This is a genomic window from Novosphingobium sp., from assembly GCF_025351285.1.
Lineage (GTDB): Bacteria > Pseudomonadota > Alphaproteobacteria > Sphingomonadales > Sphingomonadaceae > Novosphingobium.
This window is the reverse complement of the sequence record NZ_JANXWG010000092.1, coordinates 1-48,849: the sequence shown is the minus strand read 5'-3', so window position 1 is coordinate 48,849 and position 48,849 is coordinate 1. Positions and strand designations below refer to the sequence as shown.

Here is a 48,849-nt window from a genome sequence, read left to right as displayed (position 1 = left end):
CCATTCGGACGCCCGTGCAAAGATCACCCAGCGCAACGTGCTGCTGGGCGCGCTGGGCCAGGCGGTGCTTGGCGGCTTGCTCGGCAACGGTACGCTGGGGCAAGTCGGTCAGCAACTGGGGCAGACCGGCATCCAGCGGCTGGTCGTGGGCAACGTGATGTCGCATTCACGCAAGGACGAATTCGAAGCCGACGATCTGGGCACCGTCTACATGGCGCGCGCTGGCTATCCCACCGGGGCCGCCGCCACCGTGCTCGCCTCGTTGGCGGCGCAGACCGATCTGGAACAGCGCGAAAGCGGCAATACCCGCACCACGCCCGGCTGGGCGCTGAGCCACCCCGAACCTGGCGCGCGCGTCGCCCGCCTGCTCCAACGCGCGCGTGCGGCCGGTGCCGCCGCGCCTGCAGCACAGCGCAATTCCGCCGCCTTCCTCCCGGCCCTCGACGGGATGCTGGTCGAGGACGATCCGCATCAGGGCGTGATCGAGGGGCAAACCTTCCTGTTCCCCGATGACCGCATCAAGTTCACCGCGCCCGCTGGCTACGGCATGTCGAACGGTGCCGAGGCGGTGACGATTTCGGCGATTAGCGGCGGCAGCGGACAGGCGACTTTCACCGGCGGGACCTACGACGGCAACCTCAAGGCAGTGCTGGCCCGCGCCATCGCCGCGATTTCCGATGGCAAGGGCACGGTGCCGTCGGACCCCACCTCCAACACAATCAACGGGATGCAGGCGCTGAGCACGAGCGCATCGGCGCAGGACAGTTCGGGCAATGCGTTCGACGTGACGTTCTACGCGATCGCCCGGTCACCGGCCAAGGCCTACAGCTTCACGCTGATCCAGCCCGCCGGGCGCGGCGCCGGAGATCTCGTGCCGCTGGTGGAAAGCTTCACCGCGATGACCGCCGCCCAAGCCGCCGCCGTGCGCCCGCGCGTGATCCGCGTGGTGACGATCAAGTCCGGCGATACCGTGACCGCGCTGGCAGCGAAAATGGCCTATCCCAAGCAGGCGCGCGAACACTTCCTCGTGCTCAACGGCCTGCCCGCGGGCACCGAAAGGCTGGCGTCGGGCAGCCGGGTGAAGCTGGTGGTTTACGGGCCGCAGGGGCGGTAGTCCGGGGCCAGCGAGCGCGCCAACGCAAAAGGGCGCCACTTCGCAGTGGCGCCCTTTGCTTGATCCCGGCCATTGATCCCGGCAGGACCGCGTTCGCGCAGGAACGCAGCCGGATGGCTTACTTGATGCCGGCAGCCGCCGCGACTTCGGCCGCAAAGTCGGTTTCGACCTTTTCAATGCCTTCGCCGAGCTGGAAGCGCACGTAGTCAACCAGCTTGATTGGCTTGCCAGCGTCCTTGCCGGCCTTTTCGACGACCTGGGCAACCGGGGTCTTGTTGTCCATCACGAACACCTGGCTGAGCAGTGCGTTGTCTTTGGCGAACTTGGCGATCGCGCCGTCGACCATCTTGGCCTGGACTTCGGCGGGCTTGCCGCTTTCGGCAGCCTTTTCGGCGGCGATCTTGCGTTCGCGCTCGATCATGTCCTGGTCGAGCCCCGAAGCGTCGAGCGCCAGCGGGAACGCCGCGGCAATGTGCATCGCGATCTGCTTGCCCAACGGTTCGAGCACATCGGCGCCCGCTTCGGATTCGAGCGCGACGAGCACGCCGATCTTGCCGAGGTTGGGTGCAGCGGCGTTGTGCATATAGGGCACGACCAGCCCGCTGGTAACCGAAACGCGCTTGATCCGGCGGACCTGCTGGTTTTCACCGATAGTGGCGACATTGCCGACGAGCTTTTCGCCGACCGTGCCGCCATCGGGATAAGCCGCAGCCTTGAGCGCATCGACGTCGGTGCCCGACAGGCCGAGCGCGACCGTGGTGGTCTTGCGCACGAAATCCTGGAACTGGTCGTTCTTGGCGACGAAATCGGTTTCGGAATTGACCTCGACCGCCACGCCTTCTGTGCCGTTGACGGCAACGCCAACCAGGCCTTCGGCCGCTGTGCGGCTCGACTTCTTGGCGGCAGCGGCCAGGCCGCGCGCGCGTAATGCGTCAACCGCGACTTCCATGTCGCCGCCGGCTTCGTCGAGCGCCTTCTTGCAATCCATCATGCCGGCGCCAGTGCGCTCGCGCAGGGTTTTTACGTCAGCGGCGGTGTAAGCCATCGCATTGATCCTCTTTGAATCCCCGGCATCGGCGCGGGGAACCTTGAATTGAAATCCAGGGTACGCAGCCGGTGGCGCGTGCCTGTTGCAAGCTGATGACGGCGGCGGGGACTTATGCCCCCGCCGCTCTGTCAATCAGGCCTCGGTCGGCGCTTCGGCCGAGGTCGGAGCAGGAACTGCCTCGGCTACTTCGGCCATGGTAGGCGCCGGAGCGGTTTCGACAACAACTTCTTCAACCGCCACTTCAGGAAGCGGCTCGTCCATCGCGCCGATGTCGGCACCCGATGCCACAACCGCTTCGCGTCCACCGCGCGTCGCTGCGGTTGCAACGGCTTCGCAGTACAGGCGCACGGCGCGGCTGGCGTCGTCGTTCGCGGGAATCGGGAACGAAATGCCCGAGGGATCGACGTTCGAATCGAGGATCGCCACGACCGGAATACCCAGCACGTTGGCTTCCTTGATCGCCAGTTCTTCCTTGTTGGCGTCGATCACGAACATCACGTCGGGAATGCCGCCCATGTCGCGGATGCCGCCGAGCGAATTTTCCAGCTTGTCACGCTCGCGCGTAAGCTGGAGAACTTCCTTCTTGGTAAGGCCGGTGGTGTCGCCCGAAAGCTGTTCCTCAAGCGTTTTCATGCGCTTGATCGACTGGCTGATCGTCTTCCAGTTGGTGAGCATGCCGCCCAGCCAGCGGTGGTTGACGAAGTGCTGGCCGCACGAACGAGCGGCATCGGCGATCGGCTGCTGCGCCTGGCGCTTGGTGCCGACGAACAGGACCTTGCCGCCCGACTGGACCGAACCCGAGATGAATTCGAGCGCGCGCGCGAACAGCGGCACGGTCTGCGACAGATCCAGGATGTGGATGCCGTTGCGCGCGCCGAAGATGTAAGGCTTCATGCGCGGGTTCCAGCGGTGAGTCTGGTGGCCGAAGTGTGCGCCGGCCTCGATCAATTGCTGCATTGAGACGGTGGGAGCCGCCATAAGTCACGTCCTTTCCGGTTATGCCCCCAAATACGGGAGCCCCTCTGGGAAGCTGGAACCGTGCGGATGGTCCGAAGACATTGGCCCGCTGCGGCACCGGTGTTGGCGCTTCCCATGTGGATTTGCTGCATAGCCTCAAGACGAATCGCGACGATCCACCTTGCATGTTTTCCAGCGGAGCGTCGTCTAGCGCAGGTTCGGGGAAAAATCCAGCCCAATTCCCAACAGGAAATTGGCGTCGCCGATCTCATTGATCGCGTTCGATATTGTCGCCTGCTCTCAAAAAACGCACGGATTGGCGCGGTTTGCGCTTGACCGCCAAGAACAAAAAGAGAACAGAGGGTGAGTGAGGCGAATCGGTACCTCTATGTACAGGAACCGGGACGCAACTCAAAGGTTATCCACAGATGATCCACAGGATATCCGGTGCATCCGCGCCGCTTGTCGGACCAAGACCACGGGACCGTTGCCATGCTTGCCATTGCCGTTTCGCTGACATTCGCCATTTCCGCCATGCTCGCCATGGGTGTGATCGCGCTTACGCTGCGCCAGCAGGCGCCTTCGATCATGGCCGTGATTGCACAAGTGCGTGCGGCCCGGGGCGAAAAGGAAATTGCGTTCAGTTCGCCGCGTGAGGCCAAGGCACTCGTCGCGGCGTTCGAACCCGTAGTGCGTCCGCGCCGCGTTACCGGGAGCACTATCACCCCGCTGACCAGCAAGCGCCGGCCAGCTACCCCGTTTTTTGGGGGGCCGCTGTGCGCAGCCGCTTGACGCGGGCATAGCGGATGATGCCCAGCGGGATGAGCGCAAGATAAAGCACCGCAATAGCTGCCAGCGTCCACCATGGATCAGTCAGCAGCGCGGCGATTGACAGACCCACCACGGCGATCAACCCCAACCTTACCGATCGGCGCGGCCGCAGCGATTTCCAGCTCAGCGTGGCCAGGTTCGAGATCAGCAGAAACGCGATACCCGCCACCCACAACGCAACGAACACCGGATTGCGGAACAATTCGCTTCCGCTGGCAATCCACAAGTACAGCGGCAGGAACGCAAGCCCGGCACCCACCGGAGCAGGCACACCGGTCAGGAAACCGGCCGACTTGTGCGGCTGTTCATCCAGATCGATCCGCGCATTGAACCGTGCGAGGCGCAGCGCACAGCAAACCGCGAGCGCCAAAGCTGCAAACCAGCCGTAACGCGGCTCGGCCTTGAGTGACCACAAGTAGAGGATCAGCGCGGGCGCCACGCCGAACGAAATCGCATCCGCCAAGCTGTCCAATTCTGCACCAAAACGCGAATCCGCCTTCATCATTCGCGCCACACGGCCATCGATACCATCGAGCAAACCAGCGAGGATGACGGCCATGACCGCTTTCTCGAACTCACCGTTGATCGCAAAGCGGATGCCCGTGAGACCCGAACACAATGCCGCGGATGTGATCGCGTTTGGCGCCAATGCACGCAACGCCAGCCCCTTTGCGACGCTGGGCAATGCCGAGCCATCGTCCGCGTAGCCATCGTCGCCTTTAACCACGTCCGTCTCCAGGCTCACCTGAAGCTGACCGATTGCAACAGCGTCATTGGCTGAAGCCCTCGATCAGCGGGACCTGCCCGATTTCGGCCAGCACGGTCTCGCCAGCGACGATCCTTTGTCCCATCAGCACGCGCGGCTCGGTGCCTTGGGGCAAATACACATCGACCCGGCTTCCGAAGCGGATCAGCCCGACCCGCTGGCCGGCTGCAACGATATCGCCAGCCTTTACAAACGGGACGATCCGCCTTGCGATCAGCCCGGCAATCTGCGTGAACCCGATCCGCACTCCGCTGCCATGATCGAGCAAAAAGTGCTGGCGTTCGTTCTCCTCACTCGCCTTGTCTAGGTCGGCGTTGAGGAACTTGCCGGGGATATAGACCACGCGCGAAATCGTGCCCGCCATCGGCGCGCGGTTCACGTGGACGTCGAACACGCTCATGAAGATCGACACGCGGGTAACGGGTGCGGGATCGAGTCCCGGCACGCCGCTGCCATCCGCAACGCACAGTTCAGCCGGTGGCGGCACTTTCTGGATAAGTGTAATCAGGCCATCGGCAGGCGCGATGACCAGGCGATCGTCACGCGGGGTAACCCGCTGCGGATCGCGGAAGAAGGCAAGAACGCAAAAGGTCAACAGCGCGAGGGGCCAGGCCAGCACCTGCCAACCGAGCAAAGCGGCGATCGCTGTCACCACCGCGGCTGCGGCACCGAACTTGCGACCCTCGGGGTGAACGGGCGGCCAGCTCCAGCCGGCAGTTCCGCGCCCCCTGTTATCGAGAATATCTCCGGGCATGCGGCTCATCTAGGGGTTGGCTCGATGCACGGCAAGCACGCGTTCGGGAAATGTTGCCGCCAAGCTGCCATCGGTCAGCCCACTTTGCGCAAGAACACCGCACCGGCCGAGTAGCCTGCCCCGAACGAGCACAGCAGACCGGTGTCGCCTTCGGCCAAATCCGCGTTGTGCAAATGGAACGCGATCACCGAACCCGCGCTTGACGTATTGCCGTAAGTATCCAGCACGGTCGGGGATTCGTCCTCGCTGGCTTCGTGGCCGAGGACCCGCTGCGCGATCAACCGGTTCATGCCGGCGTTGGCCTGGTGCAGCCACAGCCGGCGCAATCCTGCCGGCTCGATCCCCAGCCGTGCAGCTTCATCGACGATCATCGCCGCCACCATCGGCACCACTTCCTTGAAAACCTTGCGGCCTTCCTGGACGAACAGCTTGTCGGCAGTATCGCGGTTTTCAGGCGCCGCTCGGTTCAGGAAACCGAAGTTGTTGCGGATATTGTTGGAAAATTTTGTGACGAGGCGTGTGCCGAGAATATCCCAATGCGGGCGCGGTGCGATGCTGGCGTCCTCGACCAGCACGGCTGTTGCGACATCGCCGAAAATGAAGTGACTGTCGCGATCGCGCCAGTTGAGGTGGCCCGAACAGACTTCGGGGCTGACCACCAGCACCGATCGTGCGTGCCCGGCGCGGACGTAATCGGCGGCAGTCTGGATGCCGAACGTGGCCGACGAACATGCCACGTTCATGTCGAAGCCGAAGCCCTCGATCCCCAGCGCGTCCTGGATCTCGACCGCCATCGCCGGATAGGGGCGCTGCATGTTCGAAGCCGCGCACAACACCGCATCGACGTCACCGGGTTCGCGCCCGGCCCGGGCGAGGGCTTCGCGCGCCGCCGCCACGGCCATTTCCGCCAGCACTGATATCTGATCGTTGGGCCGTTCGGGCAAACGCGGCGCCATGATCACGGGATCGAGGATCGGCGCCTTGCTGAGCACGAAGCGCGATTTGATCCCGCTCGCCTTCTCGATGAATTCGGCGGAACTGGGCAGGATCGCGGCGATGTCGCCGGCCGCAATCGCCGCTTCGTTGGCGCCGTTGTGTGCATCGGCGTAAGCGTTGAAGCTGGCGACAAGCTCGTCGTTGCTGATGCTGTCGGGCGGGGTGAACAGCCCGGTTGCGGAAATCACGGGGTGCGGCCCGGCCAAAGGTCCGGGATGTGGCAAAGCGGTGGTCGACATGCGGCTGGACCCTACTGCTCGCCCCCCGCTCCCGCAAGTCCACGCGCCTTTGTGTCGACAAGGCACCGGATTTGCCGTGCAATAGTGCGTGGCGGCTCTCGTTCGTCTGCCGAAGTCATGGGGCCGGGTCCCCCCTCACGGCCCCTTGGAAAAGGCTATCGTGCCGGTGACATTCAGTCGGCTGGTCGCGTTGAAGCCATAAGTCAAAGCCGCTGCGCTGGCACCGGGCCCGGCGAGGAAGCCCGCGAGGCTGATCGTTGCGGGCGATGCCGAGGTGTTCGTTCCGCCGGTGACCGTGCCGTTGCCCGAATAGCCGTTAGCCGTGGTCAGCGCGATCGACGGTGCGGCCACCCCACCGGTCGAAGTGAAGCTGTAGTCGATGCCCGACGCGGCGATCACCCCCGCGACACCCAGCTTGCGCGTGGCAAAGTCCACCCCGAGCGAGGCCGACTTGGCCGTGCCCAGCGATGTCGCGCCCGAGTTGGTATCGAAGATCTGCGGTGCGGTCGCCCCGATCATGGCGTATGTCGCGCTGCCGCTGGTGGGCACTGCGGTGGCGGGCGAGCCCCAGATCAGCGCCTGGCCCGAAGTTGCCGGGATCGTGCGCGGCCCGGGGCCTGCGGTCGTTCCCCCGGCCCAGCGCGTCCAGCCGATCACTCCTGCGATGCCGCCGTTCTCGTTGTCGGTGTTGGTGCCACGCAGAATGGTGCTGGTTGGGCTGGTGGTGAAACCGGCAAGCTTGCCGTCGTCGGTCGAGAACACGGTCGACGTCGCGTTGAAGCCCTGGCTGGTGAAGGGACTGTTTGGCCCGGTGAGGAGCTGGCCGGTGAGCGTCTTTTCGACCGCCGGGGTAAAAGTCGATTGCCCGAAAGCCAGCGTGCCGAACACTGTGCCGGTGCTGCTGGCGGTGGTGAAATCATAGGCCAATCCGGCGTTGCTGGCACCCACTCCGGCGAAGAAGCCGTTGATATTTGGTGTGCAATTCGCCTGCGCGGTGCAGGAACCGCCCGTCACACTCAACAGATCGCCAAAATTCGAGAACTGGGCGCTGGTGATGGATAGAACCGGTTTGGCCGCGCCGCCGCCGTTTGTCGAAAGCGTGTAATCGCTGCCGCCAATTGCGATAACGGCACTGAGGCCCACCTTCTGCGTGAGAAAATCAACCCCGAGCGAAGCCGACCGCACCACACCGACGGCGACGCCGTTGTTGCCGGTTTCGGGCGCTGTCGAACCGATCAGCGAATATGTTGCGGTTCCGGACAAGGGCAGTGCGGTGGCGGGTGTGCCCCAGATATAGGCCTGGCCTCCATTGGCGGGCACGGTGTTGCCGTTCTGAACACCGCCTGCCCAGCGGGTCCACGCGATCACGCCCGGCACGCTACCGCTTTCGTTGTTGGTGGTGGTGCCGCGCGAGGACTTGATCCCCTGGTTGGTGAAACTTTCGAGCAGACCTCCATCGAACGCGACGACGGTAGATCCGGTGACCGTTCCGGCAAGATTGGCGGAGAAACTCGACACATACTGGTTGGTCGTGGTGATCGCGACGGCCGGCACCACGGGCACGGCACCGACCGGCGTGGCCGAAGTTGCCACCAGCGCACCGCTAAGCAAGGTATTGAACGCGGCGGGGGTGTAGGTGCCGATCTGGTAGCTGCCGGCCACCACATTAGCCGTGGCACCGCCGATCGCGAAGTTGGGGGCGAATGTGCACGGCGAAGCGCAGCGGGTGTCGGTGGTGGTGACCGGGAACAAGGTCAGCAAGCTGGGCAACGATGGCGCGGCCAGCCCGCCGGTGCTTTGGAATTCATAGCGTTGCGCAGTGCCAGCGTCGGTCAGCGACAAGATGCCGGCAATGCCGTACTTGGGCGCGGTGCCGAAAGCGATGCTGATGCCGCCGGTCAGCGAGGCGCCGGTCACCACCGATTTGTCGGCGAAGATGGGCGTGGTGAATGCCGCAATCCCGAACTGCGCGGTGCCGCTGGTGGGCAGCGTGGGAGGCGCGATCCGGGCGAACGCGAAGGCGCGGCCGTCGTTGGCGCCGTACGTTTGCGTGGCGGTCGTCACGCCCTGGCTGTTGAAGGTTTCCTCGGTGCCGTTGGCATAGCGGCCGATCACATAATCCGCGGTCGTCTTGCCATCGGTGACCGTGGCGGTGCCGCGGCGGATGCTCGTCGTCTTGGTCGGATAGCCGTTGGCATCGACTTCAACGGTATAGACGCCGGCATCACCAAAGCCGCCGCCGTAGTAATTGACAGTTGTGGGCGTTGGGGTTGGGGTGGGTGTCGGAGTGGGCGTTGGAGTAGGCGTCGGACTCGGAGTTGGGGTTGGGGTTGGGGTTGGGGTTGGGGTTGGCGCGGCCACGAAGCCTGCCTTGGTGAATAGCGCGGCACCTTCGAGCAATTGCGTGCCGGCCCCGGCATCGGTCACGAAATAGGTCACTGCGGCCAGCGCGCCGGCATCGCCACCATTGGTGATCCCGAAGTTGAAGAAGCACTGCGTGGTCACGCAATCGTGTCCGGTGGCGGCTACGGCCACGCCCCCGCCGAGCAGCGCATTGCCCGCGATGACCGGTGCAGACGGGGCTGCGGTGCCTCCGGCCGTCGTGAACGCGAAAGTGTTCGCGCCGGCGGTATCGGTCGTCGCGATCTGGCCCTGAAGGCCGACCTTGTAGCCCGCATTGGCGGTGTCGATCGCCAGCGTCCCAGTGAAGGCACTGGCGGTCGTCAGGCGCCCGTCCGAATACGTCGGGCTGGTCGCTCCGCCCAGGACATAGCTGATCAGGCCCGTCGGCAGCGTGCCGGTCGGCTTGGCGAATGAAACATAGTGGAACCCGCTGCCCGCGCCATAAAGCGCGGTCCCGAAACCGCCGTACTTCTGGTCGGACGAGAATACGGTGCCGCTCGCCCAGCGCCCGACTTCCCAGCCCGGCCCCGATTGCTGATCGAGCGTTACCGCGGTGCCGCGCGCAAACAAGGTGGCGCCCGCTACCGGGCTCGGATTGATCGTCATGAGCGCGCCTGTCGCGTCATATGTTTGCGCGATGGTGCTCAGCGTAATCCCGCCGAGCACCACGCCGTTGTCCGCAGCCATTGCGATCGATGCGAGGCCGTTGGCGCCATCGGTCAACCCGCTGGCAGCCGATGATCCCTTGGGTGTACCCGCCGGTACGGAGGTGGCCACGCCGGTCGATCCGGTCTGGTAGAATGCCGCCGCGCCTTCGACGTTGCCTCCGGCGATGCTGTAGACCAGCGCCGCACCGCCCAGGTCGCTCGAAAAGGCTCCAGTCAGCGTACCGTTACAGGTGGCGCTGCCCGTTCCGCTGACGCCGCAGGCCTTGAAAGATCCGCTAACGGCGAACCCGGTGGCGAAATTGCCGAAACCGTCGATGCTGGTGGCTCGGTTGTTGAGCGCAGGGTTGGCGACGCCGCCCGGCGTCTTGAGCGTATAAGTGCTATTGCCGCCGGCCTCGGGCATCACCAGCGTGGCTTCGAAACCGATCTTGGGGGCCGCTCCGAACAGCACCGCGAGCGACGCGCTGGTCAAAGTGCCCGGGGCGATCGAACCGTCGGTGAAGGTGGGCTTCGTGGCCGATGCGAGCGCATAATCGGCGCGCCCGCTGACCGGGATGATGCTGACCAGCGAGCCGACTGCATAGTGCAGCCCCTGGTTGGCGGTGAATTTGTAACTGTCCTTCTTGTTGGGTGTGTAGAGGATGCCGGGGGCATTGTCGGATTGAGCGATGCCGTCGGTCCAGCGGCCGATCGCAACGCTGCCATTGGCATAGACTTCCACGGTCTTGAGCGTGCCCGGCGTGATTATGCCTCCAAACGTGCCACCCACGAACAGCGCGGTGAGCGCGCCGCTGGCGTCGAGACTGGGTTCGAAGGCGGTGTTGATCGCGATCACCTGGCCGGTGTCGATGCTGTAGGCCCCGGTATATCTGGTGGTGTAGGTGCCAGCGATATTGGCAAGTGATCCGGCGCCGCTGTTGGCAGGGGCACTCGGGGTTGGGGTTGGGGTTGGGGTTGGAGTGGGTGTAGGCGTAGGTGTAGGCGTAGGCGTAGGCGTAGGCGTAGGCGTAGGCGTAGGCGTAGGCGTAGGCGTAGGCGTAGGCGTAGGCGTAGGCGTAGGCGTAGGCGTAGGCGTAGGCGTAGGCGTCGGAGTGGGTGTCGGCGTAGGTGTGACTGGCGCAACCGGCGAAGTCAAAGCCGCCAATGCCAGCCGGAACGGGCGGGTGAACAGCGAACCACCTGGGTTTGCCGGTTGCGCTGCAAGCGCGACAACTGCGGCTTGTCCGCCGCCCGGCACAGCCGGGATCGCAACATTCTGATTGACGTATTGCGCCGGCCTGGCGACCTGGCCGCCGCCGCCGACGCCGCCGCCACCGCTCCCACCGGGCACGTTCATCGCGCGCGACGCGGCGACCTGCCTTGGCGCAGCTCCGGACGCAACGGCAAAGGCCTGGCCCGGCTTGAAGGTCGAAGTCCCGCGCGGTGTGCTCAGATCGGCCTGTCCACCGAGCACGTGTCCGTCGACTTGCCCGTCGACTATGGCGAACGTGGCGGCGCCGGCCGTGCCGCGTACAGCGGCATTCACGCTGCCCGGCAGGTGGAGCATGACAGTGCCCCCGCCCGGTCCGGCGAGCGCCGTCACCGAGCCGCTCTGGACCGTGATCGAGCCATCGGCCTCGACTTCGAACGATCCGCCCACCAGCGAGACCGTTGCGCCATCGTTCAACTGCACTTGCACCGTGCCTGCACCCGCGTTGATCTGCTGGCCCGGGACGACCGGACCCGAGCTGACCGCCTGCCCACCCGCCGTTGCGCCGCGGGCAAACAGGATGCTCAACGCCTGGGCATCCGATGTGGCGAGCGACAGCATCGCTCCACCAGCCATGAGGGTGAAGCGAAGTGAGGGCAGCGTCGACTTGGACAGGACAGACTGGCGGCGGGCGAGTTGCGGACGGCGCATGGGCGGTTCCTAAACCTTAGAATTCAAGACGAAGCGAAAGGCTGGTGGTCACCCGGTCGTAACGGTTCAGCGCGATGTTGCTGGCGTTGTGGGTGTAGCCAAGCTGAGGCGAGAGGATGAACTGCCGCGACAGGCGATAGCGCAGCCCCGCAGAGGCATCGAACTGGGTGTCGCGCCGCTTGACCAGGAACAGCGGATCGGGCGCCTGGTATTGGCGATGCTCGATCGAGAAGCTGGCGAACAGCGTGGTCGATTTCGCAACCGGCCGTTCGGCTGCAAGGCGGCCGTTGACGAAGCCGTTGCTCAGGTATTTCGAGGCTGCCGCGTTCGCCTGTTCGGTGCCGCCCGACACGTTGGCCGAATAGCCACCGTCGGTGTAGGTCAGCGCGCCCGAGTAGCGTTTGGCGTTGCGCAGCGGATCGGTCTGGTAGCGGATGTCGAACACCTGGCCCGACACCGAGATCGCCCGCTGTGCACCCAGCACATGCGTGAACTGCGCGATCCCGCCATTGGCGGCGCGATAGGACGACCCATCGATCCAGAAGCGCTGGCTTTGCGCCGACAGCGAGAACACATCGTGCGAAAGCGTGGTGTAAGCATAACCGATCGTCGCGACGGCGAGCGCCTGGTCGAAGGCGCGCTGGTGGAAGTTGACGTGGCCCGAGCCCAGCACGCTCGCGAACAGCCGCGATTGCCGGTCCAGGCCATATTCGACGCTGAGCCCGCCTTCGGTCAGACCGAACCCGTCGCCCTGGCGCTGTGCGTTGCTCGACAAAGTCGCCGGGCCGAGCGCCGCGAGCAGCGGGATGACAAGCTGCGAGGCACTCGTCGCCGCGTTGACGTTGCTGTCGTAACCGGCGCCGGCCTCGACATAGCCGGACAGGGAAAGTCCGGGCTTGTTGACCTTGTCCAACCCACGCACCAGCCCGTTGAAACGCTGCCGGACCGGATCGGGGATCGTCGGGTCGCCTGCGACCAGGCTGAATTCGCGTCGCGCGGTATTGACGTCTCCCGCCATCGCATAAGCCCGCGCGATTTCAGCGCGGGCCTGGGCATGATCAGGCTGGATCGCCAAAGCGCGTTGCAACGCCAGGATGGCTTCGGGCAGATGACCCGAATCGATCGCCGCCAGCCCGAGAACGTAGTCGAATTCGGGATCGTCGGCGCGTTCGGCGGCCTGCGGGCCAAGCAGCGCATACGCTTCGCGCGCATGGCCCGCCTTCAGCAGCGTGGTCGCCTTCAGCAGCGGATCATCGGCAGCGAAGGCTATGGCCGGCAGGCTGAGCGTGCCGATCGCGGCAAAGGCGCAAGAATATACGGCACTGCGGATCATTCCGAACCCCCTGATTTCCCGCCATCGATATGCGAGGCCGGGTCGGCTGCGGCCCCCCATTTGAGAGGTATTGAGAAACAATCTTTTTCCGGATAGCCAGTGGCCATGAGCAGCCGCGCAAGCGCATTCCTTGATCGTTTCCGCGCAACCGAACTGGTCGGATCGCCGCTCCACCTGTTCGCGGAAGACCCCGACGGGTTCGGCGCAGCAACGGCGGAAATGCCCGAAGCGTTCGCCCATGCCATCGACGTTGCATCGGCGCGATCGACCGGCAGCGCCGCCGATCTCGTCAGCGGGTCCTTTGCTTCGGCGGCTTGTGACAAATCGGGGACGATCCAGGTTGCCGACACACGTTTCCTGGCCTGGCTGCAGGGGCCCGACCCGCTGAGCGCCGTGGTTCGGGGCATCCGGCCGGACAAGCCGCAAGTTTCGATGATCGCCGACGACGCCACCGGGCGACCGATCGCACTCGCCGCCGGATCGCGCGCGATCACGCGCAACTGGCCGCTCGATGCGGCCGTCCGCACGGCACTGGACACCAACCGGGCCGACTATGCGGTCATCGCCTTCAAGCCGGGAGAAACCGGGTGGCAGCGCGCCGGGCAGGCCTTCGGGCTGGCGCCGTCGGAAACCCGCCTCACCGCGGCCCTCGCCCGCATCGGTGACCTCAAGCAAGCCAGCGTTGCCGTCGGCATGACTTACGAAACAGCGCGGACAACGATCGGCGGCATTCTCAAGAAAACCGGCTCACGCCGCCAGACCGATTTGGTTCGCGCCATGGTCCGGCTGGCGGCGGGGGACTTGTGCGCGCCCGACAGCGTGGCCACGCTGTTCGCCGAGTTGTTCGGACTGACCATCAGCCAGGCGCAATTGGCGCGCGCTCTGGCGTTCGGCGCAACGCGCGACCAGGCGGCGGACCTGATCGGCGTTTCGGTCAACCGCGCGAAATCCGACCTGAAGGCGGCATTTACGGCCTGCGGTGTGGCCAATGCGGTCGATCTCTCGCGGATAGTTGCCGAAGTCGATGTCCTTGCTGGCCTTGCCACAGCTTGTCATGTCGAAATCACCATCGGCGATGCTCATGCCGAACCGCTCCAGCTCATCCAGCGCGGTTGGGCAGACGGAAAGATCAGCGTGTCCGACTTTGGACCGAGGGGTGCAATCCCGGTTTTGATCACCAATTCGTCGCTGATGGGGCGTTCGATTTCACCCAGGCTCGTCGCTACGCTTCAGCGCGAAGGGTTCCGCCCGATCTCGTTCGATCGCGCCGGATTCGGCTTGACCGACGCCATCGACGCCAATCCCTGGACGACGGCCTCACGCGATGTCGAGTGCCTGCTCGACGCACTTGGCATAGACCGGGCCTTGATCCTGTCTCGCGGGGGCAGTCACGCCGTGATGGCCACGGCGGCGGCATTGCCTGCGCGGATCGCCGGCGGGGTAATGCTCGCGCCAGATTCGCCGGCGCGCTTCGATGGCAGGCGGCGCGGAATGATCGGCCACGGCCGTGCGCTGTTGTTCGACAATGCCTTCGTGGTCGAAAGTTTTGCAAAGTTGCTGGGCCGGCGCTCAAGCTCGCAGCAAATCGAAAAGCTGCTGCGTGGGTCGATATCGGGCAGCGCGATCGACCTCGCGGTGCTTGACGATCCCGCCGAGCGCAACGCCTTGATCCGCGCTTCGCGCCAGGCCGCCATGACGCAAACCGGCTTCGTCCGTGAGATTCTGGCGATGCCCAAGGCCGATCCGCAAGCCTTGCCCGACGCCTCGAACTGGACGCTGATGCACGGCGGGGCGAGCCCGATGTACCGCTATCACGAAGTCTGCGACTTCTGGCGCGCGACGCTTCCCGGGGTACGCGAGGTGTGCATCCCCGAAGGCGGCCACTACCTGCATGTTACCCATGCAAACGAGGTTGCATCGGCCTTGCAAGGCTGTGCAATCTAGCCAAAGCCAAGTCGCATCGCCCATGCCAGCCACAAATCGGGCCACACGGCGACGGGTTTGCCGGCTGCCAGTCGCAAGCCGAAACCATGGCCGCCTTCGGCAAACAAGTGCATCTCGACCGGGATCTTGCGTGCGCGCAACGCGGCGTGGAGGCGCAGCGTGTTTTCGACCGGGACCGCAGGATCATCCTCGGCGTGGAGCAGGAAATGCGGCGGTGCATCGAGCGGGATCTGTCGATCGGGCGAGTGCGTGGCTTCCAATGTGGCGGTCGGCGATGGACCAAGCAGCAGCGCTCGCGATCCCGGGTGCGCGATTGCGGCATCCATGCTGATCACCGGATAAAGCGGCGCGGCGTAGATCGGGCGGGCCGATAGCGCGTCGGCCGCGTCGACCGCCGCGTAGACCGGCGTGGCAAAGCGCGCGGCCAGATCGGCGCAGACATGGCCGCCTGCCGAAAAGCCCAGTGCCGCCACTCTTGCGGAGTCGATGCCGTAATCGCTGGCCCGGTGGCGGATCAGCCGCATCGCGCGCTGTGCGTCCTGCAGCGGGGTATCGGGCCCGCCCGCCCAGCCCTCACCGGGCAAGCGGTAGAACAGCACGAAAGCTGTAAATCCGCGCGCCGCCAGCCAGCGTCCGAATTCGTAGCCTTCCTTGTCGACCACCACCCAGCGGTATCCGCCGCCGGGACTGATCAGCACCGCCGCACCGTTGGGCCGCGCCGGCCGGAACACCACCATGCGCGGGCGCGAGATGCCGTGGATCGCGCGATCGGGAAGCGCCGGATCGTGCGAGCGCTGGTCGATCACCTCGACCAGCCCCGGAACCGGGCCGCCGGGCGCGCCGTGCGGCCACAAGTCGATCGTTTCGACAGGGTCAGCGCTTGCTCCCGCCGACGATGCACCCGCAGCGGGAGCTACAGCCGCTGCCAGCCCCGCGCCGACAACCATGCGGCGCGAGACTGTCACAGCGTCAGAACTTGAGCCGCGCACCGAACGTGATCACGCGACCGGTGTGGTAGTATTCCAGGTTGCGCTGCGCGTTCACGTCGGTGAAGTGGGTGATGTACGCATCGAGCAGGTTGTTGGCGTCGACGGTGAGGTCGAGGTTGGTCATCACCGTAAACCGCGCCGAGGCATCGAGCGTCTTGATGGCGGAAAAGCCGTCGAAGATGTTGCTGTTGCCCGAGCCGACCGAGTCGAAATACGGCCCGCGATACGAATACGAAGCGCGCACGCCGAAGCGGGTATCCTCATAATACAGCGTGGCGTTGAACTGCCGCTTCGAGGCGTTGACGAACGGCCCCACGACCGTGAGCAACGGCGCAGTGGCCAGGCCCGACTTGGTCCCCGGGGCGACCGCGGTGACCGCGCCCTGCAGGTTGGTGTAGCTCACGTTCGACTTGGTGAACGTCGCGTTGAAGATGCCGCCGAAGTGACGCAGCACGCCAGGCAGGAACGTGAAGGGCAGTTGCAGGCCGAATTCCAGACCCTTGATATTCTGCGTCGTGGCCGAGTTCACGATGCGGGTGATCGTCCAGTTGCCCGCATCGCCGTTGGTGACAGCGTCCTTGAAGCCCGGCAGCGTGGGGTTGAGCAGCGCGGTGGAAAGCCCGCTCGATGCGAAAGTCTGGCCCGAGAGCGCATTGGAAATCGTGCTCGCGCTGACGTTCTTGCTGAATGCGGCAACCGACAGCACCGATCCGGGCGCGAAGTACCATTCCACGCCGGCATCGTAATTGGTGGCAATGGCCGGCTGCAGCCCGGGGTTGCCGTAGCTGATCCGCAGGTTGGTCTGGTCGATCGAGGCGCTGGGCGACAAGTTGCCGAGCGATGGCCGCGTCATCACGTCGGCAATCGCGAAGCGCACAATCACGTTGCGCGTCGGGAAGAAGTTGACGTTTAGCGAGGGCAGCCAGTTATCGTACGAATTGGTCAGCGTGGTCGGCACCGCCACCGCTGGCGTAGTGGCCGAGAGGTTGTTGCCCGTCGATGCCACGTCGGTCTTGATGTAGCGGATGCCCGCCGCCAGCGAATAATCGAGGCCAAGCAGATTGCCCTTGGCGTCGACCTGGAAATAGAAGCCCTTTTCCTTTTCGCGCACGCTGCGGTTGTTGCCGATGTCGGTGGTCGGCCCGAACGGGCGGTTGTAAAGTCCCGAAAACGCCGTTCCGCTATCGAGGTTGGCGATCACGTAGCTGTTGCTCGTGCCCGCAGGCTGGCCGTTGTTGCCCAGCGTGACGAGATCGGTGGCGATCGCCGGGAAGGCCGAGAGCGGATAGCCTGCTGCGGCCGATGTGCAGATCGCCGCGGTGCCCGGGCCGAATGACGGCGTCGAACCCTTGGCTGCGCAAGCCGCGGTGTCGCGGATACCACTGACCGAGACGAAGTCGAACTGGCGGTAGAACCCGCCGGCGCGTGCCTTGAAGCCCTCGGCCACGTCCCATTCGAAATCGAGCTTGGCGGTGCGGAACTTGTTGGTCACCGAGTTGGGCCGGTCGCGGATTGTGGTAAGCTGGTAATTGGCGGGGTTGGTCGGATCGCTGGCGCCGGTACCGAAGGCCAGCACCGGCGATTTCATGGCGGTGTAGTCGTAGACGTAGCCTTGCGAATTGGGCGTGCCGGTCGCGCTCAGGTTGTCGAGCATCAGCGTGGTTGCGATCGGCACGTCGGCCACGGCCTTCGAATAGCCACCCGACAACGTCGCCTTCAGCTTGTCGGTCAGTTGCTGGTCGAACTTGCCGTTGATCTGCGCAAACGTGTCGCGCTGGACCTGGTAGTAGTTTTCATGGCGATCAAAGGCATTGTTGAAAGTGCCCGTGATCATGTTGTTGTTGGAATCGTAAGTCGGATTGATGACCGCGATCTGGTTTTCATTGGTGCGGAACAGCACCTCCGCCCACTTTTCGGTGCGCACTTCCCTATAGCGCGAATAGAGCCCGTCGATCTCGATATGCGTCCGATCGGTCGGCTGCCATTCGATCGCGCCGGTCAGGCCCAAGCGGTTGCGATCATGAGAAATGATGCCGTAACGCGGAATGCGCGGGTGGAACGAGAGCGAAGCCTGGTCGCAAGACACGCTTGACACATAGTTGCCCGCCGCGTTGAAGCATGGGGTGGTCACCCCGCCCAGCGTCACGGATTTGAACGCCGCCTGGGCCCAGCGCGTGGTGTTGTTGCCCAGTTCGAGCGTGCTGCCCTTCGAATAGGCGACCGACGCATTGATCCCCAGCGTACCGTCAGGGCTTTTCCAATTGAGCAGGCCCGAAAGTTTGGGCGAAAGTTTGCGGCTCAGGTCGTTGTAGTAGCCTTGCGCCGAAACCGCGCCATGCAGCCCTTCCTTGCCACCGAGCGGATGCCCGGTGTTGAGATCCACGACCGCGCCCAGCGATCCTTCGTCAAGCTGCGCTTCGGCGGTCTTGTGGACGATCAGCGACTTGAACAGCTCGCTGGCGAACAAGTTGAAATCGAACGCACGTTCGCGGTTGGCACCGCCGCCGCTGCCGGCGTTGAAGGTCGCGGCCTGCGACTGCAAGCCGTTGAGCCGCACCGTGGCGAACTGGCCACCAAGGCCGCGCACGGTGATCTGGCGGCCTTCGCCACCATCGCGCGAAATGGCGATGCCGGGGATGCGCTGGAGCGATTCGGCCAAGTTCTGGTCGGGGAATTTCGAGATGTCTTCGGCCACGATCGCATCGACCGAGGCAACCGAATCGCGCTTGAGCGTCAGCGCCGCTTCGAGCGATTTGCGGAAACCGCTGACGACGATCTGGTTGGTGGTATCTTCGGGTGCTTCGGCGGCGGCTGTGTCGGCAGCGCCTGGAGCGGGCGTGGCGGCGGCCTCGGCATGGGCTACGGTGGACCCGAAGCCTGCAAGCGCCATCGCGCAACCTGCAAGCAACGAGGTCCTGGCAAGCGACACGCGTTTGATCGGCTGATTCATGACATTCCCCATCCAGCCTTGCGGCTTTCAAATATCGGCCGCGTTGCCGCAGCCGGTTGGCCAGTGTCAGGCGCGTTGCCGCGTCTGATTGCTACCGGTGTCAAAGGGAGGTTCATGCAAACCCGGCCCCGGCACCTCATCCCCTGGCGCCCTTGTGGACGCCGCTTCTTCCGAACCGCTGGTCCGTGCTTGCCGATCACCCGGGTAAAACTAGGTAACCGGTGTCATGTTTCATGCCGCCAAACCGCGTGTCTGTCAACGGGACTATCGAACCAGGCAAATTTCGCAGCGAAAGTGTCGCAATCTTGCGACGGATGGCAGCTCAGCTACCCGGCTGGATATAGGGGGCCCGCGCAAACAGCTCGCGTTCCCAAGCCCTCGGATTGCTGACTACGCGGCTTGGCGCGTCGAACACCATTGTCCGGCGTTGGTTCAGGTCATACGCCGGCCAACCCGGATTTCCGGTGCGGGCAAAGCGCACGTATGCCGCCATCACGGTGTCGCTCATCGCCTGCCGCGCCGGGGTCGGGTTCTCGAATGTGCCGAACGACAAGCCGATATCGTCGGTGTGCTTGGCCTGTTCGAAATCGAGTTGGTAGACAAAGGTGTTGCCCCGCCCGGCTTTGGCCCGCGCTTCTGCTTCCTCGACCTGCCCCCGCCACGATCGCGCCGCGGTAACGATGCGGTGGAACAGTTCGAGCGGCTCGGCCGCAGGGTAGCGTGCGCGAAACTGCGCGAGCACCCAGGCGGGGTCGATGTCGATCTTCATTTCAGGGCCAAGCCGCGAGGCCAGGTTGCTCCAGCCGAGCCCTTTCAGTGGCGCACGATCGGACGAAAGGAACGCGCGCGTTTCCATCACGCAATTGCCCAGCAGGATCGGCAGGCCCAGCGATTGCGGCGCGGCATCGGGCCAGAATGGATGCCGGTTGAGCGAACGCATATCGAGCACCGGCCCCATATAGAGCCCGCCGCCCATGATCGGATCGCTTGCGGAAAGCGCTGCGACAAGCTGCTCCACCGGCGCCGTTGCCGGATCGACGCCGTTGCCCAGTTTTGCCAGGAATGCCTCGGCACGGCGCGCGGCGTGGAGCGGACCAGAGGCGGTGACTTGCTGCCCGCTCATCGTGATCGCCTTGTGAAACAACCCCTTGGCCGCCGGCATCGCCATCAACGTCGCAATTTTGGCGCCGCCGCCCGATTGCCCGAACACCGTGACATTGCCCGGATCGCCCCCGAACGCGGCGATGTTGCGCCGAACCCACTGCAACGCGCAGATCAGGTCTAGCTGGCCATTGTTGCCGCTGTCGGGAAAGCGATCGGGCAGATAAAGGTAACCCAACGCGTTGAGGCGGTGGTTGACCGTCACTACCACCACGTCGCCGCGTATCGCCAGCTTTGCTCCGTCGTTGAGCGGATCGGTGACCGAGCCGCCCGAATAGGCGCCGCCGTGGATATAGACCATCACCGGGCGTTTGCCGGCTGCGTGCTGGCCCGGCACGTCCTGGCCCGGCGCCCACACATTGAGGAACAGGCAGTCTTCGCTCTGCGGCTGATAGCGCGGGCCCTGCTGCGGGCAGGCCGGGCCGAAATCGTCCACGAATTTGTCAGCGCCCCATTGCTCGGCCGAACGAACCGGCACGGGCGGCTGGAACCGCGCCGCCCGGGCATAGCGAATACCCTTGAATGCCCGAGCCTGCGCAAATTCACTCGCGATCGATCGGTATTGCCCGTCGGGCGCAGTCATCGTCTCGTGAACCGTGACGGCCTTCGCCACATCGCCCACCGCCACCAGCGCCGCGCCGCCCGCGATCACGCCCCGACGGCTCCAGCCGTCAGCGCCGGACATCGCCGCCGCCCGCTTCGAAGCCATCGAGCATGGCACGCGTGGCCAGGCACATGTCGCCAGGCAGCGAGTGCTTGAGCGCGGTCAGCGCCAATCCGGCTTCGGCCATCGCTTCCACGCTCCCGCCTCCAAGCCAACCGTGCAGCACGCCTGCGGCAAACGCGTCGCCGGTGCCAATGCGCTCGACAATCCCGGTCACGTCGATTTCGGCAGTCTGGTGCGCAACGTCGCGCGCATCGACTCGCGCGGCGATGCGATGATGGTCCGATGTCACCACGTGCCGCGCGGTTGATGCGATAAGCTGAAGCTTCGGGAAAGCCGCAAAAGCCGCCTTGGCCGCCTCTCGCCGCCGGTCATCGCCATCGCCCGAAAACGTGGCGCCCAGCAGCAGCGAAATGTCGCGATGGTTGCCGATCAGGATCGTTGCGTCGTGGACGAGATCGCGCAGCACTTCGCCCGGCCTGCTGTCCCATGCCTGCCACAATTGCGAGCGGTAATTGCCATCGAAGCAGATCGGCACCCCGGCTGTCATGGCCGCATCTTGCGCCGCACGCGCCAGCGCCACGCCCTTCGGTCCCAACGCCGGGGTGATCCCGCCGCAGTGGAGCAGCCGCGCGCCGGCAAGCGCTCCCGCAAAGTCGATCGCGGCGGGCGAGGCTTCGGCAAAGGCGCTGCCCGCGCGGTCGTACGCGATCGCAGAGGGCCGCGCCCCTGCACCCTCTTCCATGAAATAAAGCCCCATTCGGCCAGCCGCACGCCTCAGGAAAACCGTATCGACGCCAGCCCCGCGCAAGGCCGAAACCGCCCGGTCCCCCAGCGCATTGTCGCTGACCAACCCGGCGAACCGCACCGCGTGGCCGAGCGATGCCAGCGCCGCCGCCACGTTGGCTTCGGCGCCGCCGACCGCCAGATCGAGACTGTCGGCCTGGACCATCAATCGCCGATCGGGCGGGGTCAGCCGGAACAGCAATTCGCCGAAGCAGATGACCGGACCGCCCATGCCGCGCGCTATCGCGCCAGCCAGCCGCCGTCGACCGCGAGGATCTGCCCGGTCACATAGTCTGCTGCGGACGACGCCAGGAAGACTGCGGCGCCAGCAATGTCCTCGGGCCGGCCCCAGCGCCCGGTGGGGATGCGTTCGAGGATCTGGCGGCTGCGGGTTTCATCGGCCTGAAGCGCGACGGTGTTGTTGGTGGCGATATAGCCAGGCGCGATGGCGTTGACCTGTACGCCTTGCGGCGCGAGTTCGTTGGCCATTGCCCTGGTCACCCCCGCCACGCCCGACTTCGCCGCGGCATAGCTCGGCACACGGATGCCACCCTGGAAGCTGAGCAGCGAGGCGATGTTGACGATCTTGCCGCTTCCTTGCGCGACCATCGGGCGCGAGGCCGCCTGGCTGAGGAAAAACAGCGACTTGAGGTTGGTATCGACCACCGCGTCCCAATCGGCTTCGCTGAACTCGGCAAGGTCGGCACGGCGGATGATGCCCGCGTTGTTGACCAGGATATCGATCCGCCCGAGCGCCGAAATCGTCTCGGCGATCACGCGTTCGACCGGTTCGATCGACGACAAATCGGCCGAGATGCCCACCGCGCGGCGACCAGCCTTGGCAATGTGGGCAAGCGTCTCATCGGCAGGCGAGCGCCCTGCAACGGCAACATCCGCGCCTGCCCCGGCCAGCGCCACCGCGATCGCTTGGCCGATGCCGGTGTTGGCCCCGGTGACCAGCGCCACCTTGCCCGCAAGATCGAAGGAAATCGCCATAAGTGCTTACTTCAACTGGCAGATATCGAGCACCGACATGTCGGTATAATCGAGGTTTTCGCCACCCATCGCCCAGATGAACGCGTATTTCTTGGTGCCCGAACCCATGTGGATCGACCACGGCGGGCTGATCACAGCCTCCTCGTTGGCAATCACCAGGTGGCGCATCGCGTGGGGTTCACCCATGTAGTGGAACACCCGGTCGGTGGGTTCGGCCAGATCGAAGTAGAGATAGATCTCGCTGCGGCGGTCATGCAGGTGCGGCGGCATCGTGTTCCAGACCGAGCCTTCTTCGAGCACGGTCAGGCCCAGCAGCAGTTGCGCGCTTTCGCACACGCCAGGGATGACGAGTTGGTAAATCGTGCGCTGGTTCGAATTGGCAAGATCGCCGCGCGCCAGCGGATTGGCATGATCGAGCGTGATGTGCTTGATCGGGCAGACTTTGTGCGCGGGCAGCGAGGCGAGGTAGAAGCGGGCGCCGTCACCTTCGAAAGTCACGTCTTGCGACCCCATCGGCACGTAGAGGCAGTTCTTGTTGCCCATTTCGAAACGCTGGCCATCGACCGTGATTGCGCCCGGCCCGCCGATGTTGACTGCCGCCAGTTCGCGGCGTTCCAGCAGCGTGTGACCCGCCGCGCTCGGCGGTGCGGTCTGCACGGGCAGCGACAGCGGTCCGCCCGACGGCACCGCGCCGCCGATGATGAAGCGTTCGTTGTGCGAATAGACTAGGTTGACCTTGCCCGTCTCGAACAGCCCGGTGCAAAGGTAGCGATCGCGCAGATCGTCGTTGGAAACGCTGTCCATCATGTCCGGATGGGTCGCGTGGAGGGTCTTGGCAAACACGATCGTCTCTCCCGTCGAGATGGCTTTTGAATTGGCTTTGTCGATTTTGGTAACCGGTGTCAGTTTCCTGCGCAAGCCTTCATTCGCGAGCCGGAGCGACCGAAGCACGACGAATCAACTCGGAGCGGAACAAGGCTGGCTCGCGCTCGGCGGTTTCGGGGTGGATCAACTTGCGTGCAGCGGCGCGGCCCATCGATACGATCGGCCAGCGCACCGTGGTCAGCGGCGGCCAGATATGCGCTGCGATCGCGGTATCGTCGAACCCCAGGATCGAAAGGTCGTGCGGTACCTCCATCCCGCGTTCGCGCGCTGCGTGGAGCACGCCGGCCGCCATCTCGTCGTTGCTGGCGAAAATCGCGGTGGGGCGAGCTTCGAGCAAGCGCTGGGCTGCGGCGTGGCCCGAGGCGAACGTGTAATTGCCCTGCCCGACCGTGCCGGGCGCGATGTCGATGCCGGCGGTTTCCATCGCATCGCGGAACCCCAATTCGCGTTCGCGCGCCGAACGGAAGCCCTCGGGCCCCGCCACGAAGCCGATCCGCCGGTGCCCCAGCCCGATCAGGTAAGCCACCGCTTCGGCCACTGCCGCGCGATCATTCGATTCGACCAGATGTGCCTCGGTGTCGAGCCGCGCCGATCCCATCCGCACATAATTGCACCCCGCTTCGCGGCAGACCGCCGCCAGCGCATCGCTTTCGGAAATCGGCGGCAGCACCATCACGCCATAAAGCCGCTGCTGGTCCAGAAACCCGCGCACATCCTCCAGCAGAGTCGGCGAATGGCGATCGACCGGGCGCACCACCAACGCGAATTCGGTGTCGCGGATCGTCTCGAGAATGCCCTCCTGCACGCCCAGCACCATCTGCGCATTGGGGTTGTCGTGGATCAGCCCGATCAGAAAATTGCGCCGTAGCGCCAGCGCACGCGCCTGCGGATTGGGCACGTAGCCCAGATCGGCGATCACCGCTTCGACCTTCTCGCGCGTCGCTTCGTTCAACAGCGGAGAGCGGTTGATGACGCGGCTGACCGTCTTCTTCGAAACGCCCGAAATCCGCGCGACATCGTTGATGGTCGGCTTGCCCTCGGCGGCTTTTTCAATCGCAGCCATCATGCCTTCACTTGCTCCCGACCGCATTGCGTACGCGTTTGCGTCCCTTGCCTTACCCCGCGGCCGGGTGCAAACGGCGGGCAGGATTGACACCGGTTTCCAACAAAGCAGGTTTTGCGATGGTCGTCGACAGGGCGTTTCTGAAAGTCCACGCGGCGGACACCGTGGCGGTGGCGTTGCGCGCGGTGGCGGCCGGGGAAGCAGTCGAGCTTGGCGAAGGTGCGATCCGCACGAGCAAGCCGATTGCACAAGGCCACAAGGTTGCGTTGGTTGCTCACGCGATGGACCAGATCGTGACCAAATACGGTCAGCCGATCGGCCGGGCAACGCGGCCGATCGCACCGGGCGAACACGTCCACGTACACAATCTTGCCACCGCTCTGTCGGGCGAATTGGCCTACAGGCCCGGCTCGGCAGCCATCACACAAGGTGCCCCCTCATGCGGCACCTGGTCAGGCTACAGGCGCGCTGACGGCCGAGCCGCAACGCGCAACGAAGTGTGGATCCTGCCTACCGTCGGCTGCGTCGGCGGGGTGGCCGAACAGGTCGCGCGCACCGCGAACGAACGGCATGCGAAGCGGATCGACGGGGTCCATGCCTTCACCCACCCCCACGGCTGTTCACAATTGGGCGATGACCTGGGCGGCACGCGCGCGCTGCTCGCCGGGCTTGCGGCCAATCCCAACGCCGGCGGCGTGCTGCTGCTGGGACTAGGCTGCGAATCGAATCAGCTCGACTCGCTGCTGGCGGCCGTGCCCGAAGCGGCGCGCGGCAAAGTACGGGTGCTGTCCTCGCAAGCCGCGCGCGACGAGATGGTCGAAGCCGGCCGGTTGGTCGATGAACTGGTCGACGAACTCGTCGGCACCATACGCGAACCGCTGCCGCTGTCGGCGCTGCGGATCGGGCTGAAATGCGGCGGCTCGGACGGGTTGAGCGGGCTCACCGCCAACCCCTTGCTCGGGCGCCTGACCGAGACACTGGTCGCCGCTGGCGGATCGGCCATCCTCACCGAAATTCCCGAGATTTTTGGCGCAGAACAGGCCTTGCTCGACCGCGCCAGCAGCAGCGAAGTGTTCGAAGCCGCGGCCGCGCTGATCAATCGCTTCAAACGTTATTACCTCGATCAGGGCCTGCCGGTTTCGGAAAACCCCTCGCCCGGCAACCTTGCGGGCGGCATCACCACGCTTGAGGAAAAATCGCTCGGCGCGGTGCAGAAGGCCGGTGGGGCGGCGCTGACCGACGTGATCGGCTATGGCGAACAGGCCTCGAAGTCGGGCGTGACGCTGCTCGAAGCACCGGGCAACGATGCGGTATCGTCCACCGCCTTGGCCGCTGCCGGGGCAACCATCGTGCTGTTCACCACCGGGCGGGGAACGCCGCTCGGGTTCCCGGTCCCGACGATCAAAGTTGCGTCCAATCACGCGCTTGCCCAAGCCAAGCCGCACTGGATCGATTTCGATGCCGGGCGGGTGTTGGACGCGCCGCAAAGCGTTGTGGACGAAGCCTTTCTCGAGACCGTCATCGCCATCGCCGAAGGCCGCGAAACCGTGTCCGAAAGCCGCGACCAGCGCGCCATTGCGATCTGGAAACGCGGAGTCACCTTGTGATCGGACCAGCGCATCCAGCAAACCCTGTTGCTTATGACACCGGTTTCCTTTACGCCTCGTGACAACAAGAGATGATCCGGGATGGGATGGTGTGTCCGAGCAATTGAAGTCCGTGGCCCACGCATTCGTCACCGCGCGCCGCGCCGGTCGGGCGCTGGCCGATTACCCCGGCGCACCACCGGTTGACCTTGCCGCTGCTTACGCGATCCAGGATCACGCGATCCGCGCCGATGGCCGCCCGATTGCCGGCTGGAAGGTCGGACGGATCTTCCCGCCCGATGACGCACGGCTCGGATCCAACCGCTTGTCCGGCCCGATCTTCGCCGAAAGCGTGGTCGATGGCACTGTCGGCAAACCCGCGATGCCTGTGTTCACCGGCGGCTTTGCAGCGGCTGAGGCGGAGTTTCTGCTTCACATCGCGCCCGGTCATGACGGCGCAACCCCGCAGACCGACGCCGAAACGCTGGCTTTGCTCGATGGCGTGCGGATTGGCATCGAGATTGCCAGTTCGCCCTATCCCGGCATCAACGCCGATGGCCCTGCCGTTACCGCATCGGATTTCGGCAACAACTTCGGGCTCGTGCTCGGGCCGCAGATCGCCGATTGGCGCGGGACCGACTTGCGCATTATCGGCGTAAAAACCACGATCGATGGCGAAACCGCCGGCGAAGCGAGCGCAGCCACGATGCTAGACGGCCCGCTCGGCGCGGTGCGTTTCCTGATGGCCAACCTGGCCGCGCGCGGCATCGCGCTCCATGACGGGTGCTGGGTATCTAGCGGCGCCGTCACCGGGGTTCACCGCGTAAAGCCGGGCCAGACGGTCGAAGCAAGCTTCGGCACGCACGGCACGGTCACTTGCACGATTGCCGCCGCACCACTTAGCTGAACAGCAAGATCATCTGCGGATCGGGAAACCCGGCCGTCACGGGAGAGCAGAGATGGACCAGATCGCAGGGCACCCCGTGGACGCCGCAGCAAGCACGTCTGGCCGCTATCGCTGGACGATCGTGGCGCTGCTGTTTGCTGCCACCGCGGTCAATTACATCGATCGCCAGATGATCGGCGTGCTCAAGCCGACGCTCGCGGCCGACCTGAAATGGACCGAGGGCGATTTTGCCCAGATCGTGTTCTGGTTCCAGGTCGCTTACGCAATCGGTTATGTCGCCTTCGGCCGGATCGTCGACAAAGTCGGCGCGCGGACCGGCTATGCCATCGCGATCGTGATCTGGACGGTCAGCCACATGGCGCACGGGCTGGCCACCGGGATCGTTTCGTTCGCCGCCGCGCGCTTCGGGCTGGGCCTGGGCGAATCGGGCAATTTCCCATCGGGCGTGCGCGCGGTGACCGACTGGTTCCCGCAGCGCGAACGCGCGTTTGCGATCGGGCTGCTCAACGCCGGATCGAACGTCGGCGCCATCATCACCCCGTTGCTGGTGCCCGTGCTGGTGCTGTGGTTCGGATGGCGGATGACATTCCTGGTCACCGGCGTGTTCGGCGTGGTCTGGCTGATCGCGTGGCTGGCGATTTACCGTTCGCCCGATCAACACAAGTCGGTTTCACCCGGCGAACTGGCGTGGATCAAGCAGGACCCGGCCGATCCGGCTGGATCGATCGGCTGGGCGAAGTTGCTGACATTGCGCGAGACCTGGGCCTATGCGCTGGGCAAATTCTTCATCGATCCGATCTGGTGGTTCTTCCTGTTCTGGCTGCCGGGCTACCTTTACCAGCGCTACAACCTCGATCTGAAAACCTTCGGCCCGCCGCTCGCCGCGATCTACCTGATCTCGGACGGAGGCAGCATCGCCGGGGGCTGGATGTCGTCGCGGCTGATCCGGGCGGGCCGCACGCCCAATGCCGCGCGCAAGCTGACCATGCTGCTTTCAGCCATACTGATCACGCCGATTTACTTTGCGCAAAGCATCAACGGCTTGTGGGCCGCCGTTCTTGTCATCGGGCTCGCCACAGCCGGTCACCAGGCGTTTTCGGCTAATCTCTACACGCTTCCGTCGGACTTGTTTCCGCGCAAGGCCGTCGGTTCGGTCGTGGGGATCGGCGGGATGATCGGCGCGATCGGCGGCATGGGGATGGCGCAGTTCACCGGCTATGTGCTCGATACAACGCACAGTTACGCCACATTGTTTGCGATCTGCGCCAGCGCCTACTTCGTGGCCCTGGCGGCGATCCATCTGCTTTCGCCCAGGCTGGAGCGTGTCGAGGCGATCTGATCCCGCCACGTTTCCCGATCATCGACCTGCACCGTGGAGACCCGTATGCGCCGCATTCGCCCGCTTTTGAGCGCAACCGCGCTTGGCTTCTCGCTTTGCATGGTCCCCATCGCTCGCGCCGAAGCTGGCCCCGATGGCCTGCTGTTCCGCGCCTCGGCCGACAGCAAGGGCGATGGCGGGATGGCGGCAAGCGCTGCAGCTGGTGATCCGCGCCCCAACTTCGTCAGCGGCGTGACCGTGGTGGCCGATGGCGCCACCGGGCCGGCGTTCCGCTGGGACGATGACGGCTACGTCAGTTGGAACGCGCCAGGCAACATTTACGCGCAGCGCGGCACGCTGGCGTTTTTCTGGCGGCCGCGCACCCCGATCGGCTCCGCGCCCTTCGTGCTGTTCCGTACCGGCTTTGCCGATCATTCGAGTTGGGACATGGCGTTCCTGAGGATCGACTGGAACGGCCACGGTTTCGACGCTTTTGTCACCGACGCCAACCTGGCGCGCGTGCGTGTCTCGTGGACGATGCCCGAAACACCCTCGCCCGAAGATTGGCACCATATCGCGTTCGGCTGGGACGAGGCGCGCGGCGTGGTGCTTTGGGTCGATGGCAAGGAAGTGGCCCGCAAGGTTCAGAAGGCCGATCTCGACAGCGGGCTCGACCAGTTCGGCCTAGCCGGACGGATCATTGCACCGCACCAGGTGCAGAGCCGGTACAGCTTCATGCGCGGCAGCGATATCGATGAAATCCGCGTTTACGATCACTTGATGGGCGACGCCGAAGCCGCCGCGTTGGCCGCCAAGCAGGAACCCACTGAGCCGCCAGTCCAGCAAGCAGCCACCGAACGCGCCGCCTGGCTGCACCGCTACGGCTGGGACCGCGCCGATCCGCCCGTGCTCGACGCGCCGGTCACCACGATCCGCAAAGTCGAATTTTCCGACGCCAAGGACTTGAAGTCGTGGATGTGGAAGGGCGTCGACGGCATCGCCGAAACCACGTGGCCGGGCGTCTACAACCGCTCTCGTCTGCCCGGCCGTGACGACTATTTCGAGCTGCCCGACTGGAACGTCTATGTCGAAGGCGGCAAGCGTTATGACCTGACCGTGCCCGAGAATGTCCGCTTCAACCGCGTCGAACTGCGCGGCGCCGCCTATGGCTCGCTCGACTGGACCGCCCCAGGCGGCGCCAACCAGCCGCTTGCCAAGCGCCTGCAAGGCGTAGTGCGCTCGGTCGACCAGTTCGCGCCGTTGACCGGCGGCACGCTGCACTTCACCAATGTTTCGCAGGAACAGCCGATCCAGGAACTGTGGGCCTACGACATCAGCGCCGCGCCCGAACCGGCCGGCAGTTTCAAGCTCGCGTACCGCATCGACGCATCGGCAGCGCCCGATTTCGCCACATTGGGCGAGCTCAACGATTATATCGCTGGGCGCTTCCCCCCGGCCGAACGCGCCACCGTCGTCGCGCGGCCTGCCAGTGCAGGGCAAGCCGCTGTTGGTGCCGGTGATCCCACCTCGGTCGGCAAAGCGCAGCGCGCTGCCGGACTTGCGTCAGTGGTCCACGTGCTGATCCCCTCGGGCTTTGCGCAAAGCACGCCGGGCCGCGCGCTCGCTCGCGCCTACAACTTCGGGTGGGAGAACCTGCACGACGGGCTCGATGGCGTAGCGATCGACTTGCCTGCGCTCGATCTCGCGCCGGATGCCAAGGGGCTGATCCCGCTCAACATCCAGGTCATGGACCCGCTGTGGCCGGGGCGCGAGATGGCCGACGTTTCGGTTTCGGTGCGCCCGCACGAAGCGCGCACGATTTGGCTCGATCTGCGCGATCGCATCCTGCCCGCCAAGAGCATGTACTTGCGCATCGCCTCGGCCAACCCGGGCTTTTCGGCGCAATCGCTCGATGGCGCTACCATACGGCTGGTGTTCAAGAACCGCGCCGCCGCGCTGCCCGAACACATTGCCGATCGCTTCAACCAGGTGCGCGACAACTGGGGCTTCCTGGTCGAAGAGCACACCGCATCGGGCCGCGAAGGGCTGTACCGCCGCGTGGCCGGCGACATTTCCGATCTGCTCCGCGTCGATCCCGAGAACAAGCTGGCCCGGACCTACTGGGCAGATATCAACTACAGCCCCGAGAACATGCCCGCCGTGGCGCTGCCGTCGGTGCCGGCGGGTGTGCCTGCCTGGGCGTTCCGGCAAGTCGAGGACCTCAAGCTGGTCCAGCGCTTCGTCGACTGGTGGATCGACAAGCGGCAAGTGCCTTACGGCGATTTCGGCGGCGGCATTTCGGACGATACCGACCTGACCCAGCAATGGCCGGGCCTTGCGCTGATGGGGGTCGAGCCTGACAAGATCGAGGCCTCGCTGCGCAAGCTGGATGATGCCTCGTTCACCAACGGCATGCGGGTGGATGGACTTGCCTATATCACCACCGACGAGCTGCACGCTTACGAAGAAGGCCTCAATTCCGACGCTGAGCGGCTCTATCTCTATTGGGGCGAACCGCTGACGGTCGAGCGGCTGATGGAAACCGCCAAGGCGCTGGCAGACAAGGTGGTCCTGCGCAATCCGGCGGGGCATATGCACTTCGCCAGCAACTGGTACGGCGGGCGCAAGGTGACCCGCGAGGGCGTGTGGGAATGGCAGAAGCCTTACAGCTTCACCGTCATGCATGCGCCGATCCTGCTCGGGCTCTACAATCGCAACCCGGTTGCAACGGGGTTGGTCACGGGTGTGATCGATGGCTGGATGGCGCACGGCAAGCCCGGCGCAGACGGCGCGATGGCCTATCCCAACGAGATCAACTGGCGGACCGACGCGACCCGCAAGGGCGATGGTGGCGGGCTGACCACGCCGCTGCAATCGGCCTGGGCGGCGTGGCGCTTTACCGGCGATGACAAGTACCTTGTGCCGATCACATCGCGGATTGCATCGAGCGGGGCGAAAGTGCTTTCCGAATTGAACGAGAATGCCTTCGATGCGCTGCCCGATGGCGCAAAGCTGGCGACCTCGCTCTCGCCCAAGTCTGCGGGCAAGGGCGGCGATTTCGGCCAATACGCGGCGTGGCAGGCGAGCGGCGATACCGCCTGGCTCACCGCGCTTCACGCGCAGGCCTTTGCCGACAAGACCAACCACGAATACCTCTACACCGATGGCCAGTGGTGGAGCGACCGGGTCGAACAGCCGAGCGAGATCCTCCAGCGCGAACGGCTCGGCGGAGTCGCACTCAAGCGCAACCAGACCTGGCCCGGGCACAGCGTAAGCTGGCACTTCGCCGAACCCGATGCGGCCACGCAAGTCGCGATCCTGCTGCCGCATGCCACGCGCAATCACGTGCGCGTGATCGCGTTCAACTTGGCCGACCACGAACAGCACGCGACGATGACCGGGTGGAATGTCGCGGCCGGCACGTGGCGGATGACGGTCGGGACCAGCACCGATGAAGGCAAGACGCTCACGTCGACCGGCGCTGATAGCCAGGTAACACTCGAACGCGGAATGGCCGTTCCGGTGGCCTTCGCACCGCGCACCACGACCGTGCTCGATTTCACGCTGGTGACCCCTGGCGACGAACCGCACGACCGCGCCGACGCCGGGATCGGTCGCGACGACGTGGCGCTGACTGGCCGCAGCTTGCGCGTCACCGTCCACAGCCTGGGCGCCAAGCCGATACCGTCGGGCGAAGTGCTGGTAGAGCGCGCCGATGGCAGTGTGCTGGCGCGCACGCGGTTCGCGCCGCTGCCAGCACCGCTCGACCTGATGCCACGGCGGGAAACCGTGCGGCTGGCAATGCCCTCGGCGGCTCCGGCTGGCGCGCGAGTGCGGCTGGTGCTCGATGGCGGCGCGCGCGAAGTCACGCTGCTGAACAACAGCGTAGCACTGTCAGAAGCTTCGGGCCGGTGATCCTCGCGGCCAGCCGGCGCGGGTTGTTGGCTGGTGGGCTTGCCGCTCTCGCGTCCTCACCGGCACGTGCGACGGCCGGTGAGGACGCAGCGCTTCGGGTGGTGCTCGACGGGCTCGGGCCCTCACCCGACCCCATTGCCGGGAGCCGCGCGCTGGCAAGGTTCGATCCGCGGCGCTTGTCGCCATGCGCGCGGAACGACCTCGCCACGATCCGCGCCGGACTGGCAGCCGAGGCACGGCTGGCGTTGCTATCGCCGGGCGATCCGGCCCGCTACGCAGCACAAGTTACGCGCCAATGTGCAGGACCAGTCGATCTGCGGCACGCCGAGCGCCTGTTGATCGAGGAAGTTGCGCGGCTCGAACATCACGCCGCAACGGTGTTCGACACCCTCGGCATTCCACCAGGACCGACCGGCCAGCGGTTCCGCGCGCTGCTTGCATCCGGCGACGGCGCTTATCCCGACAGCGACGCCGGCCGTGACGCGGCGGTCGTGGATATGAACGCAACGCTGGCGCGCGCCCGCGCCGCCCTGCCCCGCTGGTTCGCAGCCCTGCCGCCCGAATGCCTGAACGTCTCGGTGCGCCGGATGACGCCAAGCGAAGCGGCATCGGGCAAGGGCGGCTTCCGCGTTCTGCCCGAAAATGGCCAGGCAGGCTGCTATGTCGTCGACTTGCGCGACATCGCGCGGCGGCCACGCTGGACGCTGGTCAGCGTGGTTCATCACGAATTGCTGCCCGGCCACATGGTGCAATTGCCGCTTGAGCGTCGGGCGGGGCCACACCCGTTGCGGTTGCGCTATGCGCCTGCCTTCGGCGAATGCTGGGCGATTCATGGCGAGTGGCTGGCGTGGCAAGCCGGCCTCCTGCCCGATGCGCTGGCCGTGGCCGGCGCGATCCACTGGCGGCTGTTCCGCATGACCCGTGCGTTGGCGGACCTGGCGATCAACCGCGGAACCGCACCCGATCGCGTTCTGGCGCAGTTGGCCGAACAGATGGGTTTTCCGGCCTATTTCGCGCCGTTTGCCGAAGATATTGCGCGGATGCACACAACGCCGGGGCTGCGTGTGGCAGAAGCGCTGGGTGCACTGGCGTTTGCACGTTACGGTAAGCGTAGAAACGCTGGCCGCACTTTTACAAATATGCTGGACTGCGGCCCAAGGCGGATCGTCTAGGGCGCCAATCCACTTCAGAACCGGGCTCTGCCATCACCGAAGAAGTCGAAAAATCGCTGGACAGGCCGCAGCGGCGGTTGCTGCGCCGGATTTACAACGGCCGCACCGTGCCCATCATTGTCGATGGCAGGGCGTTTCTGACCTACAAGGAAGCAAGCCGCTACCTTCTTTCGCTGGCGCCGGAGGCAAGGGACAAAGCCTACGCGGACATGCGAAGCGGCGCAGCCAATGGATCCGGCGTCGAGGCGTAGCGCGCGCCCACGCACAAGTTGCACCCGGCCGAATGGGGACCTTTACGAGGTGCCTGGTTCGGACGCCAAAGCGCTTGAGATTGCTTCTACAGCTGCGGCGGCTTCAGCGATAAGCTCGTCCAATGCCTTCGCGGTGTCCCTGAAAAGACTGTCGCTGACCGGCCGTTCGCCATTGATGAATCGACGGATGGCCCGCTCATCGATCCTGAGGCGCCGCGAAAATGCCGTGGTGCCACCAAACAGTTGCACACAATAAGCGAAGTGATCCCGTCGGTCTTGCATGGTGGCCCTCATAGGCCGTCCTGCGATCGAGGCAATGGCAGCCGCAGGTGTTGTTGAACAGACGATGGCGTGACCGCGATCGGTTTGTTCGACACCTGCACGAGGCACCAGGACGCGCACAATCCTTCAGGCTTCGGCGATTCGCGACAGGCTGTGAGATGAGGTGCGACTGATGCGCGGCTCGCGATCGATTGCAGGCCGCAACTTAATCCCAATCTTTTTGGTAGAGATTTCGCTTGGCGGCATTCTGATCCATGGTAATGTTGTCTCATCACTCATCGTTGCCCGGTTCGTTCGTTTCGATCCCGATGGTCTCGACCCGAATATCCCGACGCCGGAACGGTCCGTGATTGGAGAGGATCGATGGCTTATACGGATCGGACTTCGGGTGCGCGGCGAACGGGTGTGGCGCTGGCGGTGGCGCTGCTGCATGGCGCGGCGGCTGTGGGATTGTTGAGTGCGTTCGCGGGTGGGCTTATCCAGTTCGTGCCCAAGACCGAGCTGCCGACCCGTTTGTGGATGCCGGTTGATCCGCCCACGCAGGAACCCACGGTCACGCCGACGACCACGGCGGTTGAGCACAAGTCCGCGCGCGATCCGATCATACCCGAGCACGAGATCGACCTCAGTGGCGACAATACGATCAACATCATCGATTTCCCGACGCCGAAGACGATCGATGAATTCGCGGGCGGCAAGTTGATCGACACCGGCCCGACCCCGATCCCGTCTCCCAGCGCCAGCTTCGCCCCCACCGGGGCGCGGCCGCTCGGCTGGCCGGGGCTGTGGGTGACCGACAACGATTACCCGACCGGCGCGTTGCGGCGCGGTGAGCAGGGAGTAACCGGGTTCAGCGTAACGGTGGGGCCAGACGGGCGCGTTCGCGATTGCGTGGTGACGCAATCGAGCGGATCGCAGGAACTCGACCGCGCGACTTGTGCCAAAGTCAGCGCGCGGGCGCGGTTCGCTCCGGCAAAGGATGCGAGCGGCAGCGCGGTTACGAGCGCCTATGCCAACACCATCCGCTGGGACATCCCCAAAGAACTTCGCTGAACAGGCTGGAATGAACGGCCTGGACTGAACGGGCCGGAAAGGTTGGCTCCGGCGGGACGGATCGGGCGCGGCCCCCCGCCCCGTTTCCGCCCCACCGGAGCCTGCGACCCGGGGGGCTGGCAGCTCCCCGAAACTTCATGGATGCCTGGCGTTCAATGCGCCTGGAATGCCGCCATGTTCGTGTTCGGGGCAGACAGTAACCCGCACAGGCGGCTCGCGTCGAGAAAATTCCCCACGAGGTCCATGCCTTTTGTGGATAACCGCACGAATGTCCGCCGGCCGTCGCGTTCGTCCTCTTCGCGTTCGATCAGGCCCTGGCCTTCGAGCAGCCGCAACCAGCGCAGCGCGGTGGTGGGCGGAACGTGCGCGCCGATGCACGCGCTGGTGGTCGGCACGCGGCGGCCTTCGCCCCGCGCCACGAACAAGTCGAGCAGGATGTCCCAGCTCGGCTCGCCGAAGATGTCGGCGGGAAAAGTCCGGTCGCGGCGACGGCGTTCCGCATAAAGCATGCGGGCAAGCGTCAACGCTTGCGGTTCGCGGTTGGGTGGCACGCTGACTTCGACCACATCGGTGCGAAGCAGAGCCTTGGCGCGTTGCTGGGCGTTCATGCGTGATCTCCCCAAGTGGCCGCTGTTCGGCAAGCGGCGCGATTGTCGGCTGGGTCACTCGCGAACTGCGAGCAGCCGGTGGGCAATTCGGAAGCCGGGCCGGACGCCCGATCAGGTTGTCGGCCAGATGTTCGGCCGGAAGTCAGGAGCCAGTCCGCACTCCGGCAGTCCGGCGATCGTCGGTCGGAACCCCTTTGGGAGGATCCGACAAGCGCGGCCGCCAGGCTGCATAAGGTCCGATCCGACCGACCCGGCGCATGTGCGAAGCCAGCCCGATCCAAACCACCGCAAGCTGAATGTAGCCCGGTACTGCGATCATGACCCAATAGCCGCGCCGAATTTCCGCGACGTCGAACAATTTGGACAAGTGTCCGGCCACCACGATCATCTGCAGCGCGGCAACCCACAGCGGCCAGCCGCGATTGGCGTAAAGCGCCACCCACATCAACACGATCAACTGCCAGCCATCGAGCACGAGATGCCCGGGGTTGATCGTGAAGAAGTTCGGTGCGCCCAGCAGCCAGTGATTGACCAGGTCTGCAAAGAGCCCAGTCATGATCACAAGGCTGGTCAATTGTTCGGGCTCGTCGCCCTTGCACAAGGCAAGGACGACGGTGGCGAGCACGATGGCGTTGTAGAATACTACCAGAAGGGTGAGATGAGCAGTCATCGGAGGCTTTGTTCCATGCCATACCCGGTCAAGCAGCGCGAGCGCGCAGTGGACCGGCCTGGCTGGCGCCTTCGGCATGGGCTGTCGGCGGGCAATCTTCGATGGAACCCTTTTCCACCGAGATTTCGAGCAGGCGGCCATGGATGCGGGCCAGATCGCCCCCGGCGTCGAGCAGGGACTGCTGGACTTTGGCCAGCCGCAGCAGCGTGTCCTGGCCCAGCGCCGGGCCCGATCCGGTTTCGCGGCGGGCTGCGATCATGGTGGCGAACAATTCGGACTGTAGCGTCAGCGCCTGGTCGAGCGCGGCTTCGGTGGCCTGGATCTTGTTGGCGATGCGCAGGCGGGCAACTTCGATGGTCATCGTCATGGTTCAGTCTCCGTTCCTGCCCCGGAAATCGGGGCACCCCTTGGATCGGAGATGATCGTGATGGACCGCCGCGCACCGGCGGGTCCCGCACGGTGGTTCCTTCGGCTAGTGGTCCATCATCACGCCAAGCTGGCTGAACATCGCCATCCCGCCAAGCGCAACCAGCATCAGGAACAGTGCAATGCCCGTCATATAGCCCAGGCGCAGCACGGTCCCATAAGGCCCGTCAAACATCTCCGGGAGGACATGATAGTAATCCGCCGCCGGTCCGCCGCCAGCCGTCGCGGCGATCCTACCGTATGCCGGAGTGATCGCATGAGCCGCGCTGGCCAGTTGCGGAACCTTGGAAAGCGTCTCGACTTCCATGTCGTCCCGCCGCTGCCTATCCACGGAAAACGGGGATGGAGCGATATACGAAGGCTCATATACGGGTTGTTGGTATGTCGAAACCAACTGGCGATAGACGTGCGCAACTTCATTGCGGTTGGCGAGACCGAGCTTGGCACGCGCCAGATTGATGCGCTGGTCCACCGTGTAGGGCGAGATTCCGAGCGCCCTCGAAATCTCCTTCGAAGTTTTGTGCTGGATCAGCAAGTCCAGCACTTCGCGCTGTTTGGCCGTCAGCTCGTCGAAAACCTTCCTGCCGGGCTCGCCGCCCCCGGCCGAAGCCCCCTGGTCCATGAAATCGAATGCCCCCGTCGCGTAATCGGCCAGTAAGAAAGCCCCTTGCTTATAGATACGCAATTTCCCGAAATTTTCCAGTGGCTTTGTTGACAGATTGCAACGTCCATTCACCCGCGTCGCTTGACCTTCGGGCGCGCAAGTTGAAACGTGTCTGCATGCGCTATCCGGCCCCGACATTGTCGATTTCGAGCAATTCGAGCAAAGTCGAATCGGCTGGTCGCGCGTTGGTCGCCCTGGTGTTCCTGATCGCGCTGTGGTTCGATCCGGTTCAGCCGGTACGCACCAACGTGCTTGGCGTGGCATTGTTGACGGGCTTTCTTGCGTGGTCGCTCGTGCTGATTGCCGTGGCATGGCAAAGCTGGTGGTGGGACCACCGCCTCGCCCGTGCGGCGCACACGCTCGACATCGCGGTGTTTGTCGGCGCGGTCTACTACACCGAAGCGCCTTCGACCGACTTCTCCAGCCCATTCATGGCGTTTGCAGTGCTGCTGCTGGTCAAGGCGCGCATCCGCTGGGATTGGCGCGCGACCGCGTGGACCGCAATCGTGCTGCTGTTGCTCAATTATACGGTTGCCGGCACCATGTCGTACTTTGGCTACGCCGTCGACTTGCAGCGTGTCGGGCGCCGCACCGCCTACATGATGCTTTTGGCGGTGCTGCTTGTCTGGATGGGGCTGGAACGGCGGGTCAGGCTTCATCTGCCGTTCCCACTCCTGCCCGCGGCTGCTGAAACCGGCCAAGCTGCAGAGGCAATTGCCGGAGAGGCGCAAACCGGCGCTACGGAAGACGGGCGCCGACTTGAGCTGCTGGTTTCGACAGCGCTGGATTTTGCTCGCCAGGTCGTGTTGGCGCGTCAGGCAGCCATCGCCTGGAGCGCCGAGCAGGAGCCGTGGATCGATCTGGGTGTGAGCGGGCCCGAACCAGGCGATCTGCGCATAACCCGGCTTGGTCCCGACCTGCCCAACTTCGACCTGCCCAATTCCGATCAGTTCGATGTACCCGCGCTGGTGCAGGAAACGCGTGCCGCGGATGGCGAACATGACGCGTTGTTCGCAACTGGGGCGTCGTTCGAGACGGGCAGCGGCGCTGTGCTGTTCGACAGCGTCCACCGGCGCGCACTCTCGTTCGGCCCCGGCGGACAGCGGATCGCGCTGCGGCCCCAACGGCCACCTGAGCTTGCCGAAAAGCTTGGCGTGGAGACCGGAATTTCGGTGCCGATCACGAGCGATGCGGGCAGTGGGAGATTGCTGTTCTGGGGCCTGGCCGATCCAGGGTTCGATAGCCTTGCGCTCGCACAAGCTGCTGCCGGCGAAATCGGGCGCGCGTTCGAACGCGAGGAACGCGCGCGGCTGGCCCAAGTGGTCGCGGTCAATGGCGCGGTAAGCGGGGTGCGCGAAGCCATCGCGCGCGACCTTCACGACAGCGCTGCGCAGTTCCTCGCTGGCACCATGTTCCGGCTTGAAGCACTGCGCCGCCGCATGGTTGGCGAACCCGATCCGAGCGTTGATCCCGGAACCGAGATTGCCGCCATCAAGAACGCGATGCGGCTTGAACAAAGGCAATTGCGGAACCTGATCGGGCAGTTGCGCCGCGGCGAATCCGCCGACCGCCAGACCGACCTCGCGCAGGAATTGACCGCGCTGCTGGGCGAGCTGGGCACGCATTGGCACCTGGCCGCCACACTTGATGGCAGGCTCGAACGCGGGAATGGGCCTATCATCGTGCCGGCCACGCTCAGCCACGAAGTGCGCCAGCTTGTGCGCGAAGGTGTAGCCAATGCCGCGCGCCACGGCGGAGGCGATGCGGTGCGGGTCGAGGTGGCGAGAGTGGGAGCGTGGCTGTGGCTGACAATCAGCGACAACGGCCGTGGTTTTCCGGCAGAAGCGATCGGTGCCGAGGGCCGGATCGCACTGCGCCCGCGTTCGATTGCAGGGCGAGTGGCGGCGTTGGGCGGATCGCTGGCGATCAGCGCGGCCGAGCCGCATGGTGCAACACTGTCGATCGGGCTACCGTTGCGGCCGGTTTCCGGCCTTGGCGGGAAGCTTGAAACCGGCGAAGACCAGAGGCCCGAAGCCCAAGAAGCCCCGAACCTGGTTTCCGGCAAAGGTCGAGCTCCCCAACCCGCCAGCGTAGCCCGACCCCAGACCGCCACCGCCTGACAGGATACAACCATGGCCAATCGAACCACTTCAGCGGCGAGCGACGATCGCTCGGCTGCCGGCCCCGTGCCGCTGCGTGTGCCGATCCTGGTGGCCGACGATCACGGATTCATCCGCGCCGGGGTCGATGCCGTGTTGCAGGGCAGCCGCTTCGTGGTCGTGGCCGGAGCGGCGAGCAACGAGGAAACGCTCGACGCGATCCGGGACCACGATCCGGCGATCGTGCTGCTCGATCTCAACATGCCGGGGCGCGGTGGCGTGCACGTGCTCGAAACGCTCCGCGCGCGCGGTGATCGGCGCAAGGTGGTGGTGCTGACCGCAGAGATCGGCGACGACGACCTCATGCGACTGATGGCTGCGGGGGCGGAAGGGATCGTGTTCAAGGACGGCGCCGAGGACGCGCTGATCGACGTGCTCGAGACGGTGACGCAAGGCGGGCGGGCGATCGACCCAGCGCTGCTCGACCGCGCCCGGATCGCTGCGAGTCGTCCACGCACGGCCAGCTTGTCCGAATTGTTGACCCCGCGCGAATGGTTGATGGCCACGTTGGTGGCGCGGGGCTTGCGTAACCGCGACATCGGCCAGCAGATGAACATCGGCGAAGGCACGGTGAAGGTCTACCTCCACGCGATCTACCAGAAGCTGGGCATCGACAACCGCACCGAACTCGCACTGCTGACGGTGCGCGAGTCATAGCTCATGCCGGCCCTCTCAGCGGGCCGGCAAGGCAGACCACCGCAGCCCGACTAGAACTTCGCGCTCACCGACGCGCCCACAACGCGCGGTTCGTTGTAGACGCCGGCCATGAAGTTCTCGATCGCGCCGATCAGGTTGTGCTGGTTGGTCAGGTTGCGGACGAATGCACCAATCTCGAAGCGATCGGTGGTGAAGCCGCCCTTGAGCCCGAGTTCGTAGCTGCCCTTCGCGTTGAACTCGGCCGACTTGTAGAGCACGAAGCTGGTGTAGCCCTGCTTGTTGAAATCGCCCGCCACGAACAGCTTGCCCGGCCCGGTCGGCACTTCGTAGCGCGCCGAGACGTTGATGTTGTACTTGGGCGCGTTGGGCAGCGGGTTGCCGTCGATCTGCGCGAAGGTGTTGGCGCCAACCTTGATCGTCGGGTTGCCGACCGTGCACACCACCACGCCGTTGAGCGCGCAGACCTGGGCATAGACGCGTTTGTCGTCGATCTCGGTGTGCAGCAGGCTGATCCCGGCGTTGAGCTTCAAGCCCTGCACCGGCTGGAGATCGAGCTCGGCCTCCATGCCGTAGCCGCGCGCCTTGTCGGCGTTGAACAGCACTCCGTTGCCGTTGCTGTCGTTGCCGTTGAGCTGGATATTCTTGACCGTGTAATAGAACCCGGTGGCGTTGAAGTGGCCCTTGCGGCCCCAGAAGCTGCTTTTCAGCCCGGCTTCGAACGAGGTGTTGGTTTCGGAATTGGCAGTGGTGAAATCGCTGTTGAACACCGCCGAACGGCCCTGGATGGTCGGCCCGCGGAAGCCGCGCGCGACGCGGGCGTAAAGGCTCAGATCGGGCGTGGCCTTGTACAGCAGGCTGGCGTCGAAGCTGGGCTTGCTGTCGATCAGGCGCACGAACCGGCGCCCGCTATATGTGGCCACGTCGGCCTGGGTGTTGGCGGTTTTCAGCAGCCGGGTCGAGCGGATGTCGGTGGTTTCGCGTGCGCCGGCGGTCAGCGTAAGCTGGTCGGTGAGGTCATAGCTAGCCTGGCCGAACACCGCGGTCGAAGTGTTGACGTTGCGCAGCACCACGAAATTGTTGGGGTTGTAGGCGGCGGTGGTGAGAAAATAGGCGCGCTGGTCGAATTCGGTGGTGTCGCGCGAATCGAAGTAGATCCCGCCGAACTGCCATTTGAACCGGCCGCTGTCGGGGCTGGCGATCCGCACTTCCTGGCTGAACTGCTTGAGATCGCGCAACTGGCCTTGCGATTGGCCGAAGCCGTTGGGAACGCCGTTCACCGGAAAATTGGCCGCCGCGCCGCCATCGGTATCGCCGCGGCTGTAGCCGCTGCTGCGTTCGAACGCGGTGATCGACGTGATCGTGGCGTTACCGAAATCGTATGCCAGCTTGAGCGAAACGCCTTGCGTCTTGTATGCCTGCGGGTTGTTGTTGGCTTCATCGAGCGCCACCTTCGACTGGTCGAAATTGGCCGGCAAGCCGTTCGAACCCTTGGCCAGCGATCCGCGATAGAACAGCGTCGAAGTGCCCTTGTAATCGCGCAGATGCGCCGAAATTTGCGCCGAAAATCCGTAGTCCGAGGTGAACAACAATTGCCCGCGCACGTCGCGCTCGTCATATCCGCCCATGACTTTCTTGGCAGGCGTCACCGTGCCATCGGCGCTGGTGCCGGTGAAGGTGTTGTCGATCCAGTTGTCGCGGTGCTGGATCAGCCCCGAAACGCGGAACATCACCTTGTGATCCTGCGACAGCGGGCCGCCCACGGCGGCTTCGGCGCTGACGGTGTTGTACGTGCCATAGCTGACCGAACCCTGGCCGTGGAATTCTTCGGTCGGCTGGTTGCTGGTGAACTTGATGATGCCGGCAGTGGTGTTGCGCCCGAACAGCGACCCCTGAGGTCCGCGCAGCACTTCGACCTGGGCCATGTCGAACACGGGGTTCGATTTGAGCACGACGTGTTCGAGCACGACGTCATCCTGGATGATCGACACCGGCTGCGACGCGCCGAGGTAGAAATCGACGTTGCCGAGGCCACGGATGTAGAAGCGCGGGAAGATCCGGCCGGTGGTCGATTCGATGTACAGGCTGGGCACCTTTCCCGACAGCGACAGCAGCGTATCGGCGCCGCCCGCAGCGTAGCTGGTCAGATCGTTGCCCGACAGCACGCCGACCGAAACCGGCACGTTCTGCAACGGCTCGCTGCGGCGCTGCGCGGTGACCACGATGCCGGCATCGGCATCGGCATCGGGCGCTGCGGTGGCTTCGGATTCGGCAGCAGCGGGTGCGGCATAGACAGGCGCTGCGCCAAGCGCGAGCAGGCTGGCAGCGGCAAGCGCGGCCGCGCGAGACTTCATCATGTTTGTGATCCCCATCTGGCCGATCACGCGGATCGGCGCGATCAAATATGCGCTCGTTAGGGGGCAATTATGACAGATCAATGTAATTGTTGCCATCAAGACAACGGTTTAGCGCATGGCCGCGGCGCTTCACCGGCCAGAGGTGTTAACCATGACCTAAGCACTCGTCCTCAATTTCGAAAGGCCGGTGCGCGCGTTAAGTAACGGGCATGAGCCAGACATCCCCCGAGATCGCCGCAGAGATCGCCGCAGAGCCCCCCCCCGCCAAGGCCCCACCCCTCAGCAATTCCGAACGCCAGCGCCGCTGGCGCGAACGGCTCAAGGCCAAGGCCTCGGGCGCGGCGGTTGCCGACCATGCACGTGACGTGGTGGCGCACGCGATCCTGGCGCTGTGGGCCTATCACCAACGACCCGGACCTGGCGGGATGCGCTGGGCAGAGATCGACGGCTGCCGCACGATAGAGGACTATCTGTTCGATCTTGCGGGCGACGAACGCGGGCTGGTTTCCGCTGCGCGCGCGTTCCAGCCCGGGTTCGAAGGGCTGACACCCGAAGAAGCCCGCGCGATCGCCGCACTGATCGACCTGGCGGATGTCCTGTCGCTCCGCGCGATCAAACCGATCGACGCCATCGCGTCGGGACATGGCGGTGGTCTGCTCGGCCGTCTGCTCTCGCCCGAAGCCGCGCGCGCTGCACCGAGACGGAGCGCGCCCCGCCCCTTGCCCCGCGAGACGATGCTGAAGCTGGTTTCGCCGGCGCCCGAGGCTGACGTCCTCGAACTCGAAACTGTGGTGGCGGAGGAACCGGCCCCGCAATCGGATCAGGTGGTCAGGCTTTCAGTCGCGCAGCGTGCCAGGCGACGTGCCCGGCTGCAAAAGTGGAAATGAAGTAGTACGAGTGATCGTAGCCCGGCTGCATGCGGATCGTAGCCGGAATGCCCGCCGCGGCGCAGGCCTCGCCAAGCAGATGGATCTTGAGCTGGTCGGTCAGGAACCCGTCGGCCTCGCCCTGATCGACAAGAATATCAGCCACTTTCGCGCCATCTTCGATGAGTGCGCAGGCATCGTATTCACGCCATGCCGCCTTGTCCGGGCCGAGATAGCCGCCCAGCGCCTTTTCACCCCACGGGCAATCGAGCGGGCTGACGATCGGTGAAAACGCGCTGACCGAGCGAAAGGTGCTTGGATTGCGCAAGGCGATCGTCAGCGCACCGTGTCCACCCATCGAATGCCCGGTGATACCCTGCCGGCCCATGTCCGCCGCGAAATGCTCGGCCACCAGTGCGGGCAATTCGCGCTCGATATAGCTGCGCATGCGGAAATTCTTAGCCCACGGTTCCTGCGTGGCGTCGACGTAGAACCCTGCACCCTTGCCGAAATCGTAGCCCTCGTCATCGGGCACATCGTCCCCACGCGGGCTGGTATCGGGCGCCACCAGGATCACGCCATGTTCGGCACATGCCGCGCGGAATTCGCCCTTTTCGGTGACATTGGCGTGCGTGCACGTCAGCCCCGAAAGGAACCACAGCACCGGCAGCGTCGCGCCCGGCGCATGATCGGGCACGAACGTCGAAAACGTCATCGGTGTGCCGGTTTCGGCCGAATCGTGGCTGTGGACGAACTGCGTGCCGCCATGGCTGCGATTGGCGCTGAGCTGTTCCATGGGTGGTTCCTGATCTGGCAAATAAGCGTGAATGCAGGCCAGTTACGCCACCGGCTCCATCACATAAAGCCCTACATCGATCGTGCCGGTACGGAAGCCGGCTTCGCAATAGGCCAGGTAATATTCCCACAGCCGCTTGAAATCGCTGCCGAAGCCCAGCGGTTCGATTTCGTTCCACTTGGCCAGGAACCGCCGGCGCCATTCGGCCAACGTATCGGCATAGCCAGCGGCGAAGCATTCCTTGTGGGTGATCGCCAGACCGGCTGCTGCGGCCTCACGTTCCATGATCGTGGGCGTGGGCAGCATCCCGCCCGGGAAAATGAAGCGCTGGATGAAATCGGGGCTGCGCTTGTAGCTCTCGTAGCGGTCCTCGCGGATGGTGATCGCCTGGACGACCGCGCGGCCGCCAGCGGCAATACTGGAGCGCAGCTTGCCGAAATAGGCGGGCCAGTATTCTTCACCCACGGCTTCGAGCATTTCGATCGACACGACGCGATCGAAACGCGCCTTTTCCTCGCGGTAATCGCGCAAGTGGAGCGCGATCTTGTCCGAAAGCCCACGCGCGGCGATTTCGGCGTTCGCAAAGGCCAATTGTTCGGCCGAAAGCGTGAGGCCGGTGACATGGGCGGCATCGTGTGCGACGTCGATCGCCAATGCGCCCCAGCCGCAGCCGATTTCGAGCACGCTTTCCCGACCCGACAACGCGAGCAATTCGGTGATCCGCGCGCGCTTGGCGGTCTGCGCCGCCTCCAAGGTCTGGCCCGACTCGAACGCGCAAGCCGCCGAATAGGTCATGCTCTCATCAAGCCACAGCCGGTAGAAATCGTTGCCTAGATCGTAGTGGAAGGCGATGTTGCGTCGGCTCTTGCGCCTGGAATTGCGGTTGCTGTTGTGCCGCAACCGGCGCCACATCCGCACGGGCCAGAACCCGTCCATCGTCCTATCGAGCTCGGCCATATTCTGCGCCAGCATCGACAGCAGCGTGGGTAGATCGGGGCTCGACCATTCGCCGGCGATATAGCCCTCGGCAAAGCCGACATCGCCGTGGGTGAGCACGCGGCGGAACGTGCGCAGCGTATGGACATGGATTACCCCGTGCGGGCCGGGTGCAACGCAGCGATGGTCGATCACCGTGCCCGAGGGCAGGATCACGGTAACCGACCCGCGCCGGAATGCGCGCAGCACGCGGCGCAGCAGCCACGGGCCGACCGCCTGGGCTTCGTGCGAACGGACCCGTTCGGCGGCATCATGCGCGGCATCGGCAGCGGCATGCGCGGCGGCTTCCATGCCGTCGACCGCGGCTTGGGCGGCGGCCTCCATGCCGTCGACCGCGGCTTGGGCGGCGGCCTGGACCGACTTGGCGCCGGCATCGCGCGCGGGCCTGGACCTCAGATACATGGGCTCTCTCCGGACGGGCGGGGCGGACAAGTCGTCGCGTGGCAGATCATCGTGTGGTGCTCAGGCTTTCGGTCGGGGGTGCAGGGTGGCTGTAGACGGGCACGCGCTTGATCCACAGCTTGGCGGCTTCCCACAGGATTCCGCCAACCACCTTCACCGTCAACAGCGGATGCGTGACGAACACGCGGGCCAGCGCAGCATCGGTCAGCACGCGGCGTCGGGCAGTGTGAACCGCAGCGATCAGCGGCCCGGTCGCATCGCTGCCGGTGATGCCGATCGCGATCCGATCGTTGTCGCGAATGCCGGGCGGGGTAACGCGGAAATCATAGCGCATGTCCATGCCCATGAACGGCGAGACGTGCAGCGCCTTGGGGATAGACTGGCGGATCGCGCGGTCCTGCGCAGCAGTGCCATCCACCGGCAGCAGGTATTCGTGTCGTTCGCCGAAGGTGTTGTTGACCTCGTACAACACCGCCGCCAGCGCGCCCGAGCGGTGGTGAATGTACCACACCGAGATCGGATTGAACGCGAAGCCCAGCACGCGCGGCATCGTCAGCACGCGGACCGGGCCCTGGTCCCAGCCGATCGCGGCCTTGGCCATTCGCGCGTCGATCTGGGCCTTGAGCGACGCTTTGGTGCCATCGAGATGATCGCTGTCGGTGAACCCGAACAGATTGAAGCGACCGCGCGAAAACAACCGCAAGCGCCAGGCCAAGGCGTCGATCTCGTCAATATCGAGCAGCAGCGAGAACAGCCGATAGCGCAACTGGTGCACCCTTGGGCGCAACCGGCGGTGCATCACATCGCCAACGTACAGCGCGGAGGCCGTTTCGTTGCTCATGCCGGCACCGGTTCGCTGTCGAACAGCGGCTGCGGCGTGGCCAGCGGCGTCGCGACGATCCGGCCCGAAGGTTCGGCCACCCGCCACGGCCGCGCGATACCGCCCAGTTGTTCGGCCACCGCCAGCCCCGATTGCAGCCCATCCTCGTGGAATCCGGCGCCGAAATGCGCGCCGCAAAACCATGCGCGGCGCCGGCCCTGAAGGTTCCACAACTGCCGCTGCGCTGCGACCGCGGTGGTGTCGAGCAGCGGGTGTTCGTAATCCATGCGGGCGTGAACCAGCGCAGAGTTCGGCTCGATCACCGGATTGAGCGTGACGAACAGTGGGGTGCTGTCAGGGATGTGCTGGAGCCGGTTCATCCAGTACGTGACCGAAAGCGCCGGGCCTGTTGCGGCATCGCGCACCGCCCCGCCGCGTTCGGACGCGTAGTTCCAGCTCGACCACACGCGTTTGCGCGCGGGCATCAGCGCCGGGTCCGAATGCAGCACCGCATGGTTGCGCCGATAATGGATCGCGCCGAGCAGCCGGCGTTCATCGGCATCGGCATCGGACAGCAGCGCCAGCGCTTGATCGGCATGCGTGGCAATGACCACATCGTCGAAGCGCTCTTCACCCGCCGCCGAAACGAGCGTGACCCCGCGTTCGTCGCGGCGAATGCTGCGCACCGGGCAGTCCTGGCGGATCGCATCGGCGTAAGGCGCGGTGATCTTCGCGACGTATTCGCGAGAGCCGCCCTTGACCGTGCGCCAGGTCGGCCGGTCCGAAAACTTGAGCAACCCGTGGTTTTCGCAGAACCGCACGAACGACGCGGCCGGGAAATTTGGAATATCGCCCACGTCGGAGGACCAGATCGCTGCAGCCATCGGGTACAGGTGATCCTCGCGGAAGGGCGTGCCGCAGCCTAGCCGATCGAGATAGGCGCCCAGCGTTTCATCGCCGAGCGTGGGCAGATCCCTCGGCGCGCGGCGATAGAACCGGGTGAGATCGCGCAGCATCGACCAATAGCGCGGCGATACAAGGTTGCGCTTCTGCGCGAACAGCCCGCCAAGATCAGTGCCCGAATATTCGAGCCTGCCGCCATCCAGCGACACGGCAAAAGTCATCTCGGTGTCGAGCGTGGCTACGCCCAGATGTTCGAACAGCGCGCAAAGATTGGGATAGGTCTGCGGGTTGAACACGATGAAACCCGTATCGACCGCGACGCCCGACGCCATTTGCGTGTGGCTGTGCCCGCCGATCCGGTTGTCAGCTTCGAACAGCGTGACTTCGTGGTTCTGGCTTAACAGCCACGCGCACGACATACCGGCGATGCCGCTGCCCACCACCGCAATGCGCCGCGCGCGGCCGTGACCAGCCCCGATCGCAGGCGAGTTCAAAATCGCGGCCTCGCCCATCTGGATTTCGATTCCTGTTCCGGTTCGGGCAGGCAGACCCGTGATTGCCATGCCCGTCCCGCAAGACTTGGCGTTGAAAGGAGGCAAAACAAGGGCAATGCGCAACCCACACTTAGAGCGGGGTTTCTTGTGCGCGCTGTGACGGCTATCACCATGAATCGTTGCAGACTGGGGCCAAGGCTGCGCGCTCGCTTCCGCCCGACCATCCCTTATACGGACCCGACTTGCATGACTGCTACAACGACCGCTTTGGCCACTGCAATCCGCCTGGTCGAACGCGTGCCGCTGCCCGATCCGCTGACCCGCGCCGGGGTCGATTTTCTGTGCGGGATTCGCCAGCGCAGCCTGCGCGCCGGCCCCGATTTCGAAGCGCAGTTTGCAAAGGCGATGGCGTCGTTCCCGATTGCCGAGCACACCAAGGCTGCCAACGAACAGCATTACGAACTGCCGCCGCGCTTCTTTGAACTCACGCTCGGTCCGCGCGCCAAATATTCGTGCTGCTATTACCCCAAGGGCACCGAAACGCTGGCCGAAGCCGAGCTTCACGCGCTCGCCGAAACGGTCGCGCACGCGGGCCTGGCCGAAGGACAGGACATACTCGAACTCGGCTGCGGCTGGGGTTCGCTCAGCCTGTACATGGCCGAAATGTTCCCCAGCGCGCGGATTACGTCGGTGTCCAACTCCGCCCCGCAGCGTGAATTCATCGCCGCGCGCGCGCGCGAACGCGGGATCACCAACCTTTCGGTAATCACCGCCGACATGAACGTGTTCGTGGCGCCGGGCACCTTCGATCGCGTGGTCTCGGTCGAGATGTTCGAGCACATGTCGAACTGGCGCGAACTGCTGGCGCGGGTGTGCGGCTGGCTGCGCCCCGAAGGACGGCTGTTTCTCCACGTGTTCAGCCACGCGCGCGAACCCTACCGCTTCGATACCACCGACCCGACCGACTGGATCGCCCAGCACTTCTTCACTGGTGGTATCATGCCCAGCGACGGGCTGGTCCACCACTTCGGCGAGACGTTCGAAGTCGAGCAGCAATGGCGCTGGAGCGGTACGCATTACCAGCGCACCGCCAACCAGTGGCT

At 64.9% G+C, this 48,849-nt stretch carries 38 protein-coding genes; 14 read left to right on the top strand and 24 right to left on the bottom strand.

Features of this window, described 5'->3' with window-relative positions; translation table 11 throughout:
* Nucleotides 1-1,114: M48 family metalloprotease (locus Q0R16_RS11510; RefSeq protein ID WP_295636039.1), on the top strand; the 1,114-nt coding region annotated here is incomplete at its 5' end.
* Between the two features lie 118 nt (nucleotides 1,115-1,232).
* Here the strand turns inward: Q0R16_RS11510 and tsf are convergent.
* Nucleotides 1,233-2,159, bottom strand: coding sequence for a translation elongation factor Ts (tsf, locus tag Q0R16_RS11505; RefSeq protein WP_295636038.1), 927 nt, complete (start codon nucleotides 2,157-2,159; stop codon nucleotides 1,233-1,235).
* A gap of 135 nt (nucleotides 2,160-2,294) precedes the next feature.
* Nucleotides 2,295-3,140 (bottom strand): 30S ribosomal protein S2, encoded by an 846-nt coding sequence (rpsB, locus tag Q0R16_RS11500; RefSeq protein WP_295636037.1) that lies wholly within the window; start codon nucleotides 3,138-3,140, stop codon nucleotides 2,295-2,297.
* 471 nt (nucleotides 3,141-3,611) lie between these two features.
* On the opposite strand from rpsB, the gene Q0R16_RS11495 reads away from it, so the two are divergent.
* Nucleotides 3,612-3,911: a hypothetical protein gene (locus tag Q0R16_RS11495; RefSeq protein WP_295636036.1), complete on the top strand. Its 300-nt coding sequence runs from the start codon at nucleotides 3,612-3,614 to the stop codon at nucleotides 3,909-3,911.
* On the opposite strand, the gene Q0R16_RS11490 is transcribed toward Q0R16_RS11495, so the two are convergent.
* The 5 genes from Q0R16_RS11490 to Q0R16_RS11470 form a co-directional block, all read right to left on the bottom strand.
* Entirely contained in the window at nucleotides 3,871-4,677 is an 807-nt protein-coding gene (locus tag Q0R16_RS11490) for a phosphatidylcholine/phosphatidylserine synthase (RefSeq protein WP_295636041.1), read from the bottom strand. The two genes, Q0R16_RS11495 and Q0R16_RS11490, sit on opposite strands and share 41 nt — an antisense overlap.
* A gap of 43 nt (nucleotides 4,678-4,720) precedes the next feature.
* A complete protein-coding gene (locus Q0R16_RS11485) occupies nucleotides 4,721-5,470 on the bottom strand; it encodes a phosphatidylserine decarboxylase (protein WP_295636035.1) in 750 nt (249 codons plus the stop codon).
* 74 nt (nucleotides 5,471-5,544) lie between these two features.
* A complete protein-coding gene (locus tag Q0R16_RS11480; protein ID WP_295636034.1) occupies nucleotides 5,545-6,705 on the bottom strand; it encodes a beta-ketoacyl-ACP synthase III in 1,161 nt (386 codons plus the stop codon).
* A gap of 135 nt (nucleotides 6,706-6,840) precedes the next feature.
* Nucleotides 6,841-11,676, bottom strand: coding sequence for a hypothetical protein (locus tag Q0R16_RS11475; RefSeq protein WP_295636033.1), 4,836 nt, complete (start codon nucleotides 11,674-11,676; stop codon nucleotides 6,841-6,843).
* Nucleotides 11,677-11,692: 16 nt separating this feature from the next.
* The gene (locus Q0R16_RS11470; protein ID WP_295636032.1) at nucleotides 11,693-13,009 is read right to left on the bottom strand and encodes a surface lipoprotein assembly modifier; all 1,317 of its coding nucleotides are present in this window, start codon (nucleotides 13,007-13,009) and stop codon (nucleotides 11,693-11,695) included.
* 105 nt (nucleotides 13,010-13,114) lie between these two features.
* Here Q0R16_RS11470 and Q0R16_RS11465 point away from each other — a divergent pair, with 105 nt between their 5' ends.
* Entirely contained in the window at nucleotides 13,115-14,953 is a 1,839-nt protein-coding gene (locus Q0R16_RS11465) for an alpha/beta fold hydrolase (protein ID WP_295636031.1), read from the top strand.
* Here Q0R16_RS11465 and Q0R16_RS11460 read toward each other — a convergent pair.
* The 7 genes from Q0R16_RS11460 to Q0R16_RS11430 all read right to left on the bottom strand — a co-directional run bounded on the left by Q0R16_RS11460 (nucleotide 14,950) and on the right by Q0R16_RS11430 (nucleotide 24,450).
* Complete coding sequence (locus Q0R16_RS11460) at nucleotides 14,950-15,918, bottom strand: alpha/beta hydrolase (protein ID WP_295636030.1); 969 nt, start codon at nucleotides 15,916-15,918, stop codon at nucleotides 14,950-14,952. The genes Q0R16_RS11465 and Q0R16_RS11460 overlap by 4 nt on opposite strands.
* 4 nt (nucleotides 15,919-15,922) lie before the next feature.
* Complete coding sequence (locus tag Q0R16_RS11455; protein WP_295636029.1) at nucleotides 15,923-18,892, bottom strand: TonB-dependent receptor; 2,970 nt, start codon at nucleotides 18,890-18,892, stop codon at nucleotides 15,923-15,925.
* Between the two features lie 322 nt (nucleotides 18,893-19,214).
* Nucleotides 19,215-20,762, bottom strand: coding sequence for a carboxylesterase family protein (locus Q0R16_RS11450; protein ID WP_295636028.1), 1,548 nt, complete (start codon nucleotides 20,760-20,762; stop codon nucleotides 19,215-19,217).
* Nucleotides 20,725-21,735, bottom strand: a complete 1,011-nt coding sequence (locus Q0R16_RS11445; protein ID WP_295636027.1) for a sugar kinase — start codon at nucleotides 21,733-21,735, stop codon at nucleotides 20,725-20,727. Before Q0R16_RS11445 ends, Q0R16_RS11450 begins: the two co-directional genes overlap by 38 nt.
* Nucleotides 21,736-21,743: 8 nt before the next feature.
* Nucleotides 21,744-22,499 carry a 2-dehydro-3-deoxy-D-gluconate 5-dehydrogenase KduD gene (gene kduD, locus Q0R16_RS11440; RefSeq protein ID WP_295636026.1) on the bottom strand — a complete coding sequence of 252 codons (756 nt, stop codon included), beginning with the start codon at nucleotides 22,497-22,499 and terminating at the stop codon, nucleotides 21,744-21,746.
* Nucleotides 22,500-22,505: 6 nt separating this feature from the next.
* Nucleotides 22,506-23,342: a 5-dehydro-4-deoxy-D-glucuronate isomerase gene (gene kduI, locus Q0R16_RS11435; RefSeq protein WP_295636025.1), complete on the bottom strand. Its 837-nt coding sequence runs from the start codon at nucleotides 23,340-23,342 to the stop codon at nucleotides 22,506-22,508.
* 79 nt (nucleotides 23,343-23,421) lie between these two features.
* On the bottom strand, nucleotides 23,422-24,450 hold the full coding sequence (locus Q0R16_RS11430; RefSeq protein WP_295636024.1) for a LacI family DNA-binding transcriptional regulator: 1,029 nt from the start codon (nucleotides 24,448-24,450) through the stop codon (nucleotides 23,422-23,424).
* Between the two features lie 116 nt (nucleotides 24,451-24,566).
* On the opposite strand from Q0R16_RS11430, the gene Q0R16_RS11425 reads away from it, so the two are divergent.
* The 6 genes from Q0R16_RS11425 (at nucleotide 24,567) to Q0R16_RS11400 (ending at nucleotide 33,596) form a co-directional block, all read left to right on the top strand.
* Nucleotides 24,567-26,054, top strand: a complete 1,488-nt coding sequence (locus Q0R16_RS11425) for a UxaA family hydrolase (RefSeq protein ID WP_295636023.1) — start codon at nucleotides 24,567-24,569, stop codon at nucleotides 26,052-26,054.
* Between the two features lie 91 nt (nucleotides 26,055-26,145).
* Nucleotides 26,146-26,940 carry a 2-keto-4-pentenoate hydratase gene (locus tag Q0R16_RS11420; protein WP_295636022.1) on the top strand — a complete coding sequence of 265 codons (795 nt, stop codon included), beginning with the start codon at nucleotides 26,146-26,148 and terminating at the stop codon, nucleotides 26,938-26,940.
* Nucleotides 26,941-26,992: 52 nt separating this feature from the next.
* The gene (locus Q0R16_RS11415) at nucleotides 26,993-28,279 is read left to right on the top strand and encodes an MFS transporter (RefSeq protein ID WP_295636021.1); all 1,287 of its coding nucleotides are present in this window, start codon (nucleotides 26,993-26,995) and stop codon (nucleotides 28,277-28,279) included.
* 99 nt (nucleotides 28,280-28,378) lie between these two features.
* Nucleotides 28,379-32,173, top strand: a complete 3,795-nt coding sequence (locus Q0R16_RS11410) for a LamG-like jellyroll fold domain-containing protein (RefSeq protein WP_295636020.1) — start codon at nucleotides 28,379-28,381, stop codon at nucleotides 32,171-32,173.
* On the top strand, nucleotides 32,170-33,345 hold the full coding sequence (locus tag Q0R16_RS11405; RefSeq protein WP_295636019.1) for a DUF885 family protein: 1,176 nt from the start codon (nucleotides 32,170-32,172) through the stop codon (nucleotides 33,343-33,345). Before Q0R16_RS11410 ends, Q0R16_RS11405 begins: the two co-directional genes overlap by 4 nt.
* 77 nt (nucleotides 33,346-33,422) lie before the next feature.
* Nucleotides 33,423-33,596: a hypothetical protein gene (locus tag Q0R16_RS11400; RefSeq protein ID WP_295636018.1), complete on the top strand. Its 174-nt coding sequence runs from the start codon at nucleotides 33,423-33,425 to the stop codon at nucleotides 33,594-33,596.
* A 42-nt stretch (nucleotides 33,597-33,638) separates the two neighbouring features.
* On the opposite strand, the gene Q0R16_RS11395 is transcribed toward Q0R16_RS11400, so the two are convergent.
* A complete protein-coding gene (locus tag Q0R16_RS11395) occupies nucleotides 33,639-33,878 on the bottom strand; it encodes a hypothetical protein (protein ID WP_295636017.1) in 240 nt (79 codons plus the stop codon).
* A 363-nt stretch (nucleotides 33,879-34,241) separates the two neighbouring features.
* Between Q0R16_RS11395 and Q0R16_RS11390 the strand changes: the two genes are divergently transcribed.
* Complete coding sequence (locus tag Q0R16_RS11390) at nucleotides 34,242-34,931, top strand: energy transducer TonB (protein ID WP_295636016.1); 690 nt, start codon at nucleotides 34,242-34,244, stop codon at nucleotides 34,929-34,931.
* 152 nt (nucleotides 34,932-35,083) lie between these two features.
* Here Q0R16_RS11390 and Q0R16_RS11385 read toward each other — a convergent pair whose 3' ends face one another.
* The 4 genes from Q0R16_RS11385 to Q0R16_RS11370 all read right to left on the bottom strand — a co-directional run bounded on the left by Q0R16_RS11385 (nucleotide 35,084) and on the right by Q0R16_RS11370 (nucleotide 37,371).
* Nucleotides 35,084-35,539 (bottom strand): winged helix DNA-binding protein, encoded by a 456-nt coding sequence (locus Q0R16_RS11385; RefSeq protein ID WP_295636015.1) that lies wholly within the window; start codon nucleotides 35,537-35,539, stop codon nucleotides 35,084-35,086.
* A gap of 142 nt (nucleotides 35,540-35,681) precedes the next feature.
* Entirely contained in the window at nucleotides 35,682-36,209 is a 528-nt protein-coding gene (locus Q0R16_RS11380) for a hypothetical protein (RefSeq protein ID WP_295636014.1), read from the bottom strand.
* 28 nt (nucleotides 36,210-36,237) lie between these two features.
* The gene (locus Q0R16_RS11375) at nucleotides 36,238-36,576 is read right to left on the bottom strand and encodes a hypothetical protein (protein ID WP_295636013.1); all 339 of its coding nucleotides are present in this window, start codon (nucleotides 36,574-36,576) and stop codon (nucleotides 36,238-36,240) included.
* Between the two features lie 105 nt (nucleotides 36,577-36,681).
* Nucleotides 36,682-37,371: a helix-turn-helix transcriptional regulator gene (locus Q0R16_RS11370; protein ID WP_295636012.1), complete on the bottom strand. Its 690-nt coding sequence runs from the start codon at nucleotides 37,369-37,371 to the stop codon at nucleotides 36,682-36,684.
* Nucleotides 37,372-37,415: 44 nt separating this feature from the next.
* Here Q0R16_RS11370 and Q0R16_RS11365 point away from each other — a divergent pair, with 44 nt between their 5' ends.
* Nucleotides 37,416-39,419: a histidine kinase gene (locus Q0R16_RS11365; RefSeq protein ID WP_295636011.1), complete on the top strand. Its 2,004-nt coding sequence runs from the start codon at nucleotides 37,416-37,418 to the stop codon at nucleotides 39,417-39,419.
* A gap of 12 nt (nucleotides 39,420-39,431) precedes the next feature.
* Nucleotides 39,432-40,115 carry a response regulator transcription factor gene (locus Q0R16_RS11360; protein WP_295636010.1) on the top strand — a complete coding sequence of 228 codons (684 nt, stop codon included), beginning with the start codon at nucleotides 39,432-39,434 and terminating at the stop codon, nucleotides 40,113-40,115.
* Between the two features lie 50 nt (nucleotides 40,116-40,165).
* Here the strand turns inward: Q0R16_RS11360 and Q0R16_RS11355 are convergent, their stop codons facing one another.
* Nucleotides 40,166-42,469, bottom strand: coding sequence for a TonB-dependent receptor (locus Q0R16_RS11355; protein ID WP_295636040.1), 2,304 nt, complete (start codon nucleotides 42,467-42,469; stop codon nucleotides 40,166-40,168).
* A gap of 209 nt (nucleotides 42,470-42,678) precedes the next feature.
* Between Q0R16_RS11355 and Q0R16_RS11350 the strand changes: the two genes are divergently transcribed.
* A complete protein-coding gene (locus tag Q0R16_RS11350; protein ID WP_295636009.1) occupies nucleotides 42,679-43,356 on the top strand; it encodes a hypothetical protein in 678 nt (225 codons plus the stop codon).
* Here Q0R16_RS11350 and fghA read toward each other — a convergent pair.
* Genes fghA through Q0R16_RS11330 form a run of 4 tightly spaced genes read right to left on the bottom strand, consistent with a single transcriptional unit; the run spans nucleotide 43,298 to nucleotide 47,815 of the window.
* Nucleotides 43,298-44,131, bottom strand: coding sequence for an S-formylglutathione hydrolase (fghA, locus tag Q0R16_RS11345; RefSeq protein WP_295636008.1), 834 nt, complete (start codon nucleotides 44,129-44,131; stop codon nucleotides 43,298-43,300). The genes Q0R16_RS11350 and fghA overlap by 59 nt on opposite strands.
* A gap of 42 nt (nucleotides 44,132-44,173) precedes the next feature.
* Nucleotides 44,174-45,529 (bottom strand): cyclopropane-fatty-acyl-phospholipid synthase family protein, encoded by a 1,356-nt coding sequence (locus Q0R16_RS11340; protein ID WP_295636007.1) that lies wholly within the window; start codon nucleotides 45,527-45,529, stop codon nucleotides 44,174-44,176.
* Between the two features lie 46 nt (nucleotides 45,530-45,575).
* The gene (locus Q0R16_RS11335) at nucleotides 45,576-46,370 is read right to left on the bottom strand and encodes a DUF1365 family protein (RefSeq protein ID WP_295636006.1); all 795 of its coding nucleotides are present in this window, start codon (nucleotides 46,368-46,370) and stop codon (nucleotides 45,576-45,578) included.
* Nucleotides 46,367-47,815: an FAD-dependent oxidoreductase gene (locus Q0R16_RS11330; protein WP_295636005.1), complete on the bottom strand. Its 1,449-nt coding sequence runs from the start codon at nucleotides 47,813-47,815 to the stop codon at nucleotides 46,367-46,369. The genes Q0R16_RS11335 and Q0R16_RS11330 overlap by 4 nt, the downstream gene beginning before the upstream one ends.
* A 177-nt stretch (nucleotides 47,816-47,992) precedes the next feature.
* Here Q0R16_RS11330 and Q0R16_RS11325 point away from each other — a divergent pair.
* Nucleotides 47,993-48,849, top strand: an 857-nt coding sequence (locus tag Q0R16_RS11325; RefSeq protein ID WP_295636004.1) for a cyclopropane-fatty-acyl-phospholipid synthase family protein, incomplete at its 3' end; no start/stop codon positions are given.

Bases quoted from the DNA above. Each gene is read 5' to 3' on its own strand.
- tsf (WP_295636038.1), bottom strand. From the start codon at position 2,159: ATGGCTTACACCGCCGCTGACGTAAAAACCCTGCGCGAGCGCACTGGC.
- rpsB (WP_295636037.1), bottom strand. From the start codon at position 3,140: ATGGCGGCTCCCACCGTCTCAATGCAGCAATTGATCGAGGCCGGCGCA.
- Q0R16_RS11495 (WP_295636036.1), top strand. From the start codon at position 3,612: ATGCTTGCCATTGCCGTTTCGCTGACATTCGCCATTTCCGCCATGCTC.
- Q0R16_RS11485 (WP_295636035.1), bottom strand. From the start codon at position 5,470: ATGCCCGGAGATATTCTCGATAACAGGGGGCGCGGAACTGCCGGCTGG.
- Q0R16_RS11480 (WP_295636034.1), bottom strand. From the start codon at position 6,705: ATGTCGACCACCGCTTTGCCACATCCCGGACCTTTGGCCGGGCCGCAC.
- Q0R16_RS11475 (WP_295636033.1), bottom strand. From the start codon at position 11,676: ATGCGCCGTCCGCAACTCGCCCGCCGCCAGTCTGTCCTGTCCAAGTCG.
- Q0R16_RS11470 (WP_295636032.1), bottom strand. From the start codon at position 13,009: ATGATCCGCAGTGCCGTATATTCTTGCGCCTTTGCCGCGATCGGCACG.
- Q0R16_RS11465 (WP_295636031.1), top strand. From the start codon at position 13,115: ATGAGCAGCCGCGCAAGCGCATTCCTTGATCGTTTCCGCGCAACCGAA.
- Q0R16_RS11455 (WP_295636029.1), bottom strand. From the start codon at position 18,892: ATGAATCAGCCGATCAAACGCGTGTCGCTTGCCAGGACCTCGTTGCTT.
- Q0R16_RS11450 (WP_295636028.1), bottom strand. From the start codon at position 20,762: ATGGCTTCGAAGCGGGCGGCGGCGATGTCCGGCGCTGACGGCTGGAGC.
- Q0R16_RS11445 (WP_295636027.1), bottom strand. From the start codon at position 21,735: ATGGGCGGTCCGGTCATCTGCTTCGGCGAATTGCTGTTCCGGCTGACC.
- kduD (WP_295636026.1), bottom strand. From the start codon at position 22,499: ATGGCGATTTCCTTCGATCTTGCGGGCAAGGTGGCGCTGGTCACCGGG.
- Q0R16_RS11430 (WP_295636024.1), bottom strand. From the start codon at position 24,450: ATGATGGCTGCGATTGAAAAAGCCGCCGAGGGCAAGCCGACCATCAAC.
- Q0R16_RS11425 (WP_295636023.1), top strand. From the start codon at position 24,567: ATGGTCGTCGACAGGGCGTTTCTGAAAGTCCACGCGGCGGACACCGTG.
- Q0R16_RS11415 (WP_295636021.1), top strand. From the start codon at position 26,993: ATGGACCAGATCGCAGGGCACCCCGTGGACGCCGCAGCAAGCACGTCT.
- Q0R16_RS11410 (WP_295636020.1), top strand. From the start codon at position 28,379: ATGGTCCCCATCGCTCGCGCCGAAGCTGGCCCCGATGGCCTGCTGTTC.
- Q0R16_RS11395 (WP_295636017.1), bottom strand. From the start codon at position 33,878: ATGCAAGACCGACGGGATCACTTCGCTTATTGTGTGCAACTGTTTGGT.
- Q0R16_RS11390 (WP_295636016.1), top strand. From the start codon at position 34,242: ATGGCTTATACGGATCGGACTTCGGGTGCGCGGCGAACGGGTGTGGCG.
- Q0R16_RS11385 (WP_295636015.1), bottom strand. From the start codon at position 35,539: ATGAACGCCCAGCAACGCGCCAAGGCTCTGCTTCGCACCGATGTGGTC.
- Q0R16_RS11380 (WP_295636014.1), bottom strand. From the start codon at position 36,209: ATGACTGCTCATCTCACCCTTCTGGTAGTATTCTACAACGCCATCGTG.
- Q0R16_RS11375 (WP_295636013.1), bottom strand. From the start codon at position 36,576: ATGACGATGACCATCGAAGTTGCCCGCCTGCGCATCGCCAACAAGATC.
- Q0R16_RS11365 (WP_295636011.1), top strand. From the start codon at position 37,416: ATGCGCTATCCGGCCCCGACATTGTCGATTTCGAGCAATTCGAGCAAA.
- Q0R16_RS11360 (WP_295636010.1), top strand. From the start codon at position 39,432: ATGGCCAATCGAACCACTTCAGCGGCGAGCGACGATCGCTCGGCTGCC.
- Q0R16_RS11355 (WP_295636040.1), bottom strand. From the start codon at position 42,469: ATGATGAAGTCTCGCGCGGCCGCGCTTGCCGCTGCCAGCCTGCTCGCG.
- Q0R16_RS11350 (WP_295636009.1), top strand. From the start codon at position 42,679: ATGAGCCAGACATCCCCCGAGATCGCCGCAGAGATCGCCGCAGAGCCC.
- fghA (WP_295636008.1), bottom strand. From the start codon at position 44,131: ATGGAACAGCTCAGCGCCAATCGCAGCCATGGCGGCACGCAGTTCGTC.
- Q0R16_RS11340 (WP_295636007.1), bottom strand. From the start codon at position 45,529: ATGTATCTGAGGTCCAGGCCCGCGCGCGATGCCGGCGCCAAGTCGGTC.
- Q0R16_RS11335 (WP_295636006.1), bottom strand. From the start codon at position 46,370: ATGAGCAACGAAACGGCCTCCGCGCTGTACGTTGGCGATGTGATGCAC.
- Q0R16_RS11330 (WP_295636005.1), bottom strand. From the start codon at position 47,815: ATGGCAATCACGGGTCTGCCTGCCCGAACCGGAACAGGAATCGAAATC.